Origin of the sequence: Paraburkholderia aspalathi (assembly GCF_900116445.1) — a bacterium.
In the GTDB taxonomy this organism is placed as follows: Bacteria; Pseudomonadota; Gammaproteobacteria; order Burkholderiales; family Burkholderiaceae; genus Paraburkholderia; species Paraburkholderia aspalathi.
Genome location: NZ_FPBH01000028.1, coordinates 1 through 57,671 on the forward strand (window position 1 = coordinate 1; position 57,671 = coordinate 57,671).

The window sequence follows — 57,671 nt, forward strand, 5'->3', positions numbered from 1 at the left end:
CCTTGAATTCTTCGGGTATGTTCCGTCTGCTCATTTCTCACCTCGTTTGGAGAATTATCCCCTTTAGAGGTGTCCATAGTCATTGGACCACTACAAGTGCCGCCCCGCACAGGGGCAACGCTAATAGACCACTAACAATTCAAGGAAAGGCACCAGCCCCAGGAACACTGACAAACAAGCGCCGCGCAGGCAAAAAGCCCAATCAGCGCCTACGACGACCAAAAAACCTTAAGCCGAAGGCTTCTTATAAGCGACGCAGTCAACCTCAACCCGACAATCAATCACCATCGAAGAAACCACACACGCCCGCGCAGGCGGATTCTCCCCAAAATACTCCCGAAACACCTTATTGAACGAAGCAAAATCCCGCGGATCATCCAGCCACACACCACAGCGGACAACATGCTCCGCCCCATACCCGGCTTCCTTCAAAATAGCGAAAACATTCTGAATCGCCTTGTGCGATTGCTCAACAATCCCACCATTGATCACCTCGCCATTTTCCATCGGCGTCTGCCCGGAAACGAACAACCAGCCATCCGCTTCGACCGCCCGAGCAAAGGGCATATGTTGACCACCCGTACCCTTGCCACCTTCAACGCCATATCGCTTCATCATCCAACTCCTTAAAAAGTCCGGCACGCAGCGCGAGCAACGCCACAACCCCGTGCCACATCAGCCACATCAATCAGAAAAAAATCAAAACGCGCCGTGCGCATCGCCCTTCGACGCCGCACCACGCGCCACAAAGTGCCCTGCCCGTTCGCCAGTCACCGCGCCATCGCGGTAAGCCAACACGCCATTCACCCACACCGCGTCGATTCCATCGGCCGCCTGTTGCGGCTTCTCGAACGTCGCCGCGTCGCGCACTTTGGCCGGGTCGAACAACACCAGATCCGCGTGATAACCGATGTGCACCTCGCCACGCTGCGCCAAGCCAAACCGGCGCGCCGACAAGCTGGTCATCTTGCGCACCGCCTCTTCAAGCGGCAGCAAACCGGCGTCACGTACGTAGTGCCCAAGCACGCGGGGAAACGCGCCCCACAGCCGCGGATGCGGCAACGGATCGTTCGGCAATCCATCCGAGCCAACCATCGTCGCGGGATGCGACAGAATGCGCCGCACGTCGTCCTCGGACATGTTGTGATACACGGCGCCCGCCGGCTGCAAGCGCTTGCCGGCCTCCTGCTGCGTGACGCCCCACTCAGCAGCAATCTCCCTGATCACTTTGCCCGCCATCTCGGGATGCGGCTCGGACCAAGTGATCGTGATGTCGATGTCGCCGGTCACCTGCTTCACGTCAAGCGTCGACGAACTGCGGTTGTACGGATAGCAATCGCAACCGATCGGCTGCAACCGACGCGCGCCCTCCAGCGACTTCAGCACCTCAACGCTACGCCCCCAGTTCGACGGCCCCGCGCACTTCAGATGGGAAATCACCACCGGCACATGCGCGTGACGGCCCACCCGGTACGCTTCGTCCATCGCGTCGAGAATCGCGTCGAACTCGGTGCGCATGTGCGTGGTGTAAAGCGCGCCTGCGGCGGCGAGCGGCTCGGCGAGCGCCATCACTTCTTCGGTCGGCGCGGAGAAGGCGGAGCCGTAGGCGAGCCCTGAACTCAAACCCAACGCCCCGTTCGACAACGCCTCTTCGAGTTGCGCGCGCATGCCGTCAATTTCCGCCGCGGTCGCCGCGCGATCGAGCCGGTCCATCTGATTGCTGCGCAACGCCGTGTGCCCAATCAGCGCGCCGACATTCACTGCCGGGCGCGCGGCGTTCACCGCTTCGACGTACGCAGCGAAAGTCGGGTACTGGAACGCATCGCGCTCGCCAAGCAGATTCATCGGATCAGGCGGATCGCCCTTCAGCGACACCGGCGACGCGCTGATCCCGCAATTGCCGACGATCACCGTCGTCACGCCCTGCGTGATCTTCGGCAGCATTTGCGGCGAACGGATCACGTGCGTGTCGTCATGCGTATGAACGTCGATGAAGCCTGGCGCCAGCGCGCGGCCGTTCGCCTCGATCACCTCTTCAGCGAGCCAGTTCGACAGATTGCCGATCGCGGCGATGCGGCCGTCGCGGATCGCTACGTCGCGTTCCACCGGCGGCGCGCCCGTGCCGTCGTACAGTTGCGCGCCGACGATCAGCGTATCGGCGGCTTCGGGATGCGAATGCATGGATCAGTCTCCTAACGGTTGTCGGTCGCCGCCGCCACGGTGCGCGTCGAGCGCGTGCTTCATGCGGCGCAGCAATTCGCGGCTCTCGTCACCCTGACTCACGGCAAGTTCAGTGACGAGCACATCGAGCGCCATCATCATCGCGTAACGCGACGACGACGGCTTGTAAATGAAGTCGGTTTCGAAGGCGACGATCGGGATCACCCAATCGGCCAGTTTGGCTAACGGCGAAGCGGGCGCGGTCAGAGCGATCACGGTCGCCCCGTAGCTGCGCGCGATCTTGCAGCTCTCGACCATCTCGGGCACGCGCCCGGTGGTGGACAACGCAATCACCACGCATTCGCGCGACACGGTGCTCGCCACCATGCGCTGCAACAGGCCGTCCTGATAGGTTGCAACCGGCCGGCCGAGGCGCACGAGCCTGAAGCGCATTTCGTCGGCAAGCGCGGTCGAGCCGCCGCCCATGCCGAACACGTAGATCATCCGCGCGGCGCGCAGCGTGGCTGCGGCTTCGGCTAAAGGCGCCTGACGAAGAAGTTGGTGGTTATGTGCCAGCGCGGTCTGCAGTTCGTCGAACACGCGGGTGGCAATCGGCTCGGGCGCGTCGGTGGGTCCGCCCGCCTGCAGGAAGCGCTGACCGACAGCGGCCGCCTGCGCGAGCCGCAGCTTTAACTCCCGCACGTCGCGGCAACCCACCGCCTTGGCAAAGCGCGTCACGGTCGCGACGCTCACCTCCGCCTGCTGGGCGAGCGCGCCAATACTGGCGCGCGATGCGCCGGTCAGGTCGTCGAGAATCAGCGCGGCAACCTTCCGTTCGGCCGAACGCAGTTCCGGCGCGCATTCGGCGATGCGCGCGACGATATCGAAGGCCAGCGGTTCGGCGGTTAAGTTCATTGCAGGCTGTGGGGTGTCTCGCGAACGCTTACAAAGCGCTTCCGGAAAACCGTGGTACTAAATAACATTCCTCCAACCATCGTACTTTCGGTAACATGGTAAAGTCAACTTTGATTCGATTTAACTGGACGATGGAGCAGGGAGACATGAAAGTTACAAACTATCAGGGCGCAACGATTGATCCTTATAGCAAGGGCTTGGGCATGGTTCCGGGCACCAGCATCCAACTCACGGATGCCGCGCGCCTCGAGTGGAACCTGCTGAACGAAGACGTGAGCCTGCCCGCCGCAGTGCTGTACGCGGATCGTGTGGAACACAACCTGAAGTGGATGCAGGCGTTCGTCGCGGAATACGGCGTCAAGCTCGCGCCGCACGGCAAGACCACCATGGCGCCGCAACTGTTTCGCCGTCAGCTCGAAACCGGCGCATGGGGCATCACGCTCGCCACCGCACATCAGGTGCGCGCCGCGTATCACGGCGGTGTGTCGCGGATCCTGATGGCCAACCAGCTAGTCGGCCGCCGCAACATGATGATGATCGCCGAGTTGTTGAGCGACCCGGATTTCGAGTTCTTCTGCCTCGTCGATTCGGTCGAAGGCGTCGAGCAACTGGGTCAGTTTTTCACATCGGTACGCAAGCCGCTGCAGGTGTTGCTCGAGCTCGGCGTGCCGTGCGGCCGCACCGGCGTCCGTGACGAAGCGCAGCGCAACGCGGTGCTCGAGGCGATCGCGCGCTATCCGGATGTGTTGAAGCTGGCAGGCGTCGAATTGTATGAAGGCGTGCTGAAAGAAGAACACGAAGTACGCGAGTTCCTGCAGAGCGCCGTCGCTGTGACGCGCGCGCTCGTCGACGAAGGGCGTTTTGCCCGTACGCCGGCCGTTCTGTCAGGCGCCGGCTCGGCCTGGTACGACGTGGTCGCGGAAGAATTCGTGAAGGCCTCGGAGACCGGCAAGGTCGAAGTCGTGTTGCGGCCCGGCTGCTATCTGACGCATGACGTCGGCGTGTACCGCAAGGCGCAGACGGACATCTTCGCGCGCAATCCGGTCGCGAAGAAAATGGGCGAAGGCTTGCTGCCGGCGCTGCAATTGTGGGCGTATGTGCAGTCGATTCCGGAACCGGATCGCGCGATCATCGGCCTCGGCAAACGCGATTCCGCTTTCGACGCAGGCATGCCGGAGCCGTCGCGCCACTATCGTCCGGGCACCGAAGCGCCACGCGATATCGCGGCGAGCGAAGGTTGGGAGATTTTCGGCTTGATGGATCAGCACGCGTATCTGCGGATTCCCGCGGGCGCCGATCTGAAGGTCGGCGACATGATCGCGTTCGACATCTCGCATCCCTGCCTGACGTTCGACAAGTGGCGTCAGGTGCTGGTGGTCGATCCGTCGTATCGCGTCACGGAAGTGATCGAAACGTTCTTCTGATCGTGATAGAAGCGGCGCGTTTCACCGCAAGGTGGCGCGCCGTTTGTTGCAGCCTTGCCGCTCAATCGGCAGGTTCAGGTCTCGCTGGCTCAGCGAGCCGGGTCGGCCTCCGCCGTGTCAGACACCTGGGCAGCCGACGCAGCCGCAGCGCCAGTCGCAGCCGCCACTTCGCCAATCCGCACTTCCAGCATCTTCAACGCCCCCGACAACGCGCTCAGCGCTTCGTCCGGTAATGCCGCCATCGTGTCGTGCAAAAAAGCATTGCGGCGCGGCAGGCTGGCTTCGGTCGCGGACCGTCCCGCTTCGGTCAAACGCACATTGGTCACGCGGTTATCGCGCGTATCCATGCTGCGAGCAATCCAGCCTAAACCCTCCAGCGTTTTCAACTGCCGCGTCAATGCGCCCGGATCGACACGCAAGCGCTCGACCAGCCGCTTCTGCGACGATTCGCCGGCCTGTTCGTGCAGCGCGAGCAGAATGCGCCAGCGCGGCAACGGATGGCCCACGTGGGCCTCGAATGCCGACATGAACGCCCGATAAGTGCGGCCGAATTGCTGCATGACGGCGACGCGGTCCTGTTCTTCCATGATCTGTCAGTAAAACGGTAAGGCTAGAAAATCAATCCGCGTGGATCACCGGCTCGAGCTTACGCTGGAGCTTGACCGGCGGCACACGCCGGCTTTGCCACACAGACACCACGGCAATGATCGCCGCCAGCGCAAGACCCAGATGAATGGCTGAAACGAGCGACTCGCGCGCGCTCTCGAGCAGCATCGCGCCGTTGTGGCCCGCATGCGTCAGCTGGCCGAGCAAGGTGGTTTGCGCATCATGATTGATGAGGATTTGCGGGTCGCCGAGATCGGCGAACCACTGCGACGCGTGATCGTTTTCGAGCGCACTGCGCACGCCGCTCGCGTACATATGGCTGATCAGCGTGCCGGTCAACGCCGTGCCGATCATGCCGCCGATCATCCGTAGCGACTGCAGCAGCGCAGTGGCGATGCCGAGGTGTTCGCGGCCCGCGGTCTGCTGCGCGAAGATCGTCAGATTCGGCATCACAAAGCCGAGACCGAGGCCGCCGAGCACCATGAACGACATCAGCAGCCATTGCGGCATGGCACGCGTTGCAACGACCACGCCGAGGCACGACAGCGCCACCAGCGCAAAGCCGACGTACAGCATCAGATTCGGATTGCGTACACGTGAGACGATGCGGCCGTTGGCGATACTGCCGATCGTGATGAATACGACGAGCGGCGTAATGACGAGCCCCGCCTCTTTCGGCGACATCCCGAAGCCGCCCTGAAACAGCAACGGTGCGTAGAACAGCAACGAGAACATAGTGAAGCCGCCCAGCACCGCGAGCGTGAAGAGCGCGGCCAGACTGCGATTGCGAAACATATCCACCGGGAGAATCGCCGTCGGGCAGCGCTTTTCCCACTGCCACAAGCCATATGCCGAGGCGACGCTCAATGCGAGCAGCGCGAAGGCGGCCAAGGTGACGCCATGCTTCGGCAACAACTCGACGAACAATTGCAGCGAACCGAGCGCAACCGCGATCAACAACGCACCCGGCCAATCGAGCCGCATCTTGCCTTCGTGCTCGATGTGCCGCAGATGCGGCAAAAAGCGCCAGACGAAAAATAGCGACAGCAAACCGACCGGCAGATTCACATAGAAAACCGAGCGCCAGCCGTAATACTGCGTGAGAAAACCGCCGAGCGACGGCCCCACCGCGTTCGCAATCCCGAATGCCGAACTCATCAGCACCTGCCAGCGCAGTCGCACGACCGAGTCGGGAAACAGATCAGGAATGCACGCGAAGGCGGTGCCGACCAGCATGCCGCCGCCGATGCCCTGCAAGCCGCGCGCGAGCACGAGGAACAGCATGTTGTTGGCAGCGCCGCAGAGCACCGAAGCGGCAGTGAACACGACGATCGATGCGATCACAAATGGCTTGCGCCCGTAGTAATCGCCGAGGCGGCCGAAGATCGGCACGGTGATCACCGAGGTCAGCAAATACAAGGTGCCGACCCACGCGTAGAGCTCGAAACCCTTCAATTCCGCGACGATTGTGGGCAGCGCGGTGCCGACCACGGTCTGGTCTAGTGCGACCAGCATCGAAACGAAGGAAACGCCGAGCATCGCCAGTAGCGACTCACGGAAAGGTAAAACTTGCCCACTCGAGTGGTGGGCCGCGGTATGGACAGCCATTTTTGATGGAGCAACAGTTGACTCGTCAAACGATCGGGAATCATACCATGAGGTGATGCTCTAAGCTGGAACGCGCCGGTGCGGCTCGCCGCATCGGCAATCGACTGAAGAATGGACAATACATGACGCCAGGGAGGCACATGGAGCCGAGTTCGCTCGCAGCACAATCCTTATCGGACGACGATCTGAGCGCGTTGCGACGCGCGAAACACGAACTGGAGAGCCCCGCGCTGGCGATGAAACTGGCGAGCATCGTCGGTTCGCCGCTGGAGAAGCTGCTCGCGCGCATGCCGGCTTTTGCCAACGAAAAGGTCACGGATGCGACGGAACTCGCGTTGCGCAAATGCCTCTCGATCGCGCTGCGCACGTTGGGACGGCAGGCCGGCGCCTCGCCCCTTGTGGTGCCCGACAAACCGAGCAATCTGCTGCACAAGTTCGCTGTGGCGACCACCGGCGCGGCTGGCGGCGCATTCGGTCTGTTCGCGCTGCCCGTCGAGTTACCGGTCACGACCACGTTGATGTTTCGCTCGATCTGCGACATCGCGCGTAGCGAAGGCGAGGATCTGTCGTCGATCGACACGCAGCTGCAATGCCTGACGGTGCTCGGCATGGGCGGCACCTCGAAGGCCGACGACGACGCCGACTTCGGCTACTTCATCATGCGCGGCGCGCTGGCGCAGGCGGTATCGAAGGCTTCATCCGAAATCGCGACGAAAGGCTTCACCGCGCATGGCTCGGCGGCCTTGCTACGTCTGCTCAACACGATTGCCGCGCGCTTTTCGGTGCAGGTGAGCGAGCAAATCGCCGCCAAGTCGATTCCGGCGATTGGCGCGGTGCTTGGCGCGATGGTCAACACCGTATTCATCGACCACTTCCAGCAGGTCGCGCACGGTCACTTCACCGTGCGGCGGCTGGAGCGGCAATACGGCCTGGAAACGGTCGAAGCCGCCTATCAGGCGATCGACGTCACTTTGGACGGCTGAGCGGTCGTGCCGCGCCCGCTCGTTGTTGCACTCGTCACGCGCCGCACGAAGGCCGCGGCGCGGTCGAGTGCGCGGCCGCCTTCCGGGATGAATGGCGTGAACAAGGGCCAGACGTGCGGCATCTTCTTCCACACTTCGAGTTCGCAGTCGACGCCCGCCGCGCGCGCCTTGTCCGCAACGCGTTGCGAATCATCGAGCAATACCTCGGTGCTGCCCGCCATGATGAAGAGCGGCGGCAAGCCTTTCATGTCGGCATAGACCGGCGAAGCGTAGGGATGCGTGGCGGGCGTGTCGCCGAGATAAACCTGCGCGGCCCGCGCGATCGCGGGACCGCTGAACATCGGATCGAGACCGTCGTTGGTGCGAATGGTGGCGCCGGCAGCGGCCAGATCGGTCCACGGCGAGAACAGCAGGCAGCCTGCCGGCAACGGATCGCCGGCGTCGCGCAAGGCGACTACCGTAGCGAGCGCAAGGCCACCGCCCGCTGAATCCCCCGCGATTACGATCGACTCGGGCGGCGTGCCGTCCGCGATCAGCTGACGGTAGGCTGCGGCCGCATCGTCGAGCGCGGCTGGAAAGCGGTGCTCCGGCGCGAGATGGTAGTCGAGGGAAAAGATCGGTGCGTTCGCACGCGTGGCGAGTCCGAATACGAGCGAGCGATGCGTACGCGGCGAACAGAAGTAGTAGCCACCACCGTGGCAATACAGCACGGTCGGGCCATTCCCGGAAGTGGACACGCCGTCGGCGCGCTCGATCCACTCACCCTGCAGCGGCCAATCGTTCGGCCCGTACGACTCGCGCAGACGCCAGCCCCCCGGCACGCGCGGCGACCAGGCGCGCTTGGCTGTCAGCGCACGCGCCTTCTCCACATTGATAGTCGGCTTGAGAGTTTGCGGTCGAAACTGCTTACGCAGATACCAGCAGGCGAGTGCACTTTGCCAACTCATTGGGACACGCTCCTTCGATAGTGTCCCAACATGGTACGTGCGTTCGCCGCCGCGCCAATGGACGGCGGCTTCTAATCCTGAAAAAGCGCCCGCGCCACCGGGCAAGGCCTTTCTCGTTTTCTCTTGCCTAGTTCGCCGGCAAAACCTGCCCGCGAATCTCGCCCGTCGGATTCTGCTCGGTATGGACGTTGAAGTACCACTGCCCTGCCATCAAGTCCGTCACCTGCTGTTCAGTGAGCGCCGCCGATCCTTTGATCGGGCTCGCCAGCGCGTCCTTGCCGATTGGCACTTGGACCTTCGCGTTCTGCCCGACCGGCGCCGGGCCGTGGAAGTGCGCGGCGGTTGCCGGACCACTCAGGCCTTCATAGGTGACCGTCCATTGCAGGGACTTGGTCGACGTATCGAACGTGGCGTTCAACATGCCGTGCCCGTGACTCACGCGCGGCGGCACTTCGCTCGACGGTTCGAGGTCAGCCTTCAACGCCACCGTATCCGCAAAAGCGACGCCCGATGCCAACGCCCACAACACCACAGCAAGATTTAGTTTTCGAAGCGCAATCATGGTCTTCTCCGGACTTTGATGCACCGCCGCACCGACATTTCGGTCACGCGCAGAGCCACCACATACTAGTGCAAATCCGTTACAGCTGTTTGCGTCGGGGTCAAATGACATTGCGGCGATCTGCGCGACGCCTTCTTCGATATTTACAAACAGTTAATTGCGCAATTCGTACTGAATCTTTTGCGCCATCCGGATTATGCTTCCGACTGCGAGAAGTGACTCCTTCATCGAGGGATGTCTCCAAATCTTTAACGCGGCTTCGGCCGCGTTTTTTTTCGTCCTCTCGATTCGCTGCGTGGATTTATTCACGAGCGCGCGTCAATGCGGTCGCGCAAGCGAGGCGTTACAGCCGCGCCTCGGTGCGATGCGGCGTGAAGTAGCGTCATGCAAGTAACGCAGCCTGTTCCTCGATTCCATCCAGCATCGCATTGCACTTGCGCACCAAAGCCAACCCGTCGCTGCGCAAGCGCTCCGGCGTCTTGACGGTGATACACCGACGATAGTCTTCCAACGCATTGAGCAGCGGCGGGTACTGCAACACACTCGCGGCCCCTGCCACGCGATGATGCCACTCGCGCAGACGCTCGATCTCGATGTGTTCGAGTAGCGGCGACAATGCCTGCACGTCTTCGCGCACCGATGAAACGAATGAATCGAGCAGGGCTTTAACGGTCGATTCACTCCCCCACAATTGCGTCATATGGCTCAGATCGACCGGGATAAATGGTTCGGCACCACCATGCGCATCCAGCCCCGAAACCGGAGATGCACTGACCGTTTCAGCCGGAGCCGCTTGCCATGCGCTGTCCGTGCCGAACCAACGGCTCAGGTACTCGCGTAGCGTAGCAAGCCGCGTCGGCTTGACGAGACAGTCGTCCATGCCGGCGTCGCGACATAGCTTCAGGTCTTCCGGCGCGGTGTTCGCGGTAATCCCGAGGATCGGCAAATGGTGCATGCCATCCTGCTCCCGTTCCCGGATACGCCGGGCCAATTCGTAGCCGGACAGGTTCGGCATGTGGCAGTCCGTGATCAGGCATCCATAGCTGGTTTGCTCGAGCGCGGCCAGTGCCTCGACGCCGTCGTTCGCCACGTCGCAGGCAAAACCGAGCAAGGCCAGTTGATGACGAATCAACTCCTGATTGACCGGATGGTCTTCCGCAACCAGGATCAGCCGTCCGCTGGCAATTGCCCGTTCGCGGTCCGGCGGGACGGCAGCGCCTTCGGCCTTGCGCGGCATGCCGGTAGAACGCGGCGCCACGGAAGGCAGCCCCGTCATCGCCGCCGCGCATGCGGCACCGAGACCGCGCCACGAGATTGGGTTGATACTGACGCGCACGTTGTTGTCGAGGATGCGATAGCCCGTCGGCTTGGGTTTCTCGGTCAGGCAGATGATCCGCGACCCGGGCCTGGCGTTCGTCGGCAGCGCCGCATCTTCACTCACGAAAATCATATCCACGCCTTCCAGGCCGGCGGAATCGCATAGTTCGGCCACATGCGGCGATACGCGACTCAGTTCTAGTCCAAGGGCCTGGCCGAAATGCATCAGCGCCTGTGCGACCCGCGCGTCTTCCGTCGCCACAACGCCGCGCTTGCCGCGCAAGCCGTTCACTGAGTAGTGCTGCGATGCCACTGGCATGGTGAGGCGCACCGTCATGCGTGTACCGACATCAGGTTCGCTATGCAATTCAAGGGTTCCGTTCATCAGATCGATCAACTTGCGGCATATCGTCAGACCAAGGCCGGTACCGCCGAAGCGGCGGGTAGTAGAGGTCTCCGCCTGCACGAACGGCTCGAACAACTGCGCCTGCAGCTCCGGCGCAATGCCGATGCCAGTGTCCTCGACAGTCATCTCGATCGTCTGAACGTCGCCGGCCTGATCGACGACCGCGACCTGGACGTCGACCTCGCCCTTCGGCGTGAACTTGATGGCGTTGCCGAGAAGGTTGAACAGAATCTGCCGCAATCGCACGCTGTCTCCACGGAGCGTAGCCGCGACTTCGGGCGCGATATCCACGCGTACTTTCAAGCCCTTTTCGTGGGCGCGGCCCGCGAGTAAACCGACCGCGTTGTCGACCAACTCGCGCATGTCGATCGGTTCGGCTTCGATAGTCAGCCGCCCCGCTTCGATCTTCGAATAGTCGAGCAAGTCGTCCAGAATCTGCAGCAATGCCCCCGCCGACTCGTGGATCATGCTCAACATTTCCCCCTGATCCGCATTGAGCGGCGTGCGCTCCAGCACTTCGACGAGGCCGAGCACGCCGTTCATCGGCGTACGGATTTCGTGACTCATCATCGCGACAAAGTCATCTTTTGCACGCGAGGCGGCTTCTGCCACGTCGCGCGCTCGCGCGAGTTCCTCGGACCGCGCGTGCTCGACGCTCGCGTCCACCCAATAGCCGCTCCAGACAACACTGCCATCGCTCTCGCGACGCGGCACCAGCTCCGCGCGCGCCCACTTGATCTCACACTCGACTTCGAAGCGGAACTCCATATTCACCGGCGTTTCGCAACGCGCCGATCGCTCAAGTTCGGCCAGCACGAAAGGCCGGTCCTCTTCGCAGACACGTCTGAAATCGATTTCTTCGCGGTTCATCGACGAGGCAGGGGCGGCGCCCAGCAGATGTCGTGTGTCGCCGCCGATATACGGAAACGAATACGCGCCGCCCACGGTGCGTCGCAATTGAAATACGACAGCCGGCAATGAGCGCGTGACGTCGAAAAGGCGCCGCTCGGTTTCGCGCGCGAGCATTTCAGCACGCCGGATATCGGTGATATCGACCATGGTTCCGAGCACACAACTGGCCCTGCCGTCGCTGCTATGACATATCCGTGACCAGAACAGGCCGTGCCGCAGGTCACCTGTGCTGCGTTCAAACTCGAGTTCCGCCTGCGCAGGCTCGCCGCCGTTCAGCATCTTGCGTGTGAGGTCATCCAGAACGTGGCTATTGGCTTCACCCCATGCCTGGACCTCGACGGCCGTACGTCCGATCACCGCTTCGCGGCGCAAACCACACACTTCTTCATACGCACGGTTAATCGCGATGTAGCGTCCATCCAGATCTTTGGCGACGAGCGGATAAGGAACCATCTCCATCATGGTTTCCTGAAAGTTAAGCTGTAGCGCCAGTTCGCGTTCGGTCTGCTTGCGCAGCCTGACCTCGCGTTGCAGCAGCAGATACGCGCGTAGCGTAACCAGCAGCACGAGACCGATACCAATCAGCAAGGGCAAAAGGCGCACGGCGGTAACGCTCCACGTTCCCGACTCCGCCGTGTTGCCGGCCAGCCCCTTCTGCGGGACGCGCTGCTTCTCGACCGTCAATGCGAGGCGCCGCGCAGTGGACGCAGCTTGCGCGTCGAAGCTGCTGGATAGCCAGCGCGCACGGATCGCCGTGTCGTCGGCCGGACTCATGGAAGCGAGCGCACGATCGATCTGGTCGCGTAGCGCCACCCGGCTGCGCGGGACGGCAAAGCGCAAGTCAGCGATTCTGCCGCCTTCCTCGAAAGCGACTTGCAGGCCGCGGAATTCCCCGGTGGCCAGCGCATACTGAACGACGGGAGTAAAGCCGAGATAGGCATCGGCATCGCCTTGCGCGACCGCCTGGAGCGCCGCGTGCGTACTGGCGAAGGTTGCCAGTTGGGCGCGTGGAAAGCGCTCGCGCAACGAACGCTCCAGCGCGAACCCTTTTTCAACCGCGAGGCGCGCGCCGGCAAGCTGGGCGGCACTCGCGTACACATTGCCGTCGCGACGCACCACCACCGATGCCGACGCCCGAAAGTACGGCGCGCTGAAGCTGAAGCAGCGTTCCCGCTCGGGTGTGCGCGCGAGACTCATGACCAGGTCGACATTGCCGGCGCAGGCTGCGGCCAGTAGCTGCGGCATGTCAGGGAACACTTTGGACTCGATCACGACGTTCGGCCCAACGAGCGCGCGGAGATAGTCGGCGCTCAAGCCGGTTGGCTGACCGTCCTGAAGTCCGTCGAAAGGCAACCATCCATTCGCGAGAACGCCGATGGTCAACGTGGCAGGAAAGGCGCCGCCGACTTGCGGATGCGATGAATCAGCGACAGGCTGAGCCGCCGCCGACTGCATCAGCGCGACGACAAAGGCGAACATCACGAGCAGACATTGCGATACACGCCGGACCACATGCCGCACCGCGACACCGCGTTGGCGTCTCATGGCGAGCACCATGAAATTAGACGAGGCGGCGCTCACGCGACTTCGCCCTGCCCGTGAACGAGCGACGCCGCACGCCGGCTGGACTTGCACCGGAGGAAGGAAAACAGCGCACCTGCAGCGACGCCGCCCAGCAACGGCGCGGCCCAGAACAGCCAGAGCTGGTCGAGTGCCCAGTCGCCGACGAACAACGCCTGACCGGTAGAGCGAGCGGGATTGATCGAACCGTTGGTAACGGGAATCGACACCATGTACACGATCATCAGAGACGCACCGGCGACCAGCGGTGCGATCGGTCGCAACTTTCGCCGGCAGGTCACCATCAGACTCACCAAGACGAAAGCGAACGACAGTGCAAGCTCGACGACCAGTGCGGAATGAAGTTGATAATCGGCCGGAGAATGTTCGCCGAAACCGTTCGCTGCGAATTCGCTCGCACCCAGTTCGAAGCCGGGGCGGCCGCTCGCCACGTATACGAGCAGCGCTGCGGCTGCGATGGCCCCGAGAATCTGGGCAGCAATGTAGGGCAGCAGATCTCGAACCGGGAAACGGTGCGCGACCGTGAAGCCGATCGTGACAGCCGGATTGAAGTGCGCGCCTGAGTAGGCGCCGAACGCATAGCTCGCTGTGACGAGCGCGAGACCGAATGCGAGTGAGACTTCAAGGACGCCGTAACCTTGCTGGACCGCGCCGGTGTTCAATACAATGCTGCCGCAGCCGATGAACACCACCCACGCCGTCCCGACTCCTTCGACCCATAACCGCTTGCCTAGCCCTACCATTCCGCCTCCCAGTATTTGCGCAAATGGCAGACGGTGCTCTACTCCAGCCGCTAGACATTTGCCTGAATTTTCCAGGCTCGGCATTGCTCAGCATGGCGAAATAACTGCCTTCGTCAGGCGGCGTTGGACGTCGAGCCTCAGCTAATTCATAACTATGAAGCGGCAACTTCACCCAACCAATCAGAAGACTCCTAAAATCCTAAGAATCATCACAGGAGTCGCAGTCTAGTTCTCTGACGCAGCTATCAGGTCAACCCAATCTGTCTCGCATAGTCGATAAGGTCGTTTTCAGTCTCGAGCCCGAGCTTGCGCATCGCGCTTCGCTTCTGCGTGCTGATGGTCTTGCCGCTGCGCTGCAGTCGCGCTGCAATTTCGTGGACCGCCAAACCTTGCACATAAAGCTGGAAGACCTCCCACTCACGCGCGCTCAGCACACCCGCGCGCGGCTGTGGCGGCGCATCGCATGCGTCCATCGCAATGCGCGCCTGGTCCGATAGATAAACACGGCCGCCAACCGCTGCCTCGATCGCTTCGATCAACGCCGCGGCGGTATCGCGCTTATCGACGATTCCGGCCACGCCGAGGTGCAACAATCCTGAAAGCATGTGCACATGGCAGATCATCGTCAGCACGACGACGCAAGGGCGCGGCCGCCCCCGCAACAGACGGCGGAGAAACGAGACGGCATTGTTGGCACCGTGGATGCCCGGCATGCCGATATCCGATACGACGACATCGCACGCATGGACGTCGAGCAATTCGGCCAGCGTTTCGGTATCGGGCGCCTCACCGATTATCTCGATGTGGGGCGCCGCTTGAAGCAGACGCATCACACCAACACGAACGCAATCGTGATCGTCGGCCACGATGACGCGGATTCTTTGTGTCATTTTTTCTTGTCTTATCGACTGGCACTCCCTGCACGCAACGTGCCTCCCCGGGATGTGCCAAGTACATCTTCTGTTCGCCATGCCACCAAACCGGCATGACATCTCGTCGGCTTAGCGCCGGTTCTGCAGACAATCTTCAGAGATCACGCCGTGCTCGACAGCGAAGCGGAACAACTCCGCGTCGCTATGAAGATCGAGCTTGCGCATCGCAGTACATTTCTGAGCGCTGATCGTCTTGACACTGCGACCGAAGCGCGCGGCGATCTCCGTTACGCCAAGGCCGGAGGCGTACTGCCTGAACACCTCCAGTTCGCGGCGCGACAACATTTGACGGACAAAGTCGAGCCGCTGCGCGACTGTTGCATCGGCAATCAGCGATCGCACCGCCGGCCCGAGGTAGCACTCCCGAGCCAGCGCCGTGATGGCTGCCACGTGAATCAGATCGATCCGGTCGCGCTTGCTGATCAGCCCATCGACACCGAGCGCGATAACCTTTCTCAACGCGGCCGCTTCGGTTTCCATCGTGAGTACTACGAGTGCGACTTGGGGATAACGCATCTTGAACTGCCTGACGGCCTCCAATCCGTCGCCGTAGAGGCCCCCTGACATGTAAAGGTCCATGAAAACGAGGTCGCATGGAACACGATCAACTTCTTTGAACAGTTCCGTGGCGTCGGCAGCACGACCGACGACTTGCATATCCGGATAGCCCATCATCAGATTCTCGATCGCTAACAGAACCAGTGGATGATCGTCCGCGATGATGGTACGCACAGGTGTACTTGGTTCAACGTTATCGCTCATCGTCTTTTTCTCCCCCGTACCTGAATTCCCTGCCGCTCTCTCCGGAGCAACTGGCCGTGCCGCGATCATTAATCAAATCCTGGCCGATAGACATAAGATCGCTCTTAAATGAGCAATGACCGCACTCTGAAAATTGATTAGATATACGATTTAACTCCATCAAACGCCATGCGCACGAATATAAGCAAAGAGACCGGGATCGTTGGCAACGCCGAGTTTAGCCATTGCTTCGCGTTTCTGACGACTGATAGTGCGACGATGGCATCCGAGCGTCGCGGCGATCTCGGAGATCGATTGGCCACGCACGAACATTCTTATAACTTCTGCCTGTCTGGAGGACAATCGCGATACAGAAGGCAGTTCGCTCGCGTCGTCCCGAGGCAAAGCAAGCGCCTGAATGATGGAGCGGCCGACGTACATGTCACCCTTCCTGCTCGTCTCCATCGCTTGCCAAAGCTCGTCCAACGTTTCCATTTTGCTGAGCACGCTGACTACACCATCTGACACGATGGCGCGCAGAATCGCAGTGTTCGTCAGAGCCGTCATCACGACGATGCGCAACGACGGCCATGCGGATCGGATTCGCCTGACAAGGTCCAACCCATCTTCGACCGTGCCGGATACCTCAGGCATCGTCAGATCGGTAACGAGCACATCGCATAGCGTGCTCTCCAACAGCGTGATCAATGAAGTGGGAGTAGTCGCTTCGCCGACAATGGTGACACCGGCGTGCATTTCCAGCGCGGCCCGAACGCCAAGCAGAACGAATGGATGATCGTCCGCAAGAATGACTCGAAGTTTCGTCATGATTTGTCTCTGCTGTTGTAGGCATACTCAGCAAACGTATAGGGAAATACCGTCCGCTTCATGCGCGCTCTAATGGCCCAGTGGCGTAGGACACCGCACCAAGGGCGGCCATAAAACCACTGCGACAAACCGGAGAAAATCGGAGCACTCTGAAACCCGCTGACAATTTGATAGCCCATTGCGAAACTATCAAAGCAGGAATGCGCAATTATGCAAATCGAATATGCGAGAGTTTTTTCGTCGCTATTTTTTCTTCTGAAAAGCAACATAGCGACGAGAGCGCACCGCCGCTCTCGTCGCATGAAAAATAACGAATTTGACCGGCAACATAACGCCACCGGTCGCTATTACTCCATCACGTGGCATCACAAGCGCGTGCCGCCGTCAGCTTGCTAACGCGAGCCACGCGTGGAAATACCGGCAGCGCGATCAATGCGCACAGACTGGCTACCGCCCACACCATCGGCCACGAACCCACCGACAACAACACCGGAATCGCGAGCGGCGTCAAGAACAGCATGAGAAAGATACAGGTATTGCCGATCGCGAGTGCGGTGCCAGCGCGACTCGTCCCCGCGAGGGTCGCCAGTTCCGTGAAGGCAACGCCGTGCCATGCGGACGCGCTTATGCCGCCCAGCACGATCATCAGTGCGACTACAGCCGTCATCGCCGTATGGTGCATGCCGGCCAGACCCGTCACCAGGGCGAGCGATGCGAACAGTACCGCGGTCAGCACACTGCAGGCGCGCATGTAAGCGCGTCGATTGCCGCGCCGGTCGGTCCACGCACCGCTCCAGACCCGCGCAATCGCAGCGCCCGTTTGCACGGCCGCCATCGTCAAACTGATCGCCAGCACACCGGCACGGCCGAAGTCGTGAAGGAAGACGGTCCCGAATGTCACGATAGCAATCTGCGGCACACACAACGCGCTGGCGCCGAGCGCCACACGCCAGATGCCGATGTCGCGTAACGGCGAAACCTTCGCCGGCGCCGCACCTGCACCCGCCCCCGCAACCGCAGCGTTGCGAGCCGCACCCACACCGTTCCCTTCAACGTGCGAAGGCTCGTGCAGCCACCACCATGCAAACGCCGCAGTAATCGCACACGCAAGGGCCAGCACGGAGTACGCACTGGCGAAGCCGAACTTCGAGGCGAGCGCCGGCAAGATCAGCGCACCCAGGCCTCCGCCGGCCGGCACCGCGGTCTGTCGAATGCTCATCGCAAGGCCACGCTCACCTTCGCGGAACCAGGCCATCACCGCACGGCCACTCGAGCCGTTGACGCTACCGCCGAGCAGGCCGACGAGCAGCAGGCCGAGCGCGAGCGTCGCCACGCCCGGCACATGCGCGCCGGACGGCACCACGAACAATGCCATCCCAGCTAGCGCCGCGGCAGTCGAAAGAAGTCCAAGCAACAGCACGCGGCGATCGCCCCAACGGTCGGTCAACAAACCCCACGGCAACTCGCTGACCGCAATGCCCAAACCTAGCATGCCGAGCACCAGTCCGAGCCCGTCATTGCCGAGGTGATAACCCGAACGCAAAAACACGGCCGTTGTCGGGATCCCTGAAAAAGCAGCCGAGAAACTCGCGTTCGCCGCAAAGCCGACTCCCAGCACTTTCCACCGATGGCTCGCCGTACGCGCGCCTGGTACCCGCACGGCGGCAATCGAATCGTTTCCCATGACAGCCTCTGCAATGAATGAATTGGAGGTATCCTACGGCTGGGCAAACCATCGGAAAAGCCGGAAAATCAGATGACTTCCATCGGATATACCGAATCATGAGTCAACGCGGATTTGACCTGACACAACTGCGCACCTTCGTCGCCGTCGCCGAATCGGGCAGCGTCTCGGCGGGCGCGGAACGCGTGTTCCTGTCGCAGTCGTCGGTGAGCGAGCAGTTGAAGAAACTCGAGGAGCGCGCCGGCCAGCCGCTCTTCGTGCGCAGCAAGCAGGGTGTGACCGCCACGCCGGCCGGCAGCCGCCTGCTCGATCACGCGCGCCGCATCATCGCCATGAGCGAAGCAGCTTTCGAAGACCTGCAAGGCCGCTCGCTCGACGGCGAATTGCGCATCGCCATCACGGACTATTACCGTCCGCTCGACATCGCGCGCATTCTCAAGACGTTTTCGGAACAGCATCCGCGCTTGAAACTGCACGTCACCGTGCAACCGAGCGCCGTGATCGATAGCAGTGCCGGCGACGATGCGTCGTACGACATCGGCCTCTCGTTGCGGCTCGTCACCGGGAGCACACGCTCCACCAACCGGCGCGGTGGTGCACAAAGCACCGTTGTTCGGCGCGAGAAACTGCTATGGGTCTGCGCGGCCGATGCCAGTCCGCGGCCGGCCACGCCTTATTCGTTGGTATTGCTTCCGTCGAGCTGTCAGTTGCAGCGCTTTGTCGTGAAACTCCTCGATGAGCACAAGGTGCCGTATCTGGTATCGCATTCGGCCTCCGGGGTGGCTGGCTTGCAACTGGCGTTGAAGGCCGGGCTGGGCATTTCCTGCCTGAACGAATCGTCGATCGGCGGAGGCCTGGTGGCTTGTCCACCGAGCGTCGGGTTGCCCGCATTGCCCGCTGTCGAGTTTCATCTGTTGCCGGGGCGAATCGGCGAAAGCGAACGCGTCAGTAATGCACGCACGGCGTTGATGCATCTCTTCAGTTGACGCGCTCCGCGTCGATGCACGCACTGCGACTCAAGGAACACGACAGAAACGCAGTGCATCAATTGCATTCGGCGATGCAGTCCGCACTCGAACCAAGCAAAGAATAAATATTGAAGGCGCTCTAATCGACGCCTATGCTGATCAAATACATCACCGATTGGTCCAGCAAATTTTATTGACGCACCGGATAAATTCCTGCAACCTGCTACACGTCTGCGAGACGCATCAAGCGTTATTACTGCAGCCCGAAAGCCGCCACCCATTGGCGCACTCAGGCAGATCGTTGCTTCATAAAGAAGTTGCATTGCCGCATCGCTTCAATACTGTGCCTCCTTAATAAGTCCGTTTCGATTTGCTGTTCATGCAGTCGTGATGAAAAAGAATTGGCAGGCTTGTCATGCATCGTTCATCGATTTCGATGAGTGAATTCACGAGCGAATGCATGAGAAATAAATAGCGAAAATAACCGTTCCCCGACGAGGCCTGGCGTGCATCGTAGATCTATCGGATTTTCGATTTTGGTGGTGCTTTACGTCATGTGGCGTGGCGCGGCGTTCGCAGCCACAGACGCGTCAGCCGCGATGCCCTCCGCCATGGACGAGCGCGTGCGCGCCTGCACCTCGTGTCATGGCGTGCAAGGCCAGGGCCTGAACAACGATTACTTCCCGCGTATCGCCGGCAAACCAGCCGACTATCTGTTCAATCAGCTGAGCGCGTTTCGTGACGGCGGTCGCACTTATCCGCCAATGGGTTATCTGCTCGCCTTCCTTCCCGACGACTATTTGCGCAGGATCAGCCAGTACTTCGCGGACCTGCAACCGCCCTATCCGAATGCCGATCACACCGACGTGGCACCGGCCGTGCTCGCAGCCGGACAACGACTCGTCACCCAAGGCGACCCGGCGCGCAAGATCCCGGCGTGCATCGCGTGTCATGGAGCACGCATGACGGGCACGCAGCCTGGCATCCCGGGCCTGCTCGGCCTGCATGCGAGCTACATCGCCGGGCAGATGGGCACGTGGCGCTCGGGCACACGTCACGCGCTTGCGCCGGACTGCATGCATTCGATCGCCGTCAAGCTGACCGACAAGGACATCACCGCGGTATCGAGTTGGCTCGCGCGCCAGCCGCGCCCTGCCGATCCACGGCCCGCGCCGGCGTCAGCTGAGCGGCTGCCTCTCGCATGCGGGAGCCAACCGCAATGAAGACGACCTTCCGCTCGATCCACGCTGTTGCGCATGCCATGATGAAGCGCCGTCGTACTGCTGTATTCAGCTTGCTGATTGCCGGCTTGATCGTCGCCGGCGGCGCCGCGCTTTTCAGCGCACCGCGAGCGCTGTTGATCGCTGAAGCGAGCGCGGCTGAAGCCGTGCCTGCCGCCACAACCGCAACTACCACTGGCGACAAAGCCGACACCCGTCCCGATATCGTCAAACGCGGCGAGTATCTGGCGCGCGCCGGCGACTGCGTCGCCTGCCATACCGCTCCGCGCGGCAAGCTTTTCGCCGGCGGGCTCGCCATGGATACGCCGTTCGGTACGCTGTATTCGCCGAACATCACACCGGACGCGCAGTACGGCATCGGCACATGGAGCGAGGACGCGTTCTTCAAGATGATGCGCACCGGCCGCACGCCGGACGGCACCCTGCTCTACCCTGCGATGCCGATCGCCCAGTACACCAAGGTCACACGTGAAGACTCGAACGCGATCTTCGCGTACCTGAAATCCGTGGCGCCAGTACGCGAGCCGAATCACAAGCACACGCTGCGCTTCCCGTTCAACCAGCGCAAGCTGCTATATGGCTGGCGCACGTTGTATTTCCGTGAAGGCGAATTCCAGCCGGACCCGACCAAATCGGTCGAATGGAATCGCGGCGCGTATCTCGTCGATGGGCTCGGGCACTGCACGATGTGCCACACCAAGATCAACATGCTCGGCGGCTCGTCGCAAAGCGAGCAGTTCGCGGGCGGTCTGATTCCGGTGCAGAACTGGTACGCGCCCTCGCTCACATCCGACAAAGACGGCGGTCTCGGCGACTGGAGCATCAAGGACATCGTCGATCTGCTGCAAGCGGGCATTTCCGATCGCGGCGCTGTGTACGGACCGATGGCCGAAGTCACCTATCACAGCCTTCAGTACATGACGGAAGATGACGTCAAGGCGATGGCCGTCTATCTCAAGACGTTACCGGACAATCGCGGCCGCAAGTCGGGGCCGTCCGCACCGACCAATACCAACGTGTTCGCGCTCGGCGAAAAGATCTACGCCGACAAATGCGCCCTGTGTCACGGCGCGAACGGCGAGGGTCAGTTGCAGCACTATCCACCGCTCGCACGTAACCAGTCGATCGAAATGGACTCCGCGGTGAACCCGATCCGCATCGTGCTCAACGGCGGTTTTCCGCCCGGCACGGCGCGCAATCCCGAGCCGTACGGCATGCCTCCGTTCGGTCAGGAGTTGAACGACACCGATGCTGCCGCCGTCGTCACGTATATCCGCACTGCGTGGGGCAACCACGGCCAGCCGGTGACGTCGCGCGAGGTCAACGAATTGCGCAAAGCACCGCTGCACTGAACCTGAACTGCTGCACCGGAGAATCTCCAGATGGAAGCGAACGATACCCGCAGCGCGGCCCCACCTACGGATGAAGAAGTGGAACGTGTCGTCGCGGCCGGCCCGCATGGCGCGATCGCCGTGGCCGGCGTCGCCACGCTGATCGTCATGGCGATCTGGTTCGGCTTCTACTTTCTTGTCTTCCTGCCGCGCGGCGTCATCCACTGACTATGTCGACTGATTCCAATCACCAACCGGGCAGCGGCCACGAAGTCGCCTTACGCGCCGAGCGCCGCTGGGCGATTTTCGCCACGGCGCTGATCGTGCTGATGCTCGTCGTCATTATCTACTCGGGGCTGCGTTGGGCGATGATGCCGCCGTCGCGGGTCGAGACGATCGATCCCTCGCGCCTGCAACTGTCGGGCGAATTCGTCGAAGACAACCTTGGCAGCGCAGTCGAGCCGGATGGTTCGGTGGTCGTGCGCTTCGTCGCGCAGCAGTATTCGTTCACACCGCAATGTCTGCTGGTGCCTGCCGATACGCCGATCACAATCCGCACCACCAGCGCCGATGTCGTGCACGGCTTGCTCGTGACCGACACCAACATCAACACGATGGTCGTGCCCGGCTATGTCGCCACGCTGAACACGCGCTTCGACAAACCCGCCGATCACACCATGCCGTGTCATGAGTTCTGCGGCTTCGGCCATCAGACCATGTGGGCGCACGTCAAGGTCATCGACAAAGCCACGTTCTTCGAGCAGGCCCGACAATCACGGAGGCTCAGCTGTGTTTCACGCTAAGCGACTCGTTCTCGCGCATTTCTGGCTGGCCTTCATCGCGTTTCTGATCGCGCTGCTGCTCGGCGCGTGGCAGATGCTGGTACGCAGCCCGCTGCTGCCGTGGGTCGGCGACCCCGAGCTCTACTATCGATCGGTGACCGCGCATGGCTCGGTGATGGCTTACGTGCTGCCCACGTTGGTGTCGATGGGCTTCGGCTACGCAATCGTCGAACTCGCGCTCGCGCAGCGGCTCGTCGGTCTGAAATGGGCGTGGGCCGCATTCATCATGCTGGCAGTTGGCGCGGTGATGGCGATGGTGCCTGTCGCGCTAGGCAAGGCATCAGTGCTCTACACCTTCTATCCGCCGATGATCGGCAGTCCGTTCTACTACCTCGGTGTGGTGCTGGTGGTGGTCGGTTCGTGGATCTGGGTCGCGCTGATGCACGTGAATCTGCGCATCTGGAAGCGTGCTAATCCCGGCAAGCCGATACCGCTCGCGATGTTCGCCAACGTCGCAGGCGCGTATCTGTGGGCCTGGACCGCAATCGGCGCGGCGCTCGAAATCCTGTTCCAGATCTTGCCCGTCGCTTTCGGTCTCACCAACACGATCGATGCCGGCCTCTCGCGCATCCTGTTCTCGTGGACGCTGCACGCGATCGTCTACTTCTGGCTGATCCCAGCTTACATCGCGTACTACACGCTGGTGCCGCGTGCGATCGGCGGACGGCTCTATAGCGATTCGATGGCGCGCGTGTCGTTCATTCTGTTCCTCGTGTTCGCGATGCCGATTGGCATTCACCACCTGTTCGCCGATCCACAGGTAGGCTCGGGCTTCAAGTTCCTGCATGCGGTGTTCACCGGCATGGTGTCGGTGCCGACGTTGCTGACGGTGTTCACCATCTGCGCATCGGTGGAAATCGCCGGACGATTGCGCGGCGGCAAGGGCGCGTTCGGCTGGCTGACCGCGTTGCCGTGGCAGAACCCGATGATGCTGGTGATCGCGTTTTCGTTCGTGATGCTGGGTCTTGGCGGTGCGGGTGGTTTGATCAACATGAGCTACCAGTTGAACTCGACGGTGCATAACACGCAGTGGGTGACCGGGCACTTTCATCTGATTTTCGGCGGGGCGATCGTCATCATGTACTTCGCGATCGCGTACGAACTGTGGCCGCAACTGACCGGCCGCGCGATTGCGTCGGTGAAGCTCGTGCGTATGCAACTGTGGCTGTGGTTCATCGGCATGATGGTGGTGACGCTGCCGTGGCATTACGTCGGCTTGCTCGGTGCGCCGCGTCGCATGGCGTATTACGACTACAACATGCCAGGGATGGAATCGCAGGCGTTCTGGGTAGGGATGTCGGCGGTGGGCGGACTGATCCTGGTGGTGTCCGGCGTGCTGTTCATCTACATCCTCGCGAAGTCGCAATTCGGACCGGAGGTACAGCAACAGAGTTTCCGCTTCGCGAGCGCGGTTCAGCCGGTCGAGCACGTGCCCGCCGCGCTCAATAGTTTCGGCTTGTGGGTGGCGTTGATGATCGGGCTGACGGTCGTCAACTACAGTGTGCCGATCGTTCAGTTGCTCAAATTGCCGCAGACGTCGGTGCCGGCAGTTGTCGTTGGAGCGCAGCGATGAGTCAGGAACGCGTCTTCAGCTTGCGCAATCCGTGGTTCACGGTGAGCCTGGGCGGCACGATTGCGATTGCCGTGGTCGCGATACTGATCGGCTTCGTCTGGTTGCCATCGGCGAATAGCGGATTCAGCGAGCGCGGCTTATGGGCGACGATTTGCAGCGCCGCGGGTGCGCCGTCGAGCTGGTACGGTGGCGCCAATATTGCCGGCCCGGCGCCGAGCGAGGTGGTGGTCTTGCCGCCATTGCGATGGGTGCGCGCAGATGCGAATTCGATTGGCCGCGGCGCGACGATTGCGACGCAGAATTGCTCGATGTGTCATGGCGTGCTGGGCACCGTGCAGGTGACGGCGCCTGCATTGGCCGGACAGTATGCTGACGTGGTCTACAAAGAGTTGCGCGACTATCAGAACGGTGTGCGGCAAAACGCGGTGATGCAGCCGATTATCGCGGCTCGCAGCGATCAGGATCTGCATGACCTGGCGGCTTACTATGCTTCGCTGTCTCGCGCGCCGGCGGCCGAGGTTTTGCCTACAGGCGTTGGGCCGGATGCGAATGCTGTGAAGCTTGCGATGCAGGGTGATCCGCAGCGGAATATTGCGCCTTGTGCGGCCTGCCATGGACAACTGGATCGTAAGGGGGCGGCGCCCTGGCTTGGGGGACAGTCGTCCATTTATCTCGCTGCGCAAATGCGGGCGTTTGCTGCCGGTGCCCGGCATAACGATATCAATGAGCAGATGCGGAATGTGGCCCGGCAGATGACTTCGGCGGAGATTGATAGCGTCGCTAAGTATTACGCGGCTATGCAGTAATCGTTCGAGTTTGGTTTAGCCTTCGCGGCGCTCAACCGCGAATGACGTGTCAGAAGGCCCGCACTCAGCGGGCCATTTTCTTGCCCAATGTCTTACGCGCAGCTCGGGGCCTTTTCCGTTGCTTCTGCGTGGTGGCCGCTAGTGCCGGTTAATGTGCAGCGCCAGAGACCTGTGCGCCCGCTTCTGCTCGCGACGCGACCTTTGTGCGCACCGGCTTGGGCCGCGCGGCATCTGCGGGTTTCGCGCTCAGCCTGTCATCTGATTTCTTCCGCACCGCCTCGGACAGAAGACTCGCGGCACGTTTGGCGGTGATGCGGCTATGAGGCACGTCCTTCGCATCAAGCGCGATCACCTGGTACAGTTCACGGTCGCATTCAATCTCGCGCTCGTACCCCTCGCCAGTTTCGACAAGCAGTTCCAGCAACGCCTGTTGGCTTTGCCGTTCCTCTCTTGTCATGCAGGGAGTCCTGCGTATTGAGGCCGCAAGCGTAACCAGTCGCTTAAGCTGATCCAACTGCCGGTTGCATAAATCGAAAGCTGAGAGCGCGAGTTTCTCGTACTGGAGCGCATCAACGGGCGCACGTGAGGGTGCTTGAGGGGTCTTGGTAGATTTGCTCATGGTGCGATTTCCGGTTCGTTCCTGAATCGCCCGACACTCGCTGAAAGATGGGGTGAGCGGGCACGTGGCAAGGTTGACAGACCGGGCGAAATACGAAACCGGCGAGCCTCTCGGCTCCCTCACCACGACCCGCCCATTGAACGCGGCGCGCGTAGGTGAGCACTACCCACTTTCGCGGGCAGTGCCGTACTTCGCTGCGGGCTGTCAAACCCGCGCCGTTTTGTCTAACGGCAGGAACAATCTAACGCACCTATTTTTTAAGACGATCAACCAAACAGGCTAAACGCGCGAATTATAACTAATCTTTACATTTGACCTGGCGCGTACCCTGTACTGATTTTCATCCGGCGCACGCAAGCGCTCGATCACCCTTCGGCACGCTGCGCGGTCTGCCGTATCAAGCCGCTACAAACTCACCCGCGTTAACCTTCCGCTGCGTAGCCGCAGCCCCACCTCGCCGACCAGCAAGAGAAGAATCCCCGCTCCCCGTCTGAAACACAGCCACCGCCGAAGTCAACCTGCGAGCCTGATCCTCCAGCGAGCTAGCCGCCGCAGCAGCCTGCTCAACCAGCGCGGCATTCTGCTGCGTCACCTCATCCATCTGCGCAACAGCCAGGTTCACCTGATCGATCCCGGTGCTCTGCTCAAGCGCAGCCGCCGCGATCTCACCCATGATCGAACTCACCCGCGAAATCGAATTGACGATCTCGGTCATCGTCGACCCTGAGCGCTCGACCAACTGCGACCCTGCCTGCACTCGCGCCGTCGAAGCATCGATCAACCCCTTGATCTCCTTCGCCGCCGCCGCGCTTCGCTGTGCCAACGACCGCACTTCGCTCGCCACCACCGCAAACCCACGTCCTTGTTCGCCCGCGCGCGCCGCCTCGACCGCCGCGTTCAACGCGAGAATATTGGTCTGGAAAGCAATGCCTTCGATCACGCCGACAATGTCGGCAATCCGCCGCGAGTCGTCGACGATGCCATGCATCGTGCCCACCACCTGCTCCGTCAGATCGCCACCTTGCGCAGCCAGGCTCGACGCACCCTGCGCCAGCGAGCTCGCCTGCTTCGCGTTGTCCGCGGTCTGTTTGACCGTCGAGGTCAGCTCTTCGATGCTCGCCGCCGTTTCTTCGAGCGATGCGGCCTGCTCTTCGGTACGCTGCGACAGGTCGGTATTGCCCGCGGCAATCTCGCTCACGCCCGTATCGATCGATTCCGTGCCGTGACGCACGGCATTCACCGTCTCGATCAGCGACTCCTGCATCTTGCGCAACGCCGCGGCGAGACGGCCCATTTCGTTATTGCTCGTCACGTCGATCTGGCTGGTCAGATCGCCATTGGCAATCCGCTGGAACTGCGCGATGGTCGCATCGACCGGGCTAACAATCGCCCGCACCATCACCGCCCGCCCAATCAAGGCACCCAGCAGCGACAGCCCCATGCCGACCGCCACCGCAATGCAAATTGCGTAGAACAGGTCCTGTGCGTCCTGATAACGCTGCGCACCGTGATCGATTTGCAATTGCTCGAGCGTGAGCATCGCCTTCTCGAACGCGCTATAGAGCGACGGCAGCTTGTGCGCCTGCAATTGTTCGAATGCGTTTTTGTCACCTGCCTTGAGCGCGGCCAGCGCCGGCTCGACACCGTCGTGCAGGAAGGTATCGCGCTTATCCTGCATGTCCTTGATCAGGCGCTGTTCGTCGGCATCCGTGCTCGCGCGGCTCACATAATGGGCAAGGCGATCATTCGATGCTTTCTGATACTGATCAAAGCGCTTGAGCACAGCGTTCGCGCCGTCCTGATCGTTCAGGTCGACCAACGACGCGTAAGTCGCCAGCGCCAGACGCAGGCGTAGCAACTGTCCAGCGCTACCTTCGAGGTCGGCGACTGCGGGCGTGTCTACGGTGTACATCTGCTGCAGCGACGCGTTGCTCGAACGCAACGACAGCAGTCCGGCGGCGGCGCCGAACAGCAGCACCAGGCCGAAGAACACGATCATCAGGGTAAGGCAGGTTCGAATCGACAAATTTTTCAACATCGGGCTCGTCTCCATTGGGCTGCCTGACCGAATGTTCAGAAAACTCCCCTCGGCCACGCGTGCTGCGCCCAAGCCCATACGGCAAGGTCCGCAACCTTTGATCAAAATTTAAGCGAATGCCACATAGATGGTCTACGGCGGGATTACAAAAAACTTTATGGTTGATGGCGCATACAGTTGCGATACATCAACATACGAGCGGAAGTCGGCCGCTGTTTGGGCAGGGGCATTTGCGGGACTACCCGGGTGGCCGGCAGGCGGTGGTTGGTAGAAAGTGACGAGGCACGCGTCTCCGGAGCATTTCTATGTCAGAAATAGGCTCGGCCCTGCTGGTTTTCGCTTTATTGCTTGTTGGAACCGGCCTAGGCGTCTGGGTGCGACCGTTGCTACCAGAAGAGCACAAGGCTCACGAAACCGTGCAACTCATCCAGCTGGTTATCGGCATGCTGGTGACGTTTGCCGCTTTGGTGCTCGGGTTGATGACGGCGTCCGCGAAATCCAGTTTCGATACCGAATCGAATGATTTGCGCACCTATGCGGCCGACCTGATCGAGTTCGACACCACCTTGCGGGAATACGGCAGCGATACCGATGAGGCCCGCAACCTGCTGCGGGTGTACACCGCAGCGGCGATTGCATCGACATGGCCGGGCGAGACGGCTCCATCCGGTGACTATCCGAGGAACATCGGCACACAGGACAACTCGCAGAAGCTGGAGAACGTGAGGCTCGGCGACATGCTGACCGCGGTGGGAAGGCAGTTGCGGCAACTGCGAGCGCACGACCCGTTGCAACAGCGCGCGCTCAATGATGCCTTGACGCAATATCGGCGAACGGTGGATGCCCGCTGGAAAATCATCGAGGAAGCGCACAGCTCGATTTCTATGCCTTTTTTGATGACGCTGACGTTCTGGTTGTGCGTGATTTTTCTTAGCTTCGGATTGATCGCGCCGCGCAATGCGTTGGCTTTGGTCACGATCTCGCTTGGGGCAGTTTCTATTGCTTCCGCCATCTATGTGATCGTCGATCTGGATACGCCGTTTTCCGGGCCGATTGTCGTTTCCAGTTCGCCGATGAGAGATGCGTTGGAGCATCTCAGGCGTTGAGGGGTATTTGGCTTTGACGCCAGCCTTTCCTTCTCCCGCATGCCGGCGCTGTCCTGAATGACCCTAAATCACAATCCCTCCACGGCATCCGGTATCGCGCGACACCTTCCACGGTAAGGTGTCCGCCGTGCGGACACCCACCATCTAAGTCGTCGAACCGCATGCGCCCCGCGCACTGCAGGGCGATGCCTTTGAGGCATCGCGGCGGCCATCAATCGGCATTGGCGTAAATCGTACCGATTTCCGATAGTACGGACATCGCAGCGTCGTGCGCATCCGCCGCCGCGCAATATGCCAACAGCAAGGAGACGATTGATGGCAACCGACCGTTCGCGCATTTCGACGGATATCGATTTCGAGCAGGAAGGTTTTCAGACCGGTACGTTGCGCGTACCGCATTCGGTGGACCGCTCTGCCTATGGGCACATCCCGATCCCGATCGCCGTGCTGAAGCGTGGTGACGGCCCAACGGCGCTCCTCACCGGCGGCAATCATGGCGATGAATACGAAGGCCCGATCGCGCTGATGAAACTGCTGCAACGCATGCCGTCGATGAACATCAACGGCCGCCTAATTGTTGTGCCGGGTCTGAACTTCCCCGCGTTCCTCGCCGGGCGCCGGACTTCGCCAATAGACGCCGCGAACATGAACCGGATTTTCCCGGGTCGTCGCGATGGGTCCATCACGGAGATGATTGCGCACTACGTGGACACCGAGCTGTTTCCACGCGCTGATTTCGTCTTCGACATTCACGCTGGCGGTGCGTCCTTCGACCATTTGCCGACGCTGCTGGTGGCACCACCGGCCGACCCGGAACGACGCAGCGAATATCGGCGGATCGTCGACGCCTTTGCCGCGCCCAACGCGATGGTGATGGATCTGCTCGGTGAGGACCGCACGTATGGCACAGCCATCGAGCGGCATGGAAAGCTGTTTCTGTGCGGCGAATTCGGCGGTTACGCGACCTGCAATCCGCAAGGCCTGGCGATCGTGGAGGAAGGTTTGCAGCGCGTGCTCGCGGCACTCGGCATCTGCGTCAACGCGCCGCTACCGACACCGCGCTACGACACGCACTGGCTGCAGGTCGACGGTGAACGGCATTACGTCTTTGCATCCACACGAGGAATCTTCGAACCGGCATTCAAGCTCGGCGACCGTGTGAGCGCCGGTGACCTTGCCGGGCGTGTCTTCGATCCGCACGCGCCGTGGGCGGCGCCCGTCCAACTGAGGTTTCGCAGCGCGGGCGTGGTGGTCGTCGTGCGTTCGTTCGCGAGTGTCGAGCCGGGCGACTGCGTCGCACTCGTGGCAACCGACGCCAAAGCGCTATGAACCAGGAGAAGGTCATGTCCGCAATCCCCCTGACGGAAAGCGTCGACGCGCGCGATGCGCTATACCGCAAGATCACGTGGCGCTTACTGCCGTTCCTGACGTTGTGCTACATGCTCGCGTACCTCGACCGCATCAACATCGGCTTTGCGAAGCTGCAGATGCAGAACCAGCTCGCGTTCTCTGACGCGGCTTATGGCGTCGCCGCGGGCATCTTCTTTATTGGCTATGTGCTGTTCGAGATTCCCAGCAATCTGCTGCTGCCGAAAATCGGCGCACGCAAGACCTTTTCGCGCATCATGATTCTCTGGGGCCTCACCTCCGCGTCGATGCTGTTCGTCCGGGACGTTCACACGTTCTATGCACTGCGCTTTCTACTCGGCGTTTTCGAGGCGGGCTTCGCACCGGGAATGGTGCTGTACCTGACTTACTGGTACGCGCCATCCCGCACCGCCCGCGCGATGGCGGTCGTAATGTGGGCTGGACCGATCGGCGGCGTTCTCGGCGGACCGTTGTCGAGCTGGGCAATGACGACACTCGCAGGCGCGCACGGCCTCGAAGGCTGGCAGTGGATGTTCATCGTCGAGGGACTGCCGTGCTGTGTGCTCGGCGTGATCGCGTTTTTCTACCTTGATGATCGTCCGCAGCAGGCAAAGTGGCTTTCCGATGAGGAGAACGCGTTGCTTCGCGCTGATCTCGACGCGCAAGGCGTCGACCGTGCGGCGAGCGACGCGCGGCATCACTCATTGCGAGCGACTGTCTCCGACCCACACGTGCTCACGCTTGCGTTCAGCAATTTTTGCGTGATCGCGGGGATCTATACGGTGAGTTTCTGGCTGCCCACGATTCTGAAGACCGCGGGGGTCGCGGGTACGATGGCGATTGGACTGTGGTCGTCGATTCCCTACGTCGCAGCGATTGCCGCGATGGGTTGGCTCTGCCTCAGCTCCGACCGTCACGCCGAACGCCGCCGCCATAGCGCATTCGCCAGTATCGTGGGAGCCATCGCGCTTGCAATCGCAGGACTGTATTCGAACAGGCTCGGTATCGCGCTGCCGGCAATCACGCTTGCCACTGCCATGCTTTGGGGTTCCTACACGGTTCTATGGGCACTGCCTGCGGGGTACCTGGGCACGAAAGCCGCAGCCGGTGGGATTGCGTTCATCAACATTTGCGGCGCACTCGGCGGCTTTGCCAGTCCGATCATCATCGGTTACGTCAAGACATTGACCGGCGGCATGCAGGCGGGCATGTTGACGATCGTCACGATCGCACTCGCCGGTGCGCTCGCGATGCTCCTGAATCCAATCGAATCATCAGCGGAGACACATCATGCTTGAACAATCGACGACCTACAGCGTTGGCGACGCATCGATCACTCGTGTGACCGAGCAACATTTTCAGTTGAAGGCCGCCACGCTGTTCGCCGATTTCGACGCCGCCGTGATTCAGGAACATCGTGCGTGGCTCGCTGACGGGCAAATCGATGCAGCCGCGGAAAACTTGCTCCTGAACGTCAACACCTGGGTGGTGCGAGTCGGCGGCAAAGTCATTCTGATCGACACGGCAAGCGGCAACCATAAGGACCGGCCATTTAGCGCGCTCTTCCACCAGCTGAATACCCCGTACATCGAGCGGCTGGCGCGTGCAGGGGTTACACCCGAAGAGGTCGATTTCGTGCTGCTCACGCACCTGCACGTGGACCACGTGGGCTGGAATACCCGGCTCGACAACGGCCGCTGGGTGCCGACGTTTCCCAACGCGCGCTATGTGTTCTCAGGCGCCGAGCGGCAGTTCTTCGACACGCCGGCCGGCGAAAGCCGGCGCATGGTTTTCGATGACAGCTTGCTGCCGGTGATCGAAGCCGGACTCGCCGACGAAATCGGTCCGCAAGGCGGCGAATATCTGCCGGGCATCCGCTTTCATCCGACAGCGGGGCACAGCGCCGGGCACATGTCGATCGAAATCGAGTCCGCCGGCGCACACGCACTCTTTAGCGGCGATGTGTGGCATCACCCGATCCAGGTCTATCGTCCGGCGTGGAGTTCCGTGTTCTGCGCGGATAAGACTTACGCAAATGTCTCGCGACGGTGGGTACTCGACCGGGCGGTCGAAACGGATGCGACGGTGTTCACGCCGCATTTTGCCGGGACATCGGCGGGTGTTGTCGCGCAAGACAACGGCGGCTTCACGTGGCGTTTCTTGTGAACCGGTGATTCATTCCGGTAGGACCGTACCGGTGGCATGCAGATCTTTTCGCATGACGTGGGCTGCGCCTATCGTCGTTTAACGGCCATCACGCTCAGCGTCGCTCGCACCGGGGTGCAGCATCGCATCGAGAACACGAAGCAATCGCTGCAGCGCTGCGTTGGGATTGCTCTCAAGGTAGGCGAACGCCAGCGGCATCTGGACCGACAGGTCGGTGAAGCCCAGGAATTGCGCGCGCGCCGGCGGCCGCCCGAGATTCGCCGCATTGACGATTGCAGCGCCGATGCCGGCCGAAACGAGCGACAGGATCGCGGCCTCGGTACGCACTTCCTGCACAACATTGAGGGTCAACCCGGCTTCGCTGCACGCGCTGACCAGCATGTCGTAGTAAGCCGGGTAGGTTTGCCGCGGGAAGCAGACTACGGGTCGGCCATTCAGGTCGCGCGCGGAAATCGGCTGGTCTTCCGGAAGGCCCCAGCTTCGCGGCACCGCTGCCACCACGTCGCTAATGGCGAGAGGCAGCACACGCAACGCTCGCGGAAGCTCACCGTAGGTGTAGATAAAACCGCCGTCGAGTGTTCCGTTCAGGATCTCGGCAATCTGTTCGGGCGTATTCATCGGCGCCAGATGAATGCTCACCCCAGGTGCTTCACGCTGGAAGTTGTTGAATGCATCAGGCACAAGGCCGTCCCAACTTGCATTCTCGACCGCTCCCAGGCGTAAGGTGCCCTCGAGCCCCGACGCAACGAGTTTGACCGCGCGCGTGGCGGACTCAAGAATGCTGAGCGACTTGCGAACTTCACGCAGGAACAGTTCGCCCGCGACGGTGAGCTTGACGCCCTGCGGGGTTCGGTCGAAAAGCCGCGCCCCCAGCATCTGTTCAAGGTCATGGATCTGGCGCGTAATCGCCGGCTGCGTGACGTTGATGCGCTCGGCGGCCAAGCGGAAGCTCTGATTTTCGGCGACCGCCGCGAAATACCTGAGGTGTCGTAGTTCCATGCTTGTCTCCTCCGTTGCCGTGCCGATCCGCTATTTTCATCGCACAAGTCGGCGGCCGATGGCTTTATGTTTGTGCGGCAAGTCGCGGGTATTTTACTGTCGCTCTCCCAACTTCCAGATGGTCCCAGGCTGGTCGTCACATCTGGCCTAAGTGCCTTTGGTCAGGCTGCATTTGCACACAAACAACGCGCGGGACAAAAAATAGCTTCGATTTCTCCCTCCAGATCTTGCATCGGGGAAGGAAATCGGGGCCGACTTTACATCAGTGACTGATGTTCCTCGTCGTACGGTTCTTTTCCGTACGGTCGAAGCATTACGGTGGCATCAGGGTCTGCGCGGCGCAGTAACTCCAATAACTCGGACACTTTCATGATTCACTTCGTCCTTGTTTTCATCGCGATCAGTAGTCCCACAGTTTGACGGTGGATGTGCTCGGCAACGCCGTATGCCTCTCCAGCGGAGCAAAGCTCACGGAGCGGCGGCTGTAGGTACGCCGAAATGGGCTTGGCAATAATGCAATGCGCTCCGAGCTAAGTTTCGGACGCTAAAAACTCTCACGCCCGGGTTAATTTGCCTAAAATTCAGTCAATGTCTCATAATTAACTACGAGAGAACCTGCCCGCCACTCCTCCGCCCGATATGGAGCCGGCGCTGACAATCCGGGGATAACGTGGCTCAAAAATCAAAAGATGGCGCGACTAGCGCCCTTGGCCAGTTTTACGGCTATGGCATACAGGAGGCGCGGTTTCTTCACCACCTGCTTCGCTCAGGACCTGGTGATACTGTCGCTCTAGAGTGTATCGACGACGTCTCCGGGGTTCAGAACGGCGAGAAGTACGCGGAGCAGGTCAAAAGTGGACTGGCTCATAACCCGATAAGCGACCGCTCAATCGATTTGTGGAAGACATTCGCAAACTGGCTTAACGGCCGCCGCTCTGGAAAGATCCCCGCTGGAACCAAATTCATTCTGTATGTAGCGCAGCCTTATAAAGGCAAGATTGCTCGAAAGCTAAGCGACTGCACCGCGAAACAAGATGCTAAGGCAGTAATCGCGATGATTCGAAAAGAGTTTTGGGGTGATGCACCTCATTTTGACAAGCGCGCGTCGATTCCCGAAAAGCTTGCCAAGCACGTGAACGTGGTCCTCTCTGCAAGCGAGAACGCTTTCATCGACATCATCCGCGCCTTTACGCTGGAATGTGGCGTCGGAGCCCCCTACGACGAGATTGCGCAAGAAATCGCGAGTGCTCCGGTTGGTGCGGAGAACGTTGAACAAATCCTGCAGCGACTAGCAGGATGGGTTCGTACAACGGTTTTCGCCCGGATTGAGAAAGGACATCCGGCAGTAGTCAGTCGCGACGAGTTTCATACGGAGTATGTCGCGGCAGTCCGAAAGTTCGACCGCAGTGACACCATACTTCCTTCCTATGCAACGCCACCGACGGAGGCAGACGTTCAGGCCGAACTTCTGCTCGACCAGACGTACCTTCGACAGCTTCACCTCATCGGCGCCGAGCAAGAGACAGTCTACGACGCTATAAACACATTCCTGATGGCCGCCACAGACAGAACGGAATGGGCGAAGCGCGGGTACATCCATCGGAGCAGCCTCGCGGAGTACGAAGCGGCACTCAAGCGCGTATGGGCATCTAAGAAAATGGCCGTCAAAGTCCAGATGCGCGGTAAGCCGCCGGAGGATTTTGGAACGCTCCTTCTATCTTCATGCCTTGAGGCATCTATCCCACTTCAGGGCAAGACCGTTTCGACTCATTTCACGCCGGGAAGCTTTCACAAGCTCGCAAACACGTTGGATGTTGGATGGCACCCGGATTTTGCGAGCCTTCTTGTACCAGCCGGGGGCGTTGCCGATGTTGCTTGACGAAATTGATGCAATTCAGAACCCCGGATTGGGTGCTGCGCTTATCTGGCGGTCCGTTTGCGGTTATTACGGCGCGAGCAACAAAGCGGATGGTTGTCCGGCTGTCCTCGCCTTTCTAGTACTACCACTGATTCTTAACGAGGACCTCCGCAAAATCGTCACGACCACGTTCAAATCGTCCGGCATACGCAAGTTCGAGAGCAAGTTCGTCAATCAGGTTGACCTCCTCTTCTCTATCCAGGAACGCGCGGCGGAAATGCGTGACCTTTCACGCCGTTCGCTTGCTTTGAGTCTGTCTACGGGTTTGCTTGCTCTGTCAACCGAATCCGCCCTTCTCTGGCCACGCAGCACGACACTTACACGTGCCCTGCCCTCCGATGTGCTGAAGCTTGCATCTGCAGCGGAAAAACTAGGAATTTGGGCCCAGCAGACATCCCTTCGCGAACTTTGCCATTCGCTTCGACTGGAGCTGTAACCGTGCAACTGCAAATACTTGAAGTTATTCTTTGGCCGAAGAGTGCCGGATTCGAACCCCGGCGTGTATCCTTTGCGCCCGGTGTAGTTAACGTCATTAGTGGCGCATCAAAGCGCGGGAAATCGTCAGTGATTCCCATCATCGACTACTGCTTGGGCTCACGACTTTGCAGCATCCCTGCTGGCAAAATCCGCGAGTCGTGCGCTTGGTTCGGAGTCCGCGTACGAACTGCCGAAGGGGAAAAACTACTGGCGCGTCGAGAGCCCGGGAACCAGCAAAGCACTGACGAGATGATGCTGCTTGAGGATACGGTCATCGACGTACCTTTTGAGCAGCCAAAGAAAAACATCACCCGTCCGGCCGTGAAGCGTCTACTCGACAGGTTGGCAGGGCTATCAAACCTAGGCTTTGACGCCGAGGAGACAGGTAACGGATTCCAAGGTCGGCCCAGCTTCCGGGACACTTTGGCATTCTGCTTCCAACCTCAAAATATCGTCGCCAACCCCGACGTCCTTTTCTTCAGGGCCGACACTGTTGAGCATAGAGAGAAAGTCAGAACTATCTTCCCGTACGTACTAGGTGCCACAACTGGCGAACGCCTGGCGCTCAAGTGGGAGCTGGAAAACCTGCAGCGAGAACTTCGGCGCAAGCAACGCGAGCATGCGGCGTACGCGAAAGTATCCCTAACCTGGCTTGCTAATTTGCAGGTCTGGGTCACAGAGGCTCGCGAGCTTGGCCTGCTTACTGGCGAAATTCCTGACGGTACCGAGCAGACCCTCATCGCGGCCCTTGAGGGCATCGTCTCAACAGGCGAAGTCGGCGATGGTTTTTCGTTCACCGGCAGCCAGGCGTCTGCGTCGGAATTCGCTGCACTACAGAATGAAGAGTCAGCCATCACGCGCGAACTGGCCGTCGCTCGTCATCGAATGAATCAGATAACCGCTGTCCGGAATACCGTCACAGATTACAAAGGCAGTCTGACCGACCAGGCCAACCGCCTTGGCATTTCACGGTGGCTAAGGACCCTTCGGAACGACGACACTCGCTGTCCGGTTTGCAATGGTTCTATGGAGTCTTCCCACAATGAACTTGACCAGCTATGTGATGCGCTGTCAGTTATCGAAGATGAAACTTACACTGCCTCAAAAGCTCCTCCTGTACTGGATCGGGACTTAGTTGATGTCACAGAAAAACTTCGCTTATTGGATGACCAGTTAAAAGCGGTCCGCGTCCGCAAACGTGCTATCGAAGAACGCTCAAAAAACATTCGAGAACGCGAACTGGCTACGGCGCGAGTAGCGCGCTTTTTGGGCAGAGTCGAAGAGGCACTCAAGCTCTTCTCTGCACGAACTGAACCGAATGGATTAGACGACGAAATCGACAAACTAAACACTCGCATCAGCCAGATATACGATGCTCTGTCGGAAACAGAATATGCAAGGCAACTGCACACCGCCGTGGGCCGAGTATCAACAAATCTGACAAAAATCGCCGCACAGTTGGACGTTGAACGCAAGGATGCGCCCGCGCGGCTTGACATCAAGGAGCTCACTGTCGGCGTGACTGATTATGCTGGACGGGAAGATTTCCTATGGCAACTCGGCAGTGGCGCCAATTGGCTTTCATATCACGTCGCGGCGATATTGGCTCTGCACGCGTTTTTCCTGCGGCAGATGAACTCCCCTGTTCCCGCGCTGGTTATTTTCGACCAACCGAGCCAAGTGTATTTTCCCCGCCGACTCGCGCGTCGAGAAATTGACGAACACGAGCTTCTCGATGAGGACGTCCAGTCAATCCGCGGCTTTTTCGACGCGATGGGGAAACTTACGGCGCACTGTAAAGGAAAACTCCAGATCATTGTCCTCGACCATGCTGGTCCGGACGTTTGGGACAATCTTGATAGTGTCGAGCTCGCCGAAGAGTGGCGCGGCGAAGATTATCTAGTGCCGCCAGCATGGTTTGAGTTGCCCGGCTAGTTAGGCACCTCGGGGAATATCAAGAGGACCCGCTGCCTCGTGCAGATATGCGAGCCCGTTTCAGACACATGACTGATGCTCAAGGCATCAGTCATCGACACGTCGCTGCCGTCAAAAGGCAAGACGGCGACCTAGAACGCGGCCGCCTTCGCCGCGTAGTCTTCCATAGCACCCACAATGTTCGCGAGCAAAGGATGGAAACCCGTCCAGTCGATATCCTTGGCCTGCTTGGCGACAAATTCATAGGCAAAGTCGGCCTTTCCTACCGAGGTGGTCGAACTGGAGTCTGCAGAGAAGTCGAAAGGCTTCCCGTTGAGCCCCTTCGCTATATCTGTCTCCGAAAAGAGGCTCTCAATGCTTCGCTCTTTGGCGCCGCCGAGCGGAACTGGCACGATGTACAGGTTGGCGAACAAGCATACGAAGGGCTCTTCTCCCGTAATGCTCACTTTCATAACATCTTTGATCACCTTGAATACTGTTTTCCCCCCACTATCGTTATCGACGATAAAAATAACAGGTTGCTTGCCTCGAGGAGCCTTAAACTTTGCCAGCTCACCGTGATATGCCCGAATCAGATTCCCCAGATTAGCTCCGCCACCACTGCCGCCACCCAGAATTGTGATGGTGGAATAGTTTGGTAGATGGACTGTCTTTCTCTTTTTGTGCTTGCGTGCATATTTAAGAAGCTGAAAGGACAGCACATCCTTCCCCTCGCCATCCTTCTTGACCAAACCGGGGAAGAGTACCTTGCTCTGATGCACTGCGTTACTGATGTACACGCCATCGGTCTTGCCTTCACACACTATCAGCGGAGATGTGTTGGCGTAGAAGCGTGTGTAAATCAAAAACCTTCGATATATGGCCAAGTTTCCCGTGGGCTTCTTTTCGTTCGCCTGCTGGCCAGGATAGTTGTAAGGGTGCTTTTTAACATCCGTCCGGAACACACTGTCGACAGAATGAATAAACCCCAACATTCCATGGAGCTGAGCGGGCGTTCCATCTTCAGTGAGTGTTTCCAGCTTACCCGTCGCATCAGCAACCTGACGCCTCACAACATACTTTCCGTTCTTGACCAGAGCGGCGACATAAGCACGTACAAGATAGCGATATTCGGTGCTGACGTTAACCTTCTTGTTCACGACGAGCCCCGTAACCTGTTGCCTCGAATCTCGATACTGCATACGGGTTTTATTTTCATTGGCTGAGAATCCACTTCTCAGAATCAACCGATGAAGCTCAGCACCAACTTTCCAACAGTGCTCGTTAGCGTCATCGCGGTAAGCAACATCCACGGGAAAGTCTTGTTTGTTCGTGGAAAATGTGATGTCGTCCGCGTATCTGGTATAGATACAACCATGCACCTTTGCCAGCCGGGAAAGATGGACATCTAGAACCCCTGCAATCATGTTTGAGATAACTGGGGAACACGGACTACCTTGGGGAAGCTTTCCGTCTCGACACGCAATATGGGCAATGGTCGTGGCGACACTCGCATCGAATGCAAAATTCCTGTCTTTGATGAGAAATCCCCTGACCCTTTGGCCGGTGATGGTAGGAAAGAAATCCTTGAGGTCTACGTTGAAAACGTACCGCTTGTTACGGTGCGCCGATGCATTAGTGAGAATGCTCTTGCCCGGTCGAAAGCCGTGAGACGCTTTATTTTTTCTATTAGTAAGCGTTTCGATATCAGAAATGCATTCTTCCAATGCCGTTGCTAGTTTCCGCTGCAGCGACTTCAATTCCGCGATGGGGGCGAAAATATCTCGAGTTCCGCCGCTCCTCTTCGGAATCGAAAACTGACTGTATTTTTCCAGGTCTTTCTTGACGTAAAGCAAGTACGTCAAGTCTTTATGCTCGATGTCAAGGAGCATTGCGAGCGCGGCTCGCGATTTAGCGGCCTGAAACCGCTCGAGTGCATTTTTTGGCAACATTTCGATGAAAACCCCGTAGACACTCCAACGCGTATTATTCGCTATCTCCGCATGGCGTCATTTCGGATGATATCGATGCAGCATAGGTCCTAACTTTGTTACCAAGTGCCATGATTCATGGCAGAAATTCTGTCTACGGGGCGCCATTATTATACCAAAGCGCCCTCAGGTCTTAACGGCGAGCTTTAAGTCAGAGTCAAGCTGCAGAGATTACTACCTACAAGACCCTCCAAATTCCGATTGCTAATGGTGCCTACGACGTTGCAAAGCGAGCTGGCCGGTGTCTGCTATCAAGCTGAAATTAATAGGTCGAACGTTGTCTCGACGTCGTGCCACATGCTGCCCCGAGCGTTCGTTCGAGCATTTTTCCGAGGATGTAGGACATTGTGCAGCAGGCCACCGATAGTCAAATGGCCGAAGGTGAACCGGGCCGTGGAAAGGTTGGCTTCGTCAACTTCGCGGGAACAGTGGTCGAGGTACGAAGAAACCCCGCGCCAACGCCGACACTAACTCTGCGCGGACAGAGAACGCGCTTGACGCGTGCACGCCTCGACAATCTAATGTTTACATCTCAGAAAAGTGGTCCGTAACGTCTGCGGAGAGAATTTCAGCAAATCCGTATACAAACAAAAAGCCTGCAACCACAAGGGTTACAGGCTTCTTAATTACATTCCGCGAAAGGTAAACCTCAGAATGGTTATGCTTACTAAAAACTGTTGGTAGCGGCTTCGATGTGAGTGAGTGCGGGCCTTTCATCCGAACCAGTCTATCCTTATTGTTGGTAAGGCGCCAGCGGGCCCACACCAGAGCCCTCGAAACCGCCTTGCGGCGCAAAGTTGTGGGTTGATGTTTCCCCATCGTCGCAGGCCAATCTTCAACCAAGCTCGCTGCAGTATTGCATGGTTGGAAGCCCGAGAATGCCGAGCTTCCAACCACGCGAGAGCGTGCCAAACCATCCGCGCGTCAAGGGTTCGCTCCGCCGGGCTAACGCCCGCCCTTGACTCTTTAACCGTCGTCGCAACGGTCAAGCAGATTCAAGGGCGTTCGCGTCCTCGCGTGCGAGGTACTGCGTCAGCGCCCGGTCCAAAGCCACCTTGCGGCTGCGTGCTTTCGGCGGCGCATGCACGGCTCGTCGTGCAGCCTCCAAATCCCCGACCAGGATAACCTGCGTTTGCGCGCGCGTGATGGCGGTGTACAGCAGCGTTCGGTCTAGAAGTTTTGAGTTGGTGACTGGGACGATGATTCGGGACCACTGTGACCCTTGCGATTTGTGCACGGTGACCGCATAGCCAAGCTCGATGTCGTCGAGCATATCCCTAGTCAGGGGGCGGCGAACATCATCGTCCCATTCGACCCAGGCGAGGACCCGCTCGGGGTCTTCGGGCGATACATCAGGAAGCGCTTCGACGCGAACTATTCTACCGAGCGAGCCGTTCTGCAAACCCTTGTCCCATAAATTGCGTGTGCAGAGCACGACGTCACCGAGGTTCAAGCCACAGTATTCCGGTTGTTCGAATTCGTCGTTCCAGCAAGTGATGACCGGCCTGTCTTTCGTAAACCTCGCTTGGCATAGCTGATTTAGAGCCTTGGTTCCCGCTGGGCCGTTCCGTACGGGAGCCAGCACCTGGCTATGCGCCGCGTCGAGCGCGTAGAGCTCGACGACCAGCCCGGCTATGAATTTCTCCTCGCATGGAATGAATGCTACCGGTGCCATCTCGTCAGCCGCGACGGTGGGCCAATTTCCAGCCCGCACGGCTGAAGCGACCGCAGCAATCTCGCCACCGTAGCGTTTCACAGTCTTCAGTTCGACAACCGGGACTTCCGGGACCTGCATGATGCAATGAAGAACCAGACCTGGACCTACCGGCATCAACTGATGAGGGTCGCCCGCGAGCAACAGACGGACATGCGGAGGCAACGTCTCACAGACCCGACTCATGGAGATGATGTCGACCATGCTGGCCTCGTCAATGACGAGAACGGTTGGACCGTCGAACGATATATCATTGATAGCGTTCAGGAAGCTGGCGATGGTGGCGGCCGGGCGCCCAGTTGCTTCCTGCATTCGCTTGGCCGCTCGCCCCGCAAGGGCAACTTGCAGAATGCGCACTCCGGCTTCGTCGTATACGCGGTACAGCGACTGGAGGACTGTTGTCTTTCCGACGCCCGCACCTCCCGTGACACAAACAAACGCACGCGCCGCAGCTAGCCGAATGGCGTTTTGCTGCTCCAGATTCAACTGGATGCCAATCTCCGTCTGAACTCCAGCGATAATCTCATCGACAGTTGCCGATTCGAGCAATTGTTGACCGATGCCCGTCAAACGCTCTGCGATGGCTTTGGCCACCTGGCGTTCCATCACCAACGCACCGAGCGGTTGCAGCCCGTGTGGCGTCTGCACGATGCTGCCGTTGCTAAGACCTTCGGATACGGCAGCGCTGAACAGGTCTCGCCAGCGCACGCCCACCGGCGGGGGCCCTAAGAGCGGGACTACCTGGCTGGCGAGGTCGCTTGTGGCCATGGCGGTATGTCCAATCGCGAACAGGCGGTAACACGCCTCCTCAACGGCGCCGCGTAACCTTCGCGGGTCGTCTGCTGCGACTCCGAACTGCGTTTTTGCCAGTCGGTCGACATCTGTCCACTTACCGGTGAAGGAGAGAAGGCGATACGGGTCCTCTTCTATGCGCGCTTGAGCTTCTTCGCCGAAGAACCGCAAAACCTTGCGCCCAATGCGCAAGTCAAACCCGTGCACTTGCAGCCACTGTAGTGTGCGAGTCTGACCATGCTCGGCCCAAGCTTCGACCAGCCGTTGCGCCGCCTGCTCGGTCAACACTTCACCAAAGGCCGACGCATCTTGCGCATCCAGGAGAGCGTAGAGGCGCTCCCCGAATCGCTCCCAGAGACGGCGCGCTTTCACCGAGCCGAGCCCCTCGAACGCCGGATTCTCGGCGATGAAGTTCACGATGTGCTCGCCCGAGGGCATGGCGAGATGGGCAACATCTGCCTCGACTTGCTGCTCAACCAACGCAAAGCCGTCTACAACCGAACGCCGCTCCACCAGTCGTCCGCTCACACGCCACCACTGCCCGCGTTCAACACGCGTGGCGCCAAGCACCGCGCGGTTCGCCTTTACAACGATGTACGCACAAGCATCCAGTACCGAGCCGCTTGCATCAATAGGAATGCCCGTGAATATGGCGCCTCCGAAGCCGCGAGGATTTTGCGAGCGCACCGCCGTCACTCGGAGCGTGATAGGCCATGCCGCTTCGGTCATCGAGGCAGTCTCCCAGTCTCAGCCAAGGCTTCTTGCAATACTGTGAAGCGCGCCAAGAGGCGCTTGAGCTCGGAATTTTCTGCCTTCACGCTGGCGAGTTCCCGTTCCACACGGGAAAGGCGCTCCGCATCCCTTGCCGATTGTGAGGACTCGACTTGTCGGACCTGATTTGTGGTGGCCGTCGCCGTCTCGCCGTCCGCCTCCGTCTCGTCGTCCACCTCCGTCTCGCAATCCGTCGCAAGAGATGGAAGGACACCGCGCTTTCGCAATGACTTCTCAAGCCCCGTGAGCGCCTCGCGTACTCGAGGATTTTGCGCAAGAACCGATTTGGCAAAGCCGCACTCTGCCGCGATTTCTACGCGCGACAGTTTCCCCCGCGACGCGATGTTCCGGAAGTCCTCGTCGGTCTTGGATGCAATCCAGGTCGCGAATCGGAGGACGTATTCCTCTGCCTTTTGCTGTCCGCTAGCCATTACTTGCCCCTCTTGGAACGGTCTCGCTCCGGCTTCGGCAACGGCGCATTCAACATATCCATCGTGACACCCTTGCGCTCTGCGTTTATTGCCCAGGTAACGAACTGCTCGGTCAGGAGCTGGTTCTCTGCTTCGAGCCGTTCGGCTTTCGCTTTATAGCGGGAGACCTGCTCGAGAGCCGCACGAACTCGCTCATCTCGAGGCTCGCCGCGCTCGCGCGGCAACGTGCCGCGCAAAGCGTCTTTCCTAAGGGAGAAAGCGTTGGCGATTTCCGGATATTCGGCGAACGTGAACCGTGAATAGCGGTAGCCTGTGGATGCCTCCACAGCATCTAGCAAGAGGTCCCACGTCAGCTTACCTTTCCATTCATCCAGTTTCTCAACTATCGTGGTAATGCGCTCGGCAGTGAGGTCCGGCGCCCGGTTCTTTTTCATGCAAGCACCTTTCGTCGCGTAAACTTAATCACTTTGACTGGGTGAACGTCATCGGTCGTGATGAGCGGTGCATTGGACACATCCAACCGAATCCGCGCGCCAACGAGTACCGCCGGGTCTTCCAGAATCGACAGAAGAGCTTTGACCCGTTCGAGGGTGAGCAGTTGGTGCTTGACCCAGGTATCAGCGCCATACTCCTCTTCGCTCAAGGCCTCTTGCGCCTGCTTCAACAGATACTCGGTCTCACTCTTCAGCATCCGGAGGTTCGCTTCCTTTTGCTGGTCTCCCTTGATGCATTCCTGCTCCTCGCAGTTGACGCAGTCGCGGTACATCTGGCACGGCTCGCTCGCGAAGTCGTGAGCGCACCAGCCATACTCCGTCGTGTGTGCCGCAGTCAGCCCCAATCCTTTGAACTCACCGCGCGTGAACAACTCACGGCCGCCGCCCAGGACCGACTCCAATTCGGACGTGAACCCGTTCTTCAAAGCCTCATTGATAGGTGCCTGTACCTCGTCCGAGGTTCTATGGTCGTAGGGGCGGTTCTGCCTCTTGTCAGCTCGACCGGAGAAGATGGCGATTTCGGCGCTGCTCAAGCCGCCGGTCTGCGCCAACATGTTCAGGTAATGGCGCAAGCTATGACTCCGAAGCTCGATGGCTGAGCCGTCATCCTCGGTATACTTAAAGCGCTCGAAGATAGACCTCCGACCTTCACGGGCTCCGAAGTGATTCGTGACTACCCCGTAGTCGATGCAGCTGAACATGCAAACGTATGTCGCCTTCATCGAATGCATTTCGTTTGTGCGCATAACTACCATGGACTCATGGCATAGAAGGTCAGGTGCTCCCGGCACGTAGGGGAACGTTTCGGGCAACATCGCAATGACAGCACGTTCGACATCCTCGAAGAGATAACCAGCACGGCGACCGCCGAGAGGCTGCTTTGGCAGGTCATTGGTCTCTCGTGCCCACCAATTTGCGACGTTAGTCGCACTCTTGTCATTCCACAGGATGTGGCCGATATCCTCCAACGAGAGGACCGCCTTGTGCCGAAGCTGTTCCACGTCCTCGTGCAAGTACAGCTTCTGAGGGTTCGCCGTGTACCAAGCGGCCAGCTTTTGCGCCGGCGAAGTAACTTCGATGATGTTTGCGACGGCCTTACGTGCGATGGGAATCATTTCAGTAGGCAGCCACTTCGTGGTGTTCTCGAAGCCCTTTGAACCGGCCCACCGCAGCCCGAGTTTCCCCCGAAATTCGCCTTCACCCTCAACGAAGCAATTTCGCCCAAGGCGAAGTACTTCGTTGATGCGCTCGGGCGCACAAAGCATCAAGCCCGTGTAGCTCGAAACCAGGACGTCGGGAGGGTCGATGGCATCATGGAAGATGGCACCGAGCGCACGAAGCGTGGCGGCGGACGGCAGCTTCTCCTGCCGCGCGGTTAGCGCCTCCTCCGAAATGCGAGAACTCCGCTCTTGGGGCTTTTTGAGACCATGAGACCAGCGCTGGCGAAGGGGAATGAACCCCTTGGAGCGCATAAGCTCAGCGATTTCTTCAAGCTGACCGGCAGTCCGATAGGCGACACTTGGCGTGACGCCTTGCCTGGCAAGTTCAACCGCGCTATCCAGTACCGTTTCGTCGACAGCAGTCGGTCGTGAGCCCTTGCTGGACTCGCGAAGTGCTGCTTCCAAGCATCGAAGCGCCGCGATGCGCGGATTCGGGGAAGCCACCGGCCGCATATCCTGAAGGTAAACGAGAATCGCTTTCGCGAAATCCAGGAATGGATGCGGTAGGCTCGGCTCATACTTCCTTTCTTGGGCGGCCTCCCGCGTGCTGAACACCGCCCGGATTACCTTATTCTGCCCTTTGTGGTAGCCGCAATCCCAGACGTTTTTGTCGAACTGCTTCCTGGCAGCCAGCACGTCCGAGTTCCTACAAAGCGCCACGAAGGCTTCGAGATTGGCCAAAGGCTCTAGCTCGGCCCGAGGTGTAAAGCTGAGCACGGGGGTGTTCACGACGCGGCCTCCGCTTCCTGTTGAGCCCTCTGCTGCCAAACCTGGGCGCAGAGCGCGATGACCTCCTTGACTGCTCGGATGGGCTCATCGTTCACCGCTGCCATCCGGTCGTCAGTCGACCAGTTTTCTCGCTCAGACTCCAAACGCACAAGTACCTTCTCGTGCGGAGCGTCGAGCCAAGGCTCGAACCGGAAGCAGGCGTAGCAAGCAACCGGCTTGTTAAACGCACAGTTGCTTCCCTTGCCGGCACAACTACCCAAGGGGTCTTTTGAGACCCGGAAATCAATGATGCGGCTGCCTGGAGTTCCTTTATGAGTAGAGTGCTTCTCGTCCTCTATGACATGCCCCTTAAACGCGCGGGCAAGCGGGGCAAGCAAAGGTCCCATGGTCCTATCGATGTTCTCGACAATCTTCGGGGAAGCCGATACATATACCTCAACCTGCTGCAGGTCCACGTGGCCCATGCGATTCGCGATGACCACCTTGCTCGCACCCTCCTCGGCCAGCCGAGTGCCAAAGGTGTACCTGAACCTCTTGGGTGTCAGAGGCATTGGGGCGAAGTCGAGGCGAGAAGTTGGTGGTGCTACTTCAGCCATGAGATTCCGGAAGCATCTCGACAGCGCGCTCGGAGTACAGTGACCGTAAAACAAGTCTTTACTGGTCCGCCGCTGCTTGCGCGGACCTTCGGGCATGACCATGTCTTGTGGGAAGAAGGCGGAGCTGCCGTCGTAACCTTTCGCACTCAAGCCATCTTTGTAGTCAGTGATAAGCCTCCCGGTCTGTGGGCTGATGTCAAACGCGAGAAAGCTGGTTCGCGCGTTTTGCTCCCGCGTTTTGGCCTGCGGAAGACTAAGCACTGACGTGCCTGAGTCGAAGTCGCCAAGCTTGAGCGAGGCGTATTGGGAGATACGCCCGCCACACGCGAGGAGCAGCCGGGTGAGCAACAGTGTCCACAAAGGAAGCCCCCCGCGCCCATAGGCAGCGTTGACCTCTGAGTACAGCGCCGTGTACTCCTCTTCGCTCAGAGGGCCGGCAACCGGATTTCGCGTCCTGACAGCCTCACCCTTTTTATTTCCGGGCTTGCGTCGCTCAAGCAGGTACGTGGCACATTCGCGCTCCACACCTGGGAGGGCGAGCTCAACCCACTTTTGTAGCAGACCGTTGAGCGTCCCGAGTCGCCCGACTCCATTAGGGGGTAGCGTGGCGGCGTAGTTGGAAATATGTTGTGCGCCAATCGCCCCTGCTGGGCAGGTCTCCATCGAGTCGACGAAATGGGAGAAGGCGACCTCCAAGTTTATGATGTGCGCGGACGAGTGCCCCTTGACGAAGGGAAGCAGGGCATGTTTCAGCGACAAAACGAACGCTTCGAAGCCACCGCTGTACGGGCGAAAGTCAATTCGCGCGTCAAACGGGCCATCAGTCCATTCCCAAATGTCTTCCCTTGGGTCGAAGCTGCTCCCGCTGCGCGTAAAGACGCGCGCCGGCAACGTGAGGGCAACAGCAGTGGACGAGAGAAATTCAGAGTTCTGGGACATCTAGTTGCTCTTGTATTTTCAGGGAGATTTCACGCCCGATGCGGTTAGTGTGCCGGCGAGTGTAGGTTGAGGCCGACTTCGAATCATCAGCCCACCCTTGCTGTTCGTTCCGAGCCTTCTCTTCGACCGCATCTGTCAGGCCCATGAGTCCAGCCTCTTCGGAGAACCGCTCGTTCCAGGTGTGCCGCATCACGTGACTCGTCAGCCGGACGGGTAAGCCTGGACATGCCGCGCGAAGCTGCGCAAATATCTTGTCGATGCTTGCTAAGGACAATGGCTGGCCATCATCTGCAACAATAAGCTGCGGATGCTTGCGAGCGGCTTTGATTTTTTTTCTGTGGTGCCTGATGTAAGTCCAAACCGCTCGCATGATGTTCGGCCGCAGTTCTACCTCTCGGTCTCTGGTCTTGGTATTTGGCTGAATGCGACGAGGGTCTTCGCCTGCATCGGCCCGTCGGATGATACGCAGCTTGGGCTGGCGTGGGTCAAGGTCCTCAAGCTGAATACCGAGCAGTTCGCCACGACGCATGCCGGTCGCGAGCAAGAGCACTACAATCAGTAAGTTCCGATACCGAACGTAGCCCCGCTCCCACGGGTTGTCGGGCGAATCCAGGCGAATCACTTTGAGGAGCCGGTCCTGGTCCTCCCTTGAGAGTCCCTCCCTGGCACCGAGCTTGGCCCGCTTGGAGACTTGTGGCACTTGGGCACGAAACGCTTGGAGTGCGTGGGCGCTTTCGAGCGCGAGATTCTGCCGCAGGGCTGCCGACAGCGTCGCGCCGATATATGTCGACAAGAAGTTCAGAAAATCTGCTATGTATCGGATTCGATTGGCTTGGGTCGCCGCGATAACCGCCGTGGCATCCTCGACGGCCGCGTTGCGTCGCATCCGAATTCGCTTGATATCGATGATGTTCGCGCTTCCCCGGCTGTCCGCGTCTTCATAGGACAGGTCAGATACCCAATACTGAGCAGCATCGGCTATTCGGTTAAGCTCGGGCACCGTCAAAAACTCACCCTTCCGGAATCGTTCGAGCAAGTCGATGCCCGCCTTGCCCAATTCTCGATACAGTAATGCGAGCGCCGTCGAAACACCGTGAATGGTGTTGGCCGCTCGACCGCGCTTCCGGTATTTCGCCAGGTACAACGTGACTTCGTGAACCGGCAGGCCACCGGGTCTACTTAGAACGGAGTGGTGCTCCCCGTTCCGGAACCTGACGCGTTTTGCGACGAATCTTGTCATCTACCCACCGTTTTTTCTAAGTAGTAGTTCAGTCGTGACTCAACTTAAACACAAAACAAAGTGTGGGTAAAGAAAAAGGCCCGCGTGCTCTGGGCAGGCGGGCCTTTACCAACAAAAAAACAACAAAGTCGGGTCTAAAACGGAATATCGTCATCCATCTCATCAAACCCACCGCCAGCCGGCGCGCTCGGACGGCTCGCACCACCGCCACCGCTGCCGCCACGCGAAGCGCCACCACCCGAAACCGCGCGACCACCGCCACCGCCGCTACGCTCCGACGGCTCACCGCGGCTATAACCGCCTTCATCGCCACCACCACCGCCCGACGAACCACCACGGCCACCCAACATTTGCATCTGTTCGGCGACGATTTCGGTCGAGTAACGGTCGGTGCCGTCCTGAGCCTGCCACTTGCGGGTGCGGATGCGCCCTTCCAGGTACACCGACGAACCCTTCTTCAGATATTCGTTCACGATTTCAGCAAGCCGGCCGAAGAACACCACACGGTGCCATTCGGTTGCTTCCTTCATTTCGCCGGACGTCTTGTCCTTGTACCGATCCGTTGTCGCAAGGCGGATGTTCGCCAGTGCGTCGCCGCTCGGAAGATAACGGACTTCCGGATCGGCTCCGAGATTGCCGACGAGAATGACCTTGTTCACGGATGCCATGAGTTTCTCCTGTTGATTCTGTTACGGGCGGCGCGGCAACGCGCGGTTCGCGTCTCATGGCCGGCAGGCCGGAGACCAGAACTGCGCCTCTGCCCCGCCACCGGGTGAGTTCTGTTACGCCTTGCGCGGCGGCTGTTTCATATTTGCCGCGATTATAAGCCAGCAAAAGACCAAGCCCGAGCAGGTAAAGAACACAGCGCTCTGACCATCCACTTTCAGCAGCCAGCCGCCGACCACCCCACCCAACGCAAGACCAATCGACTGCGTGGTGTTGTACACGCCCGCCGCCGCCCCCTTGCGGGTTCCCGGGGCCAGTTTCGACACCAGCGAAGGCTGCGACGCTTCAAGAATATTGAAGCCCAAAAAGTAAACAAAGAGGATCGCCGCCACAGTCAGAATCGTATGCGGTGCGACGCCCAACAACAACTGTCCGATCAGGATAAGACCGATTGCGGAAAGCAGCACGATTTTCATTTTTCCGCGCTTTTCCGCGGCGATGATCGCCGGGACCATCATCACGAAAGAGAGGCCCATCACCGGCAAATACACCTTCCAGTGCGACGCGACCGGCAGGCCGCCGGCTTCGAGAATACGCGGCACGACGAGAAACAACGCGGTTTGCGTGGCGTGCAGCACGAGCACGCCAAAATTCAGGCGCAGCAGCTCGACGTTATGCAGCACCTCGGCGAACGGCGCACGCACGTGCACGGGTTTGGGCGCATCCGGGACGACCCACAGCACGAGACCAATCGCCAGAATCGAGAAAATGCCGACCAGCGTGAACAGGCCGCTCATGCCGACCCACTGGAACACGATCGGCGCACCGACAATCGCCACCGCGAACGAAACGCCAATACTGCCGCCAACCATCGCCATCGCCTTGGTGCGATGCTCTTCGGAGGTCAGGTCGGCGATAAACGCGATCACCGCGGACGACACCGCGCCCATACCCTGAATCACCCGCCCGACAATGATCCACGTCATGTCGTGCGCGCCCGCCGCGACGAAGCTGCCAAGCGCGAAAATCAGGAGACCGGTCGCAATGACCGGTTTGCGGCCGACCTTGTCGGAGATCCAGCCATAAAAGATGTACAGCATCGACTGCGTCACGCCGTACGCACCCAGCGCGATCCCCACCAGCAGCACGTTGTCGCCGCCGGGGATGGTCTTCGCGTAGATCGAGAACACCGGCATGATCATGAAGAGACCGAGCATGCGCAGCGCGAAGATGGCGGCGAGCGACACGGTCGCGCGCATTTCAGGCGCGCTCATGCGTGAGGATGTAGCGGACGGATTGGACATCGGGAACGTTCTTTGAATGAGCGGGGCGGCAAACATACGGCGCGGCATTCGGGCCGGCGGCCTTGCCAGACGCTCGTCCGGCGCCTCGCGGCGCCTTGTACTCGCGAAAAATGGCCCCAGTTAGGCCTCTTTCCCGCGGCGCTGGACCGCAGCCTTACAGCTTGCCTTGCACCTTCTTCGGGCTGTCAGGAAGCCGTAACGGCGGTCTTGAAAAGTCGTTATAGTAGCAGGTTTAGCCTCCTCCTCTTTCCGCCAGGTCACGGGCCAAGTCTTGGAATAACGCGTGGAACAAATCCGTATCCGTGGGGCTCGCACCCACAACCTGAAGAACGTTAATCTCGACCTCCCACGTCACAAGCTCGTCGTGATTACGGGCCTATCCGGCTCGGGTAAATCGTCGCTCGCGTTCGATACGCTCTATGCGGAAGGACAGCGGCGCTACGTCGAAAGTCTCTCCGCTTACGCCCGCCAGTTCCTGCAATTGATGGAAAAGCCGGACGTCGACCTGATCGAAGGCCTCTCGCCGGCGATTTCGATCGAACAGAAGGCAACCTCGCACAATCCGCGTTCCACGGTCGGCACCGTCACCGAAATTCACGACTATCTGCGGCTATTGTTCGCCCGGGTCGGCACGCCGTACTGTCCGGACCACGAAATTCCGCTGGAAGCGCAAAGCGTCTCGCAGATGGTCGACGCGGCGCTCGCGCTGCCGGAAGAAACCAAGCTGATGATCCTCGCGCCGGTGGTGGCGAACCGCAAAGGCGAACACGTCGAGCTTTTCGAAGAGATGCAGGCGCAGGGCTTCATCCGTTTTCGCGTGCGTTCGGGCGGCGGCACGGCCAACGAAGGCGTCGCGAAGATCTATGAAGTCGACTCGCTGCCCAAGCTCAAGAAAAACGACAAGCACACGATCGACGTCGTCGTAGACCGGTTGAAAGTGCGCGGCGATATGAAGCAGCGCCTCGCCGAATCGTTCGAAACGGCACTGCGTCTCGCCGACGGCCGCGCGATCGCGCTCGAAATGGATACGGACAAGGAGCATCTGTTCAGCTCGAAGTTCGCCTGCCCGATCTGCTCGTATTCGCTGCAGGAACTGGAGCCGCGCCTCTTCTCGTTCAACAACCCGATGGGCGCGTGCCCGGAGTGCGACGGCCTCGGCCAGATCACCTTCTTCGATCCGAAGCGGGTTGTCGCGCATCCGTCGCTGTCGCTGGCAGCGGGCGCGGTGAAGGGCTGGGACCGGCGTAATCAGTTTTACTTCCAGATGCTGCAGAGTCTCGCGGCGTTCTACGAGTTCGACATCGACACGGCCGTCGAAGACCTGCCCGAGAAAGTCCGCAAGATTCTGCTGTTCGGTTCGGGCAAGCAGGAGATTCCGTTCTCATACATCAACGAGCGCGGCCGCACTTCCGTGCGCGAGCATGTGTTCGAAGGGATCATCCCGAACCTGGAGCGGCGTTATCGCGAGACCGATTCGGTTGCGGTACGTGAAGAGCTCGCCAAGTATCAGAACAACCAGCCCTGCCCCGCTTGCGCCGGCACGCGGCTGCGTCGGGAAGCGCGTTTCGTGCGGATCGGCTCGAACAGCGACGCGCGCGGCATCTTCGAAATCAGCGGCTGGCCGTTGCGCGACGCGCTCGGCTATTTCCAGACCTTGCGGCTCGAGGGTTCGAAACGCGAAATCGCCGACAAGGTCGTCAAGGAAATCGTCGCGCGACTCATGTTCCTGAATAACGTCGGGCTCGACTACCTGTCGCTCGAGCGCAGCGCGGAAACGCTGTCGGGCGGTGAAGCGCAGCGGATTCGCCTCGCCTCGCAGATCGGTTCGGGTTTGACGGGTGTGATGTACGTGCTGGACGAGCCGTCGATCGGTCTGCATCAGCGCGACAACGATCGCCTGATCGCCACGCTCAAGCATTTGCGCGACCTGGGCAACTCGGTGATCGTCGTCGAGCACGATGAAGACATGATTCGCATGGCCGACTATGTGGTCGACATGGGGCCGGGCGCGGGCGAACACGGCGGCATGGTGATCGCCGAAGGCACGCCCAAGCAGGTCGAGGCGAACGCGGCATCGATGACCGGGCAATACATGTCCGGCGCCCGCAACATCGAATTCCCGGACGAGCGCAAGGAACCGGACGAGCGCCGTCTGCGCATCGTCGAGGCATACGGCAACAATCTGCAGCACGTCTCGCTCGATCTGCCGGTCGGTTTGCTGACTTGTGTGACCGGCGTGTCCGGTTCGGGCAAGTCCACGCTGATCAACGACACGCTGTACCACGCGGTCGCGCATCACCTGTATGGCTCGTCAACCGAGCCGGCGCCGTACGAATCGATCGAAGGTCTGGAGCATTTCGACAAGGTCATCAACGTCGACCAGTCGCCGATCGGCCGCACGCCGCGCTCGAATCCGGCCACTTACACGGGCTTGTTCACGCCGATCCGCGAACTGTTCGCGGGCGTGCCCGCGGCGAAAGAACGCGGCTACGAAGCAGGCCGCTTCTCGTTCAACGTGAAGGGCGGCCGCTGCGAATCCTGCCAGGGCGACGGCGTGCTGAAGGTGGAAATGCACTTTTTGCCGGACGTCTACGTTCCCTGCGACGTCTGCCACGGCAAGCGCTACAACCGCGAAACGCTGGACGTCCAGTACAAAGGCAAGAACATCAGCGAAGTGCTCGACATGACGGTGGAGAATGCCTACGAGTTCTTCAAGCCGGTGCCGGTCGTCGCGCGCAAGCTGAAAACCTTGCTGGACGTGGGTCTCGGCTATATCCGGCTGGGCCAGTCGGCCACCACTCTGTCGGGCGGCGAGGCACAGCGCGTCAAACTTTCGTTGGAACTGAGCAAGCGCGACACGGGTCGCACGCTATACATCCTGGACGAGCCGACCACCGGTCTGCACTTTCACGACATCGCATTGCTGCTGGAAGTCATTCATCGTTTGCGAGACCAGGGTAATACCGTCGTGATCATCGAGCATAATCTCGATGTAATAAAGACCGCCGACTGGGTCATCGATCTCGGCCCCGAAGGCGGTGCAGGCGGCGGTCAGATCATTGCGCAAGGCACGCCGGAGCAGGTTGCCAAGTCGAAGGCAAGTTTTACCGGTAAGTATCTGGCGCCTCTGCTGAAACGCATTGCCAGTAGAAAGTAACGCTGCACAACACGGTTGGAGACTGAATAAGCCATGGCCAAGCGGAATCAGGCGAGCGACGACGGGCAAGTGCGGGACCTACGCCCACGCCCGGTCAGGCTGACTAGCGACATGAGCCTGCCGAAGCTGTCGGCGGTCGAAATCGGCAGTTACGTGCTGATGCTGATCGGAATGTGGGCGGTCATCGAACTGAAGCTGCTCGGCGCCTTGCTCGCCGGGCTGCTCGTGTTTCAACTCGTGCACACCATCGCGCCGCGCATCGAACGGCATATGTCGAGTCAGCGCGCGCGCTGGCTCGCGGTGGTGATCCTCTCGGCGGTAATAGTCGGCGCATTGACGGGGCTGACGCTCGGCATCATCGAACATTTCGAGAACGACGTGCCGAGCGTGCAGAAACTGCTCGACCAGGCGATGCAGCTAATCGACCAGGCGCGCGGCCGGATTCCGCAATTCGTCGCCAACTATCTGCCGGTCGATACCGACCAGATGAAGGCCAAGGCGGCCGAGCTGATGCAGACGCACGCGAACATGCTGCAGCAAAGCGGCAAGACCGCGGCGCGCGGCTTCACGCACATTCTGATCGGCATGATCATCGGCGCGATCATCGCGGTCGGAGCGCAGAAGCATATGCAGCGGCTGCCGCTCTCCACGGCGTTTGTCACGCGCGTGACACGTTTCGCCGACGCCTTCCGCCGCATCGTGTTCGCTCAGGTGAAGATTTCCGCGATCAATGCGGTCTTCACCGGCATCTTCCTGCTGGTGGTTCTGCCGATCTTTCACGACACGCTGCCGCTCTCCAAAACGCTGGTGCTGGTGACGTTTATCGTCGGCTTGCTGCCCGTGATCGGCAATCTGATCTCGAACACGATCATCGTCGCGGTGGCGCTCTCGGTGAGCTTTCCGGCGGCGATCATGTCGTTGGTATTCCTGATCCTGATCCACAAGCTTGAATACTTCCTGAACGCGCGCATTGTCGGTGGTCAGATCGAGGCGCGCGCCTGGGAACTGCTGATCGCGATGCTCGTGATGGAAGCCGCGTTCGGCATTCCTGGCGTGGTGGCGGCGCCGATCTTCTATGCGTATATCAAGCGGGAATTGATTTATCTGCGGCTGGTGTGAGCGGGTAGCAGCAAGCGAAAAAAAACGGCACCTGGGTGCCGTTTTTTTTCATGCATCAGAAGTCGATGCGTGCGTTCAATGACAGCGTGCGCGGATCGCCCGGCGTCACGTAGTCCGCGTACTGATATTCCCAGTAACGGCGATTGAGCAGGTTGTCGATCGCCGCGCGGAACGTCACGTCGTAGCCGCCGATGCGCGTGGCGTAGCTCGCGCCGAGATTGACCAGCATGTAGCCCGGCGCGTTCAGATTGGCGCTGGGACGCACGTTGGTATTGCCGGTGAACTTCGCGTCGGCGCCGATACGCAGCCCCGGCACATACGGCACGGAGTACGTCGCATGGCCTGCCACGACGAACTGCGGCGCGCCGGCCACGCGATTGCCGTTGTTGGCCGCGCCCTTCTCGTACTTTGTGTTGATCCACATGAGGTCGCCGCCGACATTCCAGCTCGAGCCCAGACGTACATCGCCGCCGAACTCCACGCCCTGAAAGATCGACTCACCGTCTTGCGTAAAGACGTTCGAACTGTTTGCATATGCCGAGCCGCGTTCGATCCGGAACAGCGCGGCCGTCGCGCTCCAGCGCGCATGCTCGCTCTTGATCCCGACTTCGTACTGCTTGCTGCGCAACGGCTTGAGCAACTCGCCCCGGTTCGCGTACGTGTCGCCCACGACGGTACCCGCCTCCAGCGATTCGACGTAACTGGTGTACAGCGTGGTGGTCGGCGCCAGCTTGAACATCAGCGCGACGGAAGGCGTCACGACACCGTTCTGACTATACGTCGAGAGCGTCGCGCCAGTGGTCGAATAGCCGTGCTGTTCGTAGTTCGTGTAACGCACGCCGCCGAGTACCGACCAGCGCTGCGTCAACTGGATCGTATCGCTCGCAAACAGTGCCTTTTGCGTGATGTCGCTGTCGCGGTACGTGTAGTAATTCGACGCGCTGTTGAAAGTATTGGTGTTCGGCTGATAGATGTTGCCGGTGCCGATCTGACCGAAGAAACTGTTCGCGCCGTAGTCGTTGGTTTGCCGCTGATAGGCTGCGCCGAACACGAGCTGATGCTGGAACGGCCCGGTCTTGACATTGCCTTCCGCCGACACCTGCCACAAGCTCAGCTGATGCCCTTCCTTGCCGGCGAAGCGGGTATCCGTGTAATCGCCTGCGCTGTTTTGCAGGTAGTACGTGCTTTCGTTGCGATCGCGCGAGCTTTTGCTGTAGCTGTAGTTTGCGTTGAGCGTCCAGTCCTGGCCGAGGTTGTATTGCACGCCTGCGGTGTAGAGCTGGACGTTCGTATTCAGATGCTGATCGGGGCCGGAGAGGTCGCCTGTGCCACCGCTCAGCGTATGCGGCAAGCTCGTGCCGGAATATTGCGCCGTCGAGATCGCCCCGGTGATACCGCTCGAACGACGCTGCTGATACAGCGCGCCGAAGGTCGCCTTGAGGTCGCGGGTGATGCGGGCGTCGAGCGCCAGCGAAACAGCATCGCGCCGCACGTTACCTTCGTTGTAGGTCTTGCCTTCTTCGTGCGTCGCGTTCAGGCGGTAGCCGAACATGTCGTTCGGGCCGACACGTCCGCCGAGGTCGGCATGCTCGCTCCATACGCCGTCGGTCTGATAGCCGACGTCGACGCTGCGTACTGGCGTGCTCGACACCGGCGGCTTTTTCGTCACGTAGTTGACCACGCCGCCCGGCGCGCCAAAGCCGTACATGAAACCAGTCAGCCCTTTCAGCAATTCCACTTTTTCGAGCTGCTCGTACGGCATCGTGATGCCATAGCTGTTGAAGGGCATGCCATCGATCTTGAACCCGGACTGCCAGTCGAGTTGCATGCCGCGCACCGTCACGTAGGTGGCCCATGCGTTGTAAGCGTTGCCGTTGTCGGATACGGAGGCGTCGGTGGCGAACACGTCGCCGAGCTTGGACGGCTGGCGATCCTGCAATTCTTCGCTGGTAACCACGGTGGTGGAGAACGGTGTGTCGAGTTGCGAGCGCGCGCCGAGCGCCCCGCTGCTGACGTCTTCTTTCAGATGTTGTGCCGTGTCTTGCGTCGCCGTGACCTTGACTGTCGGCAGCGCCTTTTCGCTTGCGTCCGGCGTCGCCTGCGCGATGGACGCCTCTTGCGCCCACGCCCCATGACTTGCCGCGAATGCCAGACACGCCGCCACGCGCAGTGGCCGCACCGTCAGCCGCTTCTTCGGCTGCTTTACCCCGTTTTTTACGCTCATCGCTGATTCCGTTTTCTTCGACACCCATATCAAATGAGAATAATTCCCATTCACACAGGTCGCGATGATGCCGAAGAAATTATGCTAATTGCAAGGTTTGATATGCGACATTTTGTCGCACACGGCGAATCCGCACCGCCTGAAAGCCGTGCCAGATAAGGGTCTACGCGATGCGCGCAAGCGACTTGCCTGAGCGGCCCCGCGCCATGCTTACGAGAAACTTGCAGCCGATGGCACGATTCCATAAGATGAGAACAATTCCCATTTGCACCTAGCCTTTGCCGTGACACCCCGTCAGAATTCCCGCCGCATTTCGCCGGCTCGCCCATGAGGCGGCAACTCGTCCGCCTGCACCGCTGGTTCGGTGTCGCCATTGCGTTGTTTCTGTTCGTCGCCGGCCTGACCGGCGCGATCATCGCGTGGGATCACGAACTCGATGCGGCGCTGAACCCGTCGTTCTTCAAAGCGCGCACCGCCGGTCCGGCGCTGTCCGGACTCGAACTGGCGCGCCGCGTAGAAGCCGCCGATCCGCGCCTGCAGGTGACGTATCTGCCGCTCGACGCCGAACC

The 57,671-nt window shown here is 59.9% G+C and carries 45 protein-coding genes (1 of these 45 running past the window's edge); 19 read left to right on the top strand and 26 right to left on the bottom strand.

Annotation, left to right across the window (positions count from 1 at the left end; all coding sequences use genetic code 11):
- Window positions 1-228: 228 nt before the first annotated feature.
- The 3 genes from BM438_RS33120 to BM438_RS33130 form a co-directional block, all read right to left on the bottom strand.
- Window positions 229-615, bottom strand: a complete 387-nt coding sequence (locus BM438_RS33120; RefSeq protein WP_028200605.1) for a RidA family protein — start codon at window positions 613-615, stop codon at window positions 229-231.
- A gap of 84 nt (window positions 616-699) precedes the next feature.
- On the bottom strand, window positions 700-2,181 hold the full coding sequence (locus BM438_RS33125) for an N-acyl-D-amino-acid deacylase family protein (protein WP_093643583.1): 1,482 nt from the start codon (window positions 2,179-2,181) through the stop codon (window positions 700-702).
- Window positions 2,182-2,184: 3 nt separating this feature from the next.
- Entirely contained in the window at window positions 2,185-3,075 is an 891-nt protein-coding gene (locus BM438_RS33130) for a MurR/RpiR family transcriptional regulator (protein ID WP_093643585.1), read from the bottom strand.
- A gap of 146 nt (window positions 3,076-3,221) precedes the next feature.
- On the opposite strand from BM438_RS33130, the gene BM438_RS33135 reads away from it, so the two are divergent.
- Entirely contained in the window at window positions 3,222-4,499 is a 1,278-nt protein-coding gene (locus tag BM438_RS33135; protein ID WP_093643587.1) for an amino acid deaminase, read from the top strand.
- An 89-nt stretch (window positions 4,500-4,588) separates the two neighbouring features.
- On the opposite strand, the gene BM438_RS33140 is transcribed toward BM438_RS33135, so the two are convergent.
- Window positions 4,589-5,086: a MarR family winged helix-turn-helix transcriptional regulator gene (locus BM438_RS33140; RefSeq protein ID WP_093643589.1), complete on the bottom strand. Its 498-nt coding sequence runs from the start codon at window positions 5,084-5,086 to the stop codon at window positions 4,589-4,591.
- A 31-nt stretch (window positions 5,087-5,117) separates the two neighbouring features.
- Entirely contained in the window at window positions 5,118-6,713 is a 1,596-nt protein-coding gene (locus BM438_RS33145; RefSeq protein WP_093643591.1) for an MDR family MFS transporter, read from the bottom strand.
- A 140-nt stretch (window positions 6,714-6,853) separates the two neighbouring features.
- On the opposite strand from BM438_RS33145, the gene BM438_RS33150 reads away from it, so the two are divergent.
- Complete coding sequence (locus tag BM438_RS33150) at window positions 6,854-7,696, top strand: EcsC family protein (protein ID WP_093643593.1); 843 nt, start codon at window positions 6,854-6,856, stop codon at window positions 7,694-7,696.
- Here BM438_RS33150 and BM438_RS33155 read toward each other — a convergent pair.
- The 8 genes from BM438_RS33155 to BM438_RS33190 form a co-directional block, all read right to left on the bottom strand.
- Window positions 7,666-8,643, bottom strand: coding sequence for an alpha/beta hydrolase (locus BM438_RS33155; RefSeq protein ID WP_093643595.1), 978 nt, complete (start codon window positions 8,641-8,643; stop codon window positions 7,666-7,668). The genes BM438_RS33150 and BM438_RS33155 overlap by 31 nt on opposite strands.
- Before the next feature lie 127 nt (window positions 8,644-8,770).
- A complete protein-coding gene (locus BM438_RS33160; RefSeq protein ID WP_093643597.1) occupies window positions 8,771-9,205 on the bottom strand; it encodes a CHRD domain-containing protein in 435 nt (144 codons plus the stop codon).
- Window positions 9,206-9,587: 382 nt separating this feature from the next.
- Window positions 9,588-13,385, bottom strand: coding sequence for an ATP-binding protein (locus BM438_RS33165; RefSeq protein ID WP_093643780.1), 3,798 nt, complete (start codon window positions 13,383-13,385; stop codon window positions 9,588-9,590).
- Between the two features lie 32 nt (window positions 13,386-13,417).
- Entirely contained in the window at window positions 13,418-14,164 is a 747-nt protein-coding gene (gene aqpZ, locus BM438_RS33170; protein WP_093643599.1) for an aquaporin Z, read from the bottom strand.
- Window positions 14,165-14,409: 245 nt separating this feature from the next.
- Entirely contained in the window at window positions 14,410-15,054 is a 645-nt protein-coding gene (locus BM438_RS33175; protein ID WP_093643602.1) for a response regulator, read from the bottom strand.
- 111 nt (window positions 15,055-15,165) lie between these two features.
- Window positions 15,166-15,858 (bottom strand): response regulator, encoded by a 693-nt coding sequence (locus BM438_RS33180; RefSeq protein WP_093643604.1) that lies wholly within the window; start codon window positions 15,856-15,858, stop codon window positions 15,166-15,168.
- 159 nt (window positions 15,859-16,017) lie between these two features.
- Entirely contained in the window at window positions 16,018-16,665 is a 648-nt protein-coding gene (locus BM438_RS33185) for a response regulator (protein WP_167378500.1), read from the bottom strand.
- A 355-nt stretch (window positions 16,666-17,020) separates the two neighbouring features.
- On the bottom strand, window positions 17,021-18,349 hold the full coding sequence (locus BM438_RS33190; protein WP_093643606.1) for an MFS transporter: 1,329 nt from the start codon (window positions 18,347-18,349) through the stop codon (window positions 17,021-17,023).
- Between the two features lie 98 nt (window positions 18,350-18,447).
- Here BM438_RS33190 and BM438_RS33195 point away from each other — a divergent pair, with 98 nt between their 5' ends.
- From BM438_RS33195 to BM438_RS33220, 7 genes are all read left to right on the top strand, one after another.
- Complete coding sequence (locus BM438_RS33195; protein WP_093643608.1) at window positions 18,448-19,335, top strand: LysR family transcriptional regulator; 888 nt, start codon at window positions 18,448-18,450, stop codon at window positions 19,333-19,335.
- 488 nt (window positions 19,336-19,823) lie between these two features.
- Window positions 19,824-20,540, top strand: coding sequence for a c-type cytochrome (locus BM438_RS33200; RefSeq protein WP_093643610.1), 717 nt, complete (start codon window positions 19,824-19,826; stop codon window positions 20,538-20,540).
- On the top strand, window positions 20,537-21,910 hold the full coding sequence (locus BM438_RS33205) for a c-type cytochrome (RefSeq protein WP_093643612.1): 1,374 nt from the start codon (window positions 20,537-20,539) through the stop codon (window positions 21,908-21,910). Before BM438_RS33200 ends, BM438_RS33205 begins: the two co-directional genes overlap by 4 nt.
- Before the next feature lie 30 nt (window positions 21,911-21,940).
- Window positions 21,941-22,117 (top strand): hypothetical protein, encoded by a 177-nt coding sequence (locus tag BM438_RS45705; protein WP_167378501.1) that lies wholly within the window; start codon window positions 21,941-21,943, stop codon window positions 22,115-22,117.
- 2 nt (window positions 22,118-22,119) lie between these two features.
- The gene (locus tag BM438_RS33210; protein ID WP_093643614.1) at window positions 22,120-22,692 is read left to right on the top strand and encodes a cupredoxin domain-containing protein; all 573 of its coding nucleotides are present in this window, start codon (window positions 22,120-22,122) and stop codon (window positions 22,690-22,692) included.
- Window positions 22,679-24,304 carry a b(o/a)3-type cytochrome-c oxidase subunit 1 gene (locus BM438_RS33215; protein WP_093643616.1) on the top strand — a complete coding sequence of 542 codons (1,626 nt, stop codon included), beginning with the start codon at window positions 22,679-22,681 and terminating at the stop codon, window positions 24,302-24,304. Before BM438_RS33210 ends, BM438_RS33215 begins: the two co-directional genes overlap by 14 nt.
- Window positions 24,301-25,110 carry a c-type cytochrome gene (locus tag BM438_RS33220; RefSeq protein ID WP_093643618.1) on the top strand — a complete coding sequence of 270 codons (810 nt, stop codon included), beginning with the start codon at window positions 24,301-24,303 and terminating at the stop codon, window positions 25,108-25,110. Before BM438_RS33215 ends, BM438_RS33220 begins: the two co-directional genes overlap by 4 nt.
- Window positions 25,111-25,258: 148 nt before the next feature.
- On the opposite strand, the gene BM438_RS33225 is transcribed toward BM438_RS33220, so the two are convergent.
- Window positions 25,259-25,567 (bottom strand): hypothetical protein, encoded by a 309-nt coding sequence (locus BM438_RS33225; protein WP_408398927.1) that lies wholly within the window; start codon window positions 25,565-25,567, stop codon window positions 25,259-25,261.
- Window positions 25,568-26,126: 559 nt separating this feature from the next.
- On the bottom strand, window positions 26,127-27,767 hold the full coding sequence (locus tag BM438_RS33230; protein ID WP_093643622.1) for a methyl-accepting chemotaxis protein: 1,641 nt from the start codon (window positions 27,765-27,767) through the stop codon (window positions 26,127-26,129).
- Between the two features lie 305 nt (window positions 27,768-28,072).
- Here BM438_RS33230 and BM438_RS33235 point away from each other — a divergent pair, with 305 nt between their 5' ends.
- The 4 genes from BM438_RS33235 to BM438_RS33250 all read left to right on the top strand — a co-directional run bounded on the left by BM438_RS33235 (window position 28,073) and on the right by BM438_RS33250 (window position 32,407).
- The gene (locus BM438_RS33235) at window positions 28,073-28,873 is read left to right on the top strand and encodes a bestrophin-like domain (RefSeq protein ID WP_093643624.1); all 801 of its coding nucleotides are present in this window, start codon (window positions 28,073-28,075) and stop codon (window positions 28,871-28,873) included.
- A 315-nt stretch (window positions 28,874-29,188) separates the two neighbouring features.
- Complete coding sequence (locus BM438_RS33240; RefSeq protein WP_093643627.1) at window positions 29,189-30,202, top strand: succinylglutamate desuccinylase/aspartoacylase family protein; 1,014 nt, start codon at window positions 29,189-29,191, stop codon at window positions 30,200-30,202.
- Between the two features lie 14 nt (window positions 30,203-30,216).
- A complete protein-coding gene (locus BM438_RS33245) occupies window positions 30,217-31,539 on the top strand; it encodes an MFS transporter (protein ID WP_093643629.1) in 1,323 nt (440 codons plus the stop codon).
- The gene (locus BM438_RS33250) at window positions 31,532-32,407 is read left to right on the top strand and encodes an MBL fold metallo-hydrolase (protein ID WP_093643631.1); all 876 of its coding nucleotides are present in this window, start codon (window positions 31,532-31,534) and stop codon (window positions 32,405-32,407) included. The genes BM438_RS33245 and BM438_RS33250 overlap by 8 nt, the downstream gene beginning before the upstream one ends.
- 78 nt (window positions 32,408-32,485) lie before the next feature.
- On the opposite strand, the gene BM438_RS33255 is transcribed toward BM438_RS33250, so the two are convergent.
- Window positions 32,486-33,406 carry a LysR family transcriptional regulator gene (locus BM438_RS33255; RefSeq protein ID WP_093643633.1) on the bottom strand — a complete coding sequence of 307 codons (921 nt, stop codon included), beginning with the start codon at window positions 33,404-33,406 and terminating at the stop codon, window positions 32,486-32,488.
- 670 nt (window positions 33,407-34,076) lie between these two features.
- On the opposite strand from BM438_RS33255, the gene BM438_RS33260 reads away from it, so the two are divergent.
- Genes BM438_RS33260 through BM438_RS33270 form a run of 3 tightly spaced genes read left to right on the top strand, consistent with a single transcriptional unit; the run spans window position 34,077 to window position 37,736 of the window.
- Window positions 34,077-35,285, top strand: coding sequence for an ABC-three component system protein (locus tag BM438_RS33260; RefSeq protein ID WP_093643635.1), 1,209 nt, complete (start codon window positions 34,077-34,079; stop codon window positions 35,283-35,285).
- Complete coding sequence (locus BM438_RS33265) at window positions 35,275-35,760, top strand: three component ABC system middle component (RefSeq protein WP_093643637.1); 486 nt, start codon at window positions 35,275-35,277, stop codon at window positions 35,758-35,760. The genes BM438_RS33260 and BM438_RS33265 overlap by 11 nt, the downstream gene beginning before the upstream one ends.
- Window positions 35,761-35,762: 2 nt before the next feature.
- Complete coding sequence (locus tag BM438_RS33270) at window positions 35,763-37,736, top strand: DUF3732 domain-containing protein (RefSeq protein WP_093643639.1); 1,974 nt, start codon at window positions 35,763-35,765, stop codon at window positions 37,734-37,736.
- 131 nt (window positions 37,737-37,867) lie between these two features.
- On the opposite strand, the gene BM438_RS33275 is transcribed toward BM438_RS33270, so the two are convergent.
- The 9 genes from BM438_RS33275 to BM438_RS33315 all read right to left on the bottom strand — a co-directional run bounded on the left by BM438_RS33275 (window position 37,868) and on the right by BM438_RS33315 (window position 50,602).
- Complete coding sequence (locus tag BM438_RS33275) at window positions 37,868-39,667, bottom strand: retron Ec67 family RNA-directed DNA polymerase/endonuclease (protein ID WP_093643641.1); 1,800 nt, start codon at window positions 39,665-39,667, stop codon at window positions 37,868-37,870.
- A 1,024-nt stretch (window positions 39,668-40,691) separates the two neighbouring features.
- A complete protein-coding gene (locus BM438_RS33280) occupies window positions 40,692-42,941 on the bottom strand; it encodes an AAA family ATPase (protein WP_093643643.1) in 2,250 nt (749 codons plus the stop codon).
- Window positions 42,938-43,414, bottom strand: a complete 477-nt coding sequence (locus BM438_RS33285; protein WP_093643645.1) for a VPA1267 family protein — start codon at window positions 43,412-43,414, stop codon at window positions 42,938-42,940. Before BM438_RS33285 ends, BM438_RS33280 begins: the two co-directional genes overlap by 4 nt.
- Window positions 43,414-43,848, bottom strand: a complete 435-nt coding sequence (locus BM438_RS33290) for a hypothetical protein (RefSeq protein ID WP_093643647.1) — start codon at window positions 43,846-43,848, stop codon at window positions 43,414-43,416. The genes BM438_RS33285 and BM438_RS33290 overlap by 1 nt, the downstream gene beginning before the upstream one ends.
- Complete coding sequence (locus BM438_RS33295; protein WP_093643649.1) at window positions 43,845-45,857, bottom strand: integrase; 2,013 nt, start codon at window positions 45,855-45,857, stop codon at window positions 43,845-43,847. Before BM438_RS33295 ends, BM438_RS33290 begins: the two co-directional genes overlap by 4 nt.
- The gene (locus BM438_RS33300) at window positions 45,854-47,392 is read right to left on the bottom strand and encodes a site-specific integrase (protein ID WP_093643651.1); all 1,539 of its coding nucleotides are present in this window, start codon (window positions 47,390-47,392) and stop codon (window positions 45,854-45,856) included. The genes BM438_RS33295 and BM438_RS33300 overlap by 4 nt, the downstream gene beginning before the upstream one ends.
- Window positions 47,376-48,536 (bottom strand): tyrosine-type recombinase/integrase, encoded by a 1,161-nt coding sequence (locus BM438_RS33305; RefSeq protein ID WP_234475187.1) that lies wholly within the window; start codon window positions 48,534-48,536, stop codon window positions 47,376-47,378. The genes BM438_RS33300 and BM438_RS33305 overlap by 17 nt, the downstream gene beginning before the upstream one ends.
- A 230-nt stretch (window positions 48,537-48,766) precedes the next feature.
- Window positions 48,767-49,300, bottom strand: coding sequence for a single-stranded DNA-binding protein (locus BM438_RS33310; RefSeq protein ID WP_093643655.1), 534 nt, complete (start codon window positions 49,298-49,300; stop codon window positions 48,767-48,769).
- Window positions 49,301-49,414: 114 nt separating this feature from the next.
- The gene (locus BM438_RS33315) at window positions 49,415-50,602 is read right to left on the bottom strand and encodes an MFS transporter (RefSeq protein ID WP_167378502.1); all 1,188 of its coding nucleotides are present in this window, start codon (window positions 50,600-50,602) and stop codon (window positions 49,415-49,417) included.
- A 283-nt stretch (window positions 50,603-50,885) separates the two neighbouring features.
- Between BM438_RS33315 and uvrA the strand changes: the two genes are divergently transcribed.
- Together uvrA and BM438_RS33325 are read left to right on the top strand one after the other, a co-directional pair.
- Window positions 50,886-53,759, top strand: coding sequence for an excinuclease ABC subunit UvrA (gene uvrA / locus BM438_RS33320; RefSeq protein ID WP_093643659.1), 2,874 nt, complete (start codon window positions 50,886-50,888; stop codon window positions 53,757-53,759).
- Between the two features lie 33 nt (window positions 53,760-53,792).
- A complete protein-coding gene (locus BM438_RS33325) occupies window positions 53,793-54,878 on the top strand; it encodes an AI-2E family transporter (RefSeq protein WP_093643661.1) in 1,086 nt (361 codons plus the stop codon).
- 55 nt (window positions 54,879-54,933) lie between these two features.
- On the opposite strand, the gene BM438_RS33330 is transcribed toward BM438_RS33325, so the two are convergent.
- Window positions 54,934-57,102 carry a TonB-dependent siderophore receptor gene (locus BM438_RS33330; protein ID WP_093643663.1) on the bottom strand — a complete coding sequence of 723 codons (2,169 nt, stop codon included), beginning with the start codon at window positions 57,100-57,102 and terminating at the stop codon, window positions 54,934-54,936.
- 327 nt (window positions 57,103-57,429) lie between these two features.
- On the opposite strand from BM438_RS33330, the gene BM438_RS33335 reads away from it, so the two are divergent.
- Window positions 57,430-57,671, top strand: partial view of a PepSY-associated TM helix domain-containing protein gene (locus BM438_RS33335; RefSeq protein WP_093643665.1) — the start only. Its footprint extends 994 nt past the window's final position; only the first 242 of its 1,236 coding nucleotides appear in the window; it begins with the start codon at window positions 57,430-57,432; its stop codon lies off the right edge, out of view.

What these genes read in the sequence shown, in the direction of transcription:
- BM438_RS33315 (WP_167378502.1), bottom strand. Translation starts at nt 50,602, where the DNA reads ATGTCCAATCCGTCCGCTACATCCTCACGCATGAGCGCGCCTGAAATG.
- BM438_RS33285 (WP_093643645.1), bottom strand. Translation starts at nt 43,414, where the DNA reads ATGGCTAGCGGACAGCAAAAGGCAGAGGAATACGTCCTCCGATTCGCG.
- BM438_RS33275 (WP_093643641.1), bottom strand. Translation starts at nt 39,667, where the DNA reads ATGTTGCCAAAAAATGCACTCGAGCGGTTTCAGGCCGCTAAATCGCGA.
- BM438_RS33280 (WP_093643643.1), bottom strand. Translation starts at nt 42,941, where the DNA reads ATGACCGAAGCGGCATGGCCTATCACGCTCCGAGTGACGGCGGTGCGC.
- BM438_RS33120 (WP_028200605.1), bottom strand. Translation starts at nt 615, where the DNA reads ATGAAGCGATATGGCGTTGAAGGTGGCAAGGGTACGGGTGGTCAACAT.
- BM438_RS33330 (WP_093643663.1), bottom strand. Translation starts at nt 57,102, where the DNA reads ATGAGCGTAAAAAACGGGGTAAAGCAGCCGAAGAAGCGGCTGACGGTG.
- BM438_RS33235 (WP_093643624.1), top strand. Translation starts at nt 28,073, where the DNA reads ATGTCAGAAATAGGCTCGGCCCTGCTGGTTTTCGCTTTATTGCTTGTT.
- BM438_RS33245 (WP_093643629.1), top strand. Translation starts at nt 30,217, where the DNA reads ATGTCCGCAATCCCCCTGACGGAAAGCGTCGACGCGCGCGATGCGCTA.
- BM438_RS33225 (WP_408398927.1), bottom strand. Translation starts at nt 25,567, where the DNA reads ATGACAAGAGAGGAACGGCAAAGCCAACAGGCGTTGCTGGAACTGCTT.
- BM438_RS33300 (WP_093643651.1), bottom strand. Translation starts at nt 47,392, where the DNA reads ATGTCCCAGAACTCTGAATTTCTCTCGTCCACTGCTGTTGCCCTCACG.
- BM438_RS33160 (WP_093643597.1), bottom strand. Translation starts at nt 9,205, where the DNA reads ATGATTGCGCTTCGAAAACTAAATCTTGCTGTGGTGTTGTGGGCGTTG.
- BM438_RS33290 (WP_093643647.1), bottom strand. Translation starts at nt 43,848, where the DNA reads ATGAAAAAGAACCGGGCGCCGGACCTCACTGCCGAGCGCATTACCACG.
- BM438_RS33165 (WP_093643780.1), bottom strand. Translation starts at nt 13,385, where the DNA reads ATGAGACGCCAACGCGGTGTCGCGGTGCGGCATGTGGTCCGGCGTGTA.
- BM438_RS33190 (WP_093643606.1), bottom strand. Translation starts at nt 18,349, where the DNA reads ATGGGAAACGATTCGATTGCCGCCGTGCGGGTACCAGGCGCGCGTACG.
- BM438_RS33150 (WP_093643593.1), top strand. Translation starts at nt 6,854, where the DNA reads ATGGAGCCGAGTTCGCTCGCAGCACAATCCTTATCGGACGACGATCTG.
- aqpZ (WP_093643599.1), bottom strand. Translation starts at nt 14,164, where the DNA reads ATGGTAGGGCTAGGCAAGCGGTTATGGGTCGAAGGAGTCGGGACGGCG.
- BM438_RS33210 (WP_093643614.1), top strand. Translation starts at nt 22,120, where the DNA reads ATGTCGACTGATTCCAATCACCAACCGGGCAGCGGCCACGAAGTCGCC.
- BM438_RS33175 (WP_093643602.1), bottom strand. Translation starts at nt 15,054, where the DNA reads ATGACACAAAGAATCCGCGTCATCGTGGCCGACGATCACGATTGCGTT.
- BM438_RS33230 (WP_093643622.1), bottom strand. Translation starts at nt 27,767, where the DNA reads ATGTTGAAAAATTTGTCGATTCGAACCTGCCTTACCCTGATGATCGTG.
- BM438_RS33135 (WP_093643587.1), top strand. Translation starts at nt 3,222, where the DNA reads ATGAAAGTTACAAACTATCAGGGCGCAACGATTGATCCTTATAGCAAG.
- BM438_RS45705 (WP_167378501.1), top strand. Translation starts at nt 21,941, where the DNA reads ATGGAAGCGAACGATACCCGCAGCGCGGCCCCACCTACGGATGAAGAA.
- BM438_RS33220 (WP_093643618.1), top strand. Translation starts at nt 24,301, where the DNA reads ATGAGTCAGGAACGCGTCTTCAGCTTGCGCAATCCGTGGTTCACGGTG.
- BM438_RS33195 (WP_093643608.1), top strand. Translation starts at nt 18,448, where the DNA reads ATGAGTCAACGCGGATTTGACCTGACACAACTGCGCACCTTCGTCGCC.
- BM438_RS33180 (WP_093643604.1), bottom strand. Translation starts at nt 15,858, where the DNA reads ATGAGCGATAACGTTGAACCAAGTACACCTGTGCGTACCATCATCGCG.
- BM438_RS33265 (WP_093643637.1), top strand. Translation starts at nt 35,275, where the DNA reads ATGTTGCTTGACGAAATTGATGCAATTCAGAACCCCGGATTGGGTGCT.
- BM438_RS33125 (WP_093643583.1), bottom strand. Translation starts at nt 2,181, where the DNA reads ATGCATTCGCATCCCGAAGCCGCCGATACGCTGATCGTCGGCGCGCAA.
- BM438_RS33145 (WP_093643591.1), bottom strand. Translation starts at nt 6,713, where the DNA reads ATGGCTGTCCATACCGCGGCCCACCACTCGAGTGGGCAAGTTTTACCT.
- BM438_RS33325 (WP_093643661.1), top strand. Translation starts at nt 53,793, where the DNA reads ATGGCCAAGCGGAATCAGGCGAGCGACGACGGGCAAGTGCGGGACCTA.
- BM438_RS33255 (WP_093643633.1), bottom strand. Translation starts at nt 33,406, where the DNA reads ATGGAACTACGACACCTCAGGTATTTCGCGGCGGTCGCCGAAAATCAG.
- BM438_RS33140 (WP_093643589.1), bottom strand. Translation starts at nt 5,086, where the DNA reads ATGGAAGAACAGGACCGCGTCGCCGTCATGCAGCAATTCGGCCGCACT.
- BM438_RS33310 (WP_093643655.1), bottom strand. Translation starts at nt 49,300, where the DNA reads ATGGCATCCGTGAACAAGGTCATTCTCGTCGGCAATCTCGGAGCCGAT.
- BM438_RS33205 (WP_093643612.1), top strand. Translation starts at nt 20,537, where the DNA reads ATGAAGACGACCTTCCGCTCGATCCACGCTGTTGCGCATGCCATGATG.
- BM438_RS33250 (WP_093643631.1), top strand. Translation starts at nt 31,532, where the DNA reads ATGCTTGAACAATCGACGACCTACAGCGTTGGCGACGCATCGATCACT.
- BM438_RS33240 (WP_093643627.1), top strand. Translation starts at nt 29,189, where the DNA reads ATGGCAACCGACCGTTCGCGCATTTCGACGGATATCGATTTCGAGCAG.
- BM438_RS33155 (WP_093643595.1), bottom strand. Translation starts at nt 8,643, where the DNA reads ATGAGTTGGCAAAGTGCACTCGCCTGCTGGTATCTGCGTAAGCAGTTT.
- BM438_RS33185 (WP_167378500.1), bottom strand. Translation starts at nt 16,665, where the DNA reads ATGACGAAACTTCGAGTCATTCTTGCGGACGATCATCCATTCGTTCTG.
- BM438_RS33130 (WP_093643585.1), bottom strand. Translation starts at nt 3,075, where the DNA reads ATGAACTTAACCGCCGAACCGCTGGCCTTCGATATCGTCGCGCGCATC.